Source organism: Stutzerimonas kirkiae (assembly GCF_004327335.1).
Classification (GTDB): domain Bacteria; phylum Pseudomonadota; class Gammaproteobacteria; order Pseudomonadales; family Pseudomonadaceae; genus Stutzerimonas; species Stutzerimonas kirkiae.
The window spans coordinates 1-53410 of sequence record NZ_QJUO01000028.1 but is presented as its reverse complement, the minus strand read 5'-3'; the positions used below and the strand labels follow the sequence as shown (position 1 = coordinate 53410).

At 63.2% G+C, this 53410-nt stretch carries 57 protein-coding genes and 1 tRNA gene (1 of these 58 cut by a window edge); 30 read left to right on the top strand and 28 right to left on the bottom strand.

Annotated features, from left to right (window positions below; all coding sequences use genetic code 11):
* From DNJ95_RS14680 to DNJ95_RS14640, 10 genes are all read left to right on the top strand, one after another.
* On the top strand, positions 1–350 hold the 3' portion of the coding sequence (locus tag DNJ95_RS14680; RefSeq protein ID WP_131185475.1) for a hypothetical protein. 22 nt of this gene lie to the left of the window's left edge; 350 of the gene's 372 nt are visible here — the last part of the coding sequence; its start codon lies off the left edge, out of view; it ends in the stop codon at positions 348–350.
* Positions 351–367: 17 nt separating this feature from the next.
* Complete coding sequence (locus DNJ95_RS19700) at positions 368–490, top strand: hypothetical protein (protein ID WP_276330889.1); 123 nt, start codon at positions 368–370, stop codon at positions 488–490.
* Positions 487–693 carry a hypothetical protein gene (locus DNJ95_RS14675; protein WP_131185474.1) on the top strand — a complete coding sequence of 69 codons (207 nt, stop codon included), beginning with the start codon at positions 487–489 and terminating at the stop codon, positions 691–693. The genes DNJ95_RS19700 and DNJ95_RS14675 overlap by 4 nt, the downstream gene beginning before the upstream one ends.
* 5 nt (positions 694–698) lie before the next feature.
* On the top strand, positions 699–911 hold the full coding sequence (locus tag DNJ95_RS14670; protein ID WP_131185473.1) for a major capsid protein: 213 nt from the start codon (positions 699–701) through the stop codon (positions 909–911).
* Between the two features lie 176 nt (positions 912–1087).
* Positions 1088–2323 carry a virulence factor TspB C-terminal domain-related protein gene (locus tag DNJ95_RS19540; RefSeq protein WP_242671930.1) on the top strand — a complete coding sequence of 412 codons (1236 nt, stop codon included), beginning with the start codon at positions 1088–1090 and terminating at the stop codon, positions 2321–2323.
* Entirely contained in the window at positions 2295–2642 is a 348-nt protein-coding gene (locus DNJ95_RS14660; protein WP_242671931.1) for a DUF2523 domain-containing protein, read from the top strand. The genes DNJ95_RS19540 and DNJ95_RS14660 overlap by 29 nt, the downstream gene beginning before the upstream one ends.
* The gene (locus tag DNJ95_RS14655) at positions 2609–3835 is read left to right on the top strand and encodes a zonular occludens toxin domain-containing protein (RefSeq protein WP_242671932.1); all 1227 of its coding nucleotides are present in this window, start codon (positions 2609–2611) and stop codon (positions 3833–3835) included. The genes DNJ95_RS14660 and DNJ95_RS14655 overlap by 34 nt, the downstream gene beginning before the upstream one ends.
* 8 nt (positions 3836–3843) lie before the next feature.
* Positions 3844–5121 carry a type IV pilus secretin PilQ gene (gene pilQ / locus DNJ95_RS14650; protein ID WP_165491600.1) on the top strand — a complete coding sequence of 426 codons (1278 nt, stop codon included), beginning with the start codon at positions 3844–3846 and terminating at the stop codon, positions 5119–5121.
* Between the two features lie 144 nt (positions 5122–5265).
* Positions 5266–6549, top strand: a complete 1284-nt coding sequence (locus tag DNJ95_RS14645) for a hypothetical protein (protein ID WP_131185471.1) — start codon at positions 5266–5268, stop codon at positions 6547–6549.
* Positions 6546–7517 carry a phage integrase gene (locus DNJ95_RS14640; RefSeq protein ID WP_131185470.1) on the top strand — a complete coding sequence of 324 codons (972 nt, stop codon included), beginning with the start codon at positions 6546–6548 and terminating at the stop codon, positions 7515–7517. Before DNJ95_RS14645 ends, DNJ95_RS14640 begins: the two co-directional genes overlap by 4 nt.
* 74 nt (positions 7518–7591) lie before the next feature.
* Here DNJ95_RS14640 and DNJ95_RS14635 read toward each other — a convergent pair.
* The 5 genes from DNJ95_RS14635 to DNJ95_RS14615 all read right to left on the bottom strand — a co-directional run bounded on the left by DNJ95_RS14635 (position 7592) and on the right by DNJ95_RS14615 (position 12805).
* Positions 7592–7668 (bottom strand) — tRNA-Met (locus DNJ95_RS14635).
* Positions 7669–7789: 121 nt separating this feature from the next.
* The gene (locus DNJ95_RS14630) at positions 7790–8161 is read right to left on the bottom strand and encodes a hypothetical protein (RefSeq protein WP_131185469.1); all 372 of its coding nucleotides are present in this window, start codon (positions 8159–8161) and stop codon (positions 7790–7792) included.
* Between the two features lie 27 nt (positions 8162–8188).
* Complete coding sequence (locus DNJ95_RS14625; protein WP_131185468.1) at positions 8189–8992, bottom strand: putative RNA methyltransferase; 804 nt, start codon at positions 8990–8992, stop codon at positions 8189–8191.
* Positions 8986–10134, bottom strand: coding sequence for a succinyl-diaminopimelate desuccinylase (gene dapE, locus DNJ95_RS14620; protein WP_131185467.1), 1149 nt, complete (start codon positions 10132–10134; stop codon positions 8986–8988). The genes DNJ95_RS14625 and dapE overlap by 7 nt, the downstream gene beginning before the upstream one ends.
* Before the next feature lie 82 nt (positions 10135–10216).
* Positions 10217–12805 carry a glycosyltransferase gene (locus tag DNJ95_RS14615; protein WP_131185466.1) on the bottom strand — a complete coding sequence of 863 codons (2589 nt, stop codon included), beginning with the start codon at positions 12803–12805 and terminating at the stop codon, positions 10217–10219.
* A gap of 379 nt (positions 12806–13184) precedes the next feature.
* Between DNJ95_RS14615 and tcdA the strand changes: the two genes are divergently transcribed.
* Positions 13185–13985 (top strand): tRNA cyclic N6-threonylcarbamoyladenosine(37) synthase TcdA, encoded by an 801-nt coding sequence (gene tcdA, locus DNJ95_RS14610; RefSeq protein ID WP_131185465.1) that lies wholly within the window; start codon positions 13185–13187, stop codon positions 13983–13985.
* Between the two features lie 16 nt (positions 13986–14001).
* On the opposite strand, the gene eco is transcribed toward tcdA, so the two are convergent.
* Positions 14002–14475, bottom strand: a complete 474-nt coding sequence (gene eco / locus DNJ95_RS14605; RefSeq protein ID WP_131185464.1) for a serine protease inhibitor ecotin — start codon at positions 14473–14475, stop codon at positions 14002–14004.
* A gap of 236 nt (positions 14476–14711) precedes the next feature.
* Between eco and DNJ95_RS14600 the strand changes: the two genes are divergently transcribed.
* From DNJ95_RS14600 to ihfB, 6 genes are all read left to right on the top strand, one after another.
* Positions 14712–16742: an NADPH-dependent 2,4-dienoyl-CoA reductase gene (locus DNJ95_RS14600; protein WP_131185463.1), complete on the top strand. Its 2031-nt coding sequence runs from the start codon at positions 14712–14714 to the stop codon at positions 16740–16742.
* A 576-nt stretch (positions 16743–17318) separates the two neighbouring features.
* Positions 17319–18248, top strand: coding sequence for a 1-aminocyclopropane-1-carboxylate deaminase/D-cysteine desulfhydrase (locus DNJ95_RS14595; RefSeq protein WP_131185462.1), 930 nt, complete (start codon positions 17319–17321; stop codon positions 18246–18248).
* Between the two features lie 314 nt (positions 18249–18562).
* Positions 18563–19450, top strand: a complete 888-nt coding sequence (locus tag DNJ95_RS14590; RefSeq protein WP_131185461.1) for an NAD(+) kinase — start codon at positions 18563–18565, stop codon at positions 19448–19450.
* A gap of 40 nt (positions 19451–19490) precedes the next feature.
* On the top strand, positions 19491–20450 hold the full coding sequence (locus DNJ95_RS14585) for a metallophosphoesterase (RefSeq protein ID WP_131185460.1): 960 nt from the start codon (positions 19491–19493) through the stop codon (positions 20448–20450).
* 69 nt (positions 20451–20519) lie between these two features.
* Positions 20520–21338 (top strand): rhomboid family intramembrane serine protease, encoded by an 819-nt coding sequence (locus tag DNJ95_RS14580; protein ID WP_242671935.1) that lies wholly within the window; start codon positions 20520–20522, stop codon positions 21336–21338.
* 115 nt (positions 21339–21453) lie between these two features.
* Positions 21454–21738 (top strand): integration host factor subunit beta, encoded by a 285-nt coding sequence (ihfB, locus tag DNJ95_RS14575; protein ID WP_131185458.1) that lies wholly within the window; start codon positions 21454–21456, stop codon positions 21736–21738.
* A 200-nt stretch (positions 21739–21938) separates the two neighbouring features.
* Here the strand turns inward: ihfB and DNJ95_RS14570 are convergent, their stop codons facing one another.
* From DNJ95_RS14570 to DNJ95_RS14530, 9 genes are all read right to left on the bottom strand, one after another.
* Positions 21939–22730 (bottom strand): outer membrane protein OmpK, encoded by a 792-nt coding sequence (locus DNJ95_RS14570; protein WP_131185457.1) that lies wholly within the window; start codon positions 22728–22730, stop codon positions 21939–21941.
* Between the two features lie 342 nt (positions 22731–23072).
* A complete protein-coding gene (locus DNJ95_RS14565) occupies positions 23073–24023 on the bottom strand; it encodes an adenosine deaminase (protein ID WP_131185456.1) in 951 nt (316 codons plus the stop codon).
* A 136-nt stretch (positions 24024–24159) separates the two neighbouring features.
* Positions 24160–25119, bottom strand: a complete 960-nt coding sequence (locus DNJ95_RS14560; protein ID WP_131185455.1) for a 2-oxoglutarate and iron-dependent oxygenase domain-containing protein — start codon at positions 25117–25119, stop codon at positions 24160–24162.
* 175 nt (positions 25120–25294) lie between these two features.
* The gene (locus tag DNJ95_RS14555) at positions 25295–26374 is read right to left on the bottom strand and encodes a BMP family ABC transporter substrate-binding protein (protein WP_131185454.1); all 1080 of its coding nucleotides are present in this window, start codon (positions 26372–26374) and stop codon (positions 25295–25297) included.
* A gap of 235 nt (positions 26375–26609) precedes the next feature.
* Entirely contained in the window at positions 26610–27536 is a 927-nt protein-coding gene (locus tag DNJ95_RS14550; RefSeq protein WP_131185453.1) for an ABC transporter permease, read from the bottom strand.
* Between the two features lie 52 nt (positions 27537–27588).
* The gene (locus DNJ95_RS14545; RefSeq protein WP_131185452.1) at positions 27589–28683 is read right to left on the bottom strand and encodes an ABC transporter permease; all 1095 of its coding nucleotides are present in this window, start codon (positions 28681–28683) and stop codon (positions 27589–27591) included.
* A gap of 12 nt (positions 28684–28695) precedes the next feature.
* Entirely contained in the window at positions 28696–30237 is a 1542-nt protein-coding gene (locus tag DNJ95_RS14540) for an ABC transporter ATP-binding protein (protein WP_131185451.1), read from the bottom strand.
* Positions 30238–30420: 183 nt separating this feature from the next.
* Positions 30421–31374, bottom strand: coding sequence for a PDR/VanB family oxidoreductase (locus tag DNJ95_RS14535; RefSeq protein WP_131185450.1), 954 nt, complete (start codon positions 31372–31374; stop codon positions 30421–30423).
* 10 nt (positions 31375–31384) lie between these two features.
* A complete protein-coding gene (locus DNJ95_RS14530; protein ID WP_131185449.1) occupies positions 31385–32431 on the bottom strand; it encodes an aromatic ring-hydroxylating oxygenase subunit alpha in 1047 nt (348 codons plus the stop codon).
* Positions 32432–32554: 123 nt separating this feature from the next.
* Between DNJ95_RS14530 and DNJ95_RS14525 the strand changes: the two genes are divergently transcribed.
* Positions 32555–33460, top strand: coding sequence for a LysR family transcriptional regulator (locus tag DNJ95_RS14525; protein ID WP_131185448.1), 906 nt, complete (start codon positions 32555–32557; stop codon positions 33458–33460).
* A 49-nt stretch (positions 33461–33509) separates the two neighbouring features.
* Here DNJ95_RS14525 and DNJ95_RS14520 read toward each other — a convergent pair whose 3' ends face one another.
* The 6 genes from DNJ95_RS14520 to DNJ95_RS14495 form a co-directional block, all read right to left on the bottom strand.
* Positions 33510–33896, bottom strand: a complete 387-nt coding sequence (locus DNJ95_RS14520) for a hypothetical protein (RefSeq protein ID WP_131185447.1) — start codon at positions 33894–33896, stop codon at positions 33510–33512.
* A gap of 234 nt (positions 33897–34130) precedes the next feature.
* Positions 34131–35432: a guanine deaminase gene (guaD, locus tag DNJ95_RS14515; RefSeq protein ID WP_131185446.1), complete on the bottom strand. Its 1302-nt coding sequence runs from the start codon at positions 35430–35432 to the stop codon at positions 34131–34133.
* Between the two features lie 196 nt (positions 35433–35628).
* Positions 35629–36951, bottom strand: coding sequence for an ATP-binding protein (locus DNJ95_RS14510; RefSeq protein WP_131185445.1), 1323 nt, complete (start codon positions 36949–36951; stop codon positions 35629–35631).
* On the bottom strand, positions 36948–37613 hold the full coding sequence (locus DNJ95_RS14505; protein ID WP_131185444.1) for a response regulator transcription factor: 666 nt from the start codon (positions 37611–37613) through the stop codon (positions 36948–36950). Before DNJ95_RS14505 ends, DNJ95_RS14510 begins: the two co-directional genes overlap by 4 nt.
* Positions 37613–37918 (bottom strand): PepSY domain-containing protein, encoded by a 306-nt coding sequence (locus tag DNJ95_RS14500; protein ID WP_131185443.1) that lies wholly within the window; start codon positions 37916–37918, stop codon positions 37613–37615. The genes DNJ95_RS14505 and DNJ95_RS14500 overlap by 1 nt, the downstream gene beginning before the upstream one ends.
* 17 nt (positions 37919–37935) lie before the next feature.
* The gene (locus DNJ95_RS14495) at positions 37936–38244 is read right to left on the bottom strand and encodes a PepSY domain-containing protein (protein ID WP_131185442.1); all 309 of its coding nucleotides are present in this window, start codon (positions 38242–38244) and stop codon (positions 37936–37938) included.
* Between the two features lie 149 nt (positions 38245–38393).
* Between DNJ95_RS14495 and DNJ95_RS14490 the strand changes: the two genes are divergently transcribed.
* Positions 38394–38651: a PepSY domain-containing protein gene (locus DNJ95_RS14490; protein WP_131185441.1), complete on the top strand. Its 258-nt coding sequence runs from the start codon at positions 38394–38396 to the stop codon at positions 38649–38651.
* 70 nt (positions 38652–38721) lie between these two features.
* Here DNJ95_RS14490 and suhB read toward each other — a convergent pair whose 3' ends face one another.
* The gene (gene suhB, locus DNJ95_RS14485) at positions 38722–39537 is read right to left on the bottom strand and encodes a type III secretion system regulator SuhB (RefSeq protein WP_131185440.1); all 816 of its coding nucleotides are present in this window, start codon (positions 39535–39537) and stop codon (positions 38722–38724) included.
* A 242-nt stretch (positions 39538–39779) separates the two neighbouring features.
* Between suhB and trmJ the strand changes: the two genes are divergently transcribed.
* The 10 genes from trmJ (at position 39780) to iscX (ending at position 47078) form a co-directional block, all read left to right on the top strand.
* On the top strand, positions 39780–40586 hold the full coding sequence (gene trmJ / locus DNJ95_RS14480; protein WP_181953398.1) for a tRNA (cytosine(32)/uridine(32)-2'-O)-methyltransferase TrmJ: 807 nt from the start codon (positions 39780–39782) through the stop codon (positions 40584–40586).
* The gene (gene cysE, locus DNJ95_RS14475) at positions 40586–41368 is read left to right on the top strand and encodes a serine O-acetyltransferase (RefSeq protein WP_131185438.1); all 783 of its coding nucleotides are present in this window, start codon (positions 40586–40588) and stop codon (positions 41366–41368) included. The genes trmJ and cysE overlap by 1 nt, the downstream gene beginning before the upstream one ends.
* Positions 41369–41584: 216 nt before the next feature.
* Positions 41585–42076: a Fe-S cluster assembly transcriptional regulator IscR gene (gene iscR, locus DNJ95_RS14470; protein ID WP_131185437.1), complete on the top strand. Its 492-nt coding sequence runs from the start codon at positions 41585–41587 to the stop codon at positions 42074–42076.
* A 30-nt stretch (positions 42077–42106) separates the two neighbouring features.
* The gene (locus DNJ95_RS14465) at positions 42107–43321 is read left to right on the top strand and encodes an IscS subfamily cysteine desulfurase (RefSeq protein ID WP_131185436.1); all 1215 of its coding nucleotides are present in this window, start codon (positions 42107–42109) and stop codon (positions 43319–43321) included.
* 45 nt (positions 43322–43366) lie between these two features.
* Positions 43367–43753 (top strand): Fe-S cluster assembly scaffold IscU, encoded by a 387-nt coding sequence (gene iscU, locus DNJ95_RS14460; protein WP_131185435.1) that lies wholly within the window; start codon positions 43367–43369, stop codon positions 43751–43753.
* A 10-nt stretch (positions 43754–43763) separates the two neighbouring features.
* On the top strand, positions 43764–44087 hold the full coding sequence (iscA, locus tag DNJ95_RS14455) for an iron-sulfur cluster assembly protein IscA (protein WP_131185434.1): 324 nt from the start codon (positions 43764–43766) through the stop codon (positions 44085–44087).
* A gap of 7 nt (positions 44088–44094) precedes the next feature.
* On the top strand, positions 44095–44616 hold the full coding sequence (gene hscB, locus DNJ95_RS14450; protein ID WP_131185484.1) for a co-chaperone HscB: 522 nt from the start codon (positions 44095–44097) through the stop codon (positions 44614–44616).
* 42 nt (positions 44617–44658) lie between these two features.
* A complete protein-coding gene (gene hscA, locus DNJ95_RS14445; protein ID WP_131185433.1) occupies positions 44659–46521 on the top strand; it encodes a Fe-S protein assembly chaperone HscA in 1863 nt (620 codons plus the stop codon).
* A 5-nt stretch (positions 46522–46526) separates the two neighbouring features.
* A complete protein-coding gene (gene fdx / locus DNJ95_RS14440; protein WP_131185432.1) occupies positions 46527–46865 on the top strand; it encodes an ISC system 2Fe-2S type ferredoxin in 339 nt (112 codons plus the stop codon).
* 12 nt (positions 46866–46877) lie between these two features.
* Positions 46878–47078, top strand: a complete 201-nt coding sequence (gene iscX, locus DNJ95_RS14435) for a Fe-S cluster assembly protein IscX (protein ID WP_131185431.1) — start codon at positions 46878–46880, stop codon at positions 47076–47078.
* Positions 47079–47169: 91 nt separating this feature from the next.
* Here the strand turns inward: iscX and DNJ95_RS19535 are convergent, their stop codons facing one another.
* The 6 genes from DNJ95_RS19535 to DNJ95_RS14405 all read right to left on the bottom strand — a co-directional run bounded on the left by DNJ95_RS19535 (position 47170) and on the right by DNJ95_RS14405 (position 52635).
* Complete coding sequence (locus DNJ95_RS19535; RefSeq protein ID WP_242671933.1) at positions 47170–47652, bottom strand: Nif11-like leader peptide family natural product precursor; 483 nt, start codon at positions 47650–47652, stop codon at positions 47170–47172.
* A gap of 23 nt (positions 47653–47675) precedes the next feature.
* Positions 47676–48980, bottom strand: coding sequence for an OprD family porin (locus tag DNJ95_RS14425; protein ID WP_131185430.1), 1305 nt, complete (start codon positions 48978–48980; stop codon positions 47676–47678).
* Positions 48981–49231: 251 nt separating this feature from the next.
* Positions 49232–50332, bottom strand: a complete 1101-nt coding sequence (gene modC, locus DNJ95_RS14420; RefSeq protein WP_131185429.1) for a molybdenum ABC transporter ATP-binding protein — start codon at positions 50330–50332, stop codon at positions 49232–49234.
* A 19-nt stretch (positions 50333–50351) separates the two neighbouring features.
* Positions 50352–51032: a molybdate ABC transporter permease subunit gene (modB, locus tag DNJ95_RS14415; protein WP_131185428.1), complete on the bottom strand. Its 681-nt coding sequence runs from the start codon at positions 51030–51032 to the stop codon at positions 50352–50354.
* Positions 51033–51785, bottom strand: coding sequence for a molybdate ABC transporter substrate-binding protein (gene modA / locus DNJ95_RS14410; RefSeq protein ID WP_131185427.1), 753 nt, complete (start codon positions 51783–51785; stop codon positions 51033–51035). It abuts the gene before it with no gap.
* A 37-nt stretch (positions 51786–51822) separates the two neighbouring features.
* Positions 51823–52635 (bottom strand): TOBE domain-containing protein, encoded by an 813-nt coding sequence (locus DNJ95_RS14405; RefSeq protein WP_131185426.1) that lies wholly within the window; start codon positions 52633–52635, stop codon positions 51823–51825.
* 183 nt (positions 52636–52818) lie between these two features.
* On the opposite strand from DNJ95_RS14405, the gene DNJ95_RS14400 reads away from it, so the two are divergent.
* Positions 52819–53247 carry a TOBE domain-containing protein gene (locus tag DNJ95_RS14400; protein ID WP_131185425.1) on the top strand — a complete coding sequence of 143 codons (429 nt, stop codon included), beginning with the start codon at positions 52819–52821 and terminating at the stop codon, positions 53245–53247.
* Positions 53248–53410: the final 163 nt, after the last annotated feature.

Genomic DNA, 53410 nt, shown 5'->3' with positions numbered 1-53410 from the left:
TTGCATTCCTGGGTACTCAAAAGACCGAAATGGAAGGGGCCAAGTATGTGAAGGTCTTCTACGGCGACGAACCGGATGGTAAGACTGAGCATGGACTTTCCATTATCGGCATATCCGCTGCTGACGACGTGGCGGATGAGGTTTTCTTTGCTGGTGTCCAGTTCGAGCCGCTGGAGCTGGTGCGCATTACCTTCGATGTAGCGCGTGGTGGCCAGAACAAGGGCAAGAATCTCGCCCTGCATATCGAGGCCGTCAATCCGAAGAAATCGACCGGCCAGGGCACCGCTGCCGGACCTGCGGGCCAAGTACAGCAGGCTGTCGCCAAGCCCGGCGACGCTGCCAAGTCCTGATTTAAGGAGCCTGACCGATGAACCGGGAAACCGTCCTTGATCTGCTATTGGCCTCGCTGGTCTTCGCCAGTGGCTATGCCCTGGGCAACGCTGACGGGTTTCTGGCTAGTGTGAAATTAATCGATCAGGTCCTGCAATGAATTTGATTGCTTGCGATGGCCTGTTGGCAACCGACAGTGACGGTTATATCCGTTGCACCGGGACGCTGCAAGTTATGGCTAGCGATCAAATAGCCGGCAATGCTGGCTTAACTGCTGATGATTCAGCGCAACTGTATGACGCAATGCTTCAACTGTTTGCGGCTGTTTTCGTCTTTCTCGTTCTCAAAAGAGTAATAAGGTGATTCTTATGGAACTTCGCAACGTGGTCAAAAAGTACGGTCGCAAGTTTGCCTCCGTTTCCATCCTCGGTTCTGCCGTGACCGGTCAGGCGTTTGCTGATGCTGCGGATGCCGCTGCGACCATCTCGGGTGGTACTTCGGATGTCAATACCATCGGCTGGGCGGGTATCGGCGTTCTGGCCGCTGCTGTCCTGTTCAAGTATATCCGTCGCGCTTTCTAAGTGCTGGCGGTGGCTGTTTTCTTCGGTTGAGGCTGCAAGGCCGTAGAAAACAGCCTATGGCCTCGCTTAGTCGGGGCCTTTTTTTTGAGGGGTGTTTATGTATATTGATCCTAATTCATTTGCACTGGTCTGTTTATTTGTGGCGTTTGCTGCTTTGTTCTTTGGACGGATCTGATATGCGATTTATATTTTTTGTTCTCGTAGCCTTATATCCTGTTCTATCTTTTTCGAATGAACGGCCTGTTTTTATTTATGCATTGCCGGGTCAGTCTTTTGTGTCTTTCGAGTCCGCATGTGAATCGGCGATTTCGGGCATTATTTCTTATAATAATTCCGTTACTACTCGTGACGATTATCTTTTGATTTCTCTTAGTCTCTATTCTTCCGCTAATGGTTCTTGCCGGTATTCTTATGTTCGTGCTGATGGTGTATCTGGTACTAGTGGCGGTTCTTCTTCCTCTGGTCCGGCTTCTGCTTATTATGGGTCTTCTTGCGTTTCCGGTAGTTCTTTATCTTTGAGTTATCCTCTTTATCGGACCAATGTTTTAACCGGCTCCTTCCAGCAGTTCGGTACTCCTGGCCGCGTTTGTAGTTCTGGATGTTATGCGGATGTGGTTGGCGCTTTTGGTAGTGAGTCAATAGAAGACGATCCTATTAATTCTGGTTATTCAATTGCTTGGGGCGACGTTGAGTACCAGAGAACTGGTGAAGCTTGTGCTGGTCCTGCTGAGCCTGACAAGCCTATTCCTGGCCTTCCTGATGATGGCTCCGGTGATGGTGACGGATCGGATGACGGTGGCGGTGATGATTCTGGTGGCGGTACTGTGGGCGGCAATGATGGTTCTGATGGTGATGATACTGGCGGTGGTGATTCGGGAACTGGGGGCGGCGGCAATGACTCCGGTGATGGCGGTGATGGCGGTGATGGCGGTGATGGCGGTGGTGGCGATAAGTGCACTGGCGACAATAGTTGTAATGACAATGATACCGATGATGGACCGGGCGATAGTTCTGCCTACGGAATGGCCTGTGATTCAACATTAATGTGCGAAGGTGATGCTATCCAGTGCGCAATTCTTCAGCAGCAGAAAGCCGCACGTTGTGAAGCTCAGGATTTGTTTGACTTGGATAAGCACCGGGGGGCAATAGAAAGCTTCCTGGATGATGATCGGTTTAAGCCGGGTGATGTAGCTGAAGGGGATTCTATTCAGATTCCTGATTTTATATCGAACAATACTCGATTCTTGCCCTCTAGCTGCCCGCCTCCTATTGCCTTGAACCTATCGGGACGCTCCTTGAGTTTTTCTTATGAGCCGCTTTGCTATATCGCAAATCTGCTTTCTCCGTTGATTGTGATTCTGGCTACGGTGGCTGCTGCCATGTATGTGGGTCGATCGTTTGGGGGTAATTGATATGCCGGTTATAGTTACTTTTATCTTTATGATTGTCGGTCCTATGATCTGGTATGTATTCAGGATCATTGGCTTAGGGTTCGTGACTTACCTTGGTTTTAATGTGGTCGTCGATCAGGCTTTGCAGTATGCAATGAGCAATGCGGGTGCGTTGGCTCCTGCACTGCAAAATTTGCTTGGCATTGCCAAGTTTGATGTGGCAGTTAGTATTTATTTCTCCGCTATCACGACTCGCATGATCATCGCGGGAATAAATAAGGCGCAGGACCTCAAGCGGGCGCAGGTATGGAAACCCTGGACTGGCGGGAAGGAAATGTAAGTATGCTTTATATTAGGACGGGTCTTCAGGGGCATGGTAAAACCCTTAACACAATCAAAGAGGTAGATCAGGCGGCAAAGGCTCAGGACCGCCCGGTCTATTTTCATAATGTGACGGACCTCGATCCGGCAAAGTTGCAAGCGTCTTGGTATCCTTTCGATGACCCATTACTCTGGTATGAGCTGCCAGATAATTCCATGGTGGTGATTGATGAGGCGCAAGAATGGTTTGGTTCGCGCGATTCTCGCCAGCCGGTTCCTCTGCATATTTCGCGCTTTGAAGTCATGCGCAAGCAAGGCTATGAGGTGCATTTGATCACCCAGGACCCGCGCTTTATCGATGTGCATGCACGGCGCTTGTGCAATAAACATATCCATTACTGGCGCTTGTTCGGCTCTGCAAAGTTGGCGCGCTATGAATCTGAACGCTGTGTTAATGAAGTTGAAAAGTTGGCCCATAACAAGGATGTTGATAAGAAAGTTGTCAGCCTCGATAAGCGGTATTTTGGTGTTTATACCAGTGCCAAGGCGGGGCACCATTTCAAGTTCAATCCTTCTAAAAAGTTAGTCTTGGCAGTCTGTGCTTTCCCTGTTATTGGGTATCTCGTTTATGACGTTTACGCTCTGATCAATAAGCCATCTGCCGAGGCTCAGTCGGCGGCCAGTACGCCAGTTGCAAGCTCTAGAAGCGTTGTAAGTGATGCGGTTGAGGCGGCTACTTTAGTCTTCCCGTCTGCGGCTTTGAAGGCTAAGGGCGATAAGGGTGATGTGTTATCAACTGACGATTACCTTGCACTGCGGGTGCCTCGTATTCCGTTGGTCCCGTCTTCTGCCCCTATCTATGATGAAGTGGCCAAGACAATTGATTATCCGCGCCTGACTTGCATTTCAAGAATTGGCGCGATATCTGATGGCGCTAATAGGACTAGACCTTATGTTATCGGTGGCCAGCCTGTAGCGTGCCAATGCTATACCCAACAGGGGTCCAGATATGAGACTCCGTTAGGTTTCTGTATGAGCGTGGTGCGTAATGGTGTCTTCGATCCTGGCCAACAGCCAAACTCCTTTATGGGGCAGTCCAGCCTCCCTGGTTCAAGTCAGGCACCTGATATCTCCGCTGCAATGCCTTCGGCATCCTCTGTTGTAACTGTTGTTTCCGATTCTGAATATTCCGCCAGGCCATGGCGCAAGTGAGAGTTGCGATGAAAAAGTCTCTTGCCCTGGTCGTTGCATTGTTCTGTGCAACGGCTGCTGCTGAAAGTCCGCGTGTCACGCTGAACAACCAAGATATTGATATCCGCGTTGCCATCCCGCTTCTGGCTGACTTCTGCGGTCGTAGCATTCTGCTCGGACCGTCCGTCCAGGGCGCGGTTTCGATGAACTTTCAGAACGTGGATTGCGATACGGCTATCAGCATGTTGTTGAGCAGCAATGGGCTGGCTGGTCGCTATTTCGGTGATGTGTTTGTGGTTACGGCCATGAATGATGTTGTCTCGACGGGGCGTGATGAAGCCTCGTATCGCATTCACAGTGAGCTATCTGGTGAAGTTGTGCGCGAAGTGCTGCCGGTCGTGCATGCACGCGCTGCCGCTGTGGCTGAGCTATTCCGTGCCTCATACTTGGGCGCTGCTGACTTGCCGGGTCTATCGATAGCGGTGGATGAAAGAACCAATGCGATCTTTGCCGCCTTGCCTGCTCCTTTCATTGATAGCCTGAGAGGGGTTATTGCGGCGGTGGATGTGCCTGTCCGGCAAGTGGTGATCGAGGCATCCATCGTTGAAGCCAATACGGATTGGTCGAAAAACCTTGGTGTGCGCTGGACCAGCTCGGCCAGTGCTGGCAACTGGACGGGGTCGACCTCGACAGCAGTAGCCGCCGCTTCGGCCTCGACCTTCGGGGGCTTTGGCTATCTGAGCAGCAGCCTGTCGCTAGAGATGCAACTAAGCGCGATGGAGTCGAGCGGCCAGGGCGACGTTGTGTCAAGGCCGACAGTGCTTACGCTCGATCGGGAAACCGCCACGATCTTGCGCGGCACTGAGATCCCGTACCAGCAAAGTGCAGGTGATGGTGCGACCAGCGTCCAGTTCAAGCGCGCCGCGCTGAGCCTTACCGTGACGCCAGCCATAGCGCCCGATAGCGCGGTGGTGATGCACGTTGCCATTAACCGCGATACGCCTGATTACGGCGCGGCCATCAACGGTGTGCCGCCTGTGTCCACAAATCAGCTCGACGCGAAAATCCGCATAGCAGACGGCCAGACGGTTGTCCTGGGTGGCGTCTATACCGGCAGCCGCCAGGCCGGTGTGGATGGTGTGCCGGTGCTTTCGAAAATTCCGGGTATCGGTCGGCTGTTCAAACGTCGCTCGGATAGTCGGGAGAAGTCCGAGCTGCTGATTTTCCTCACGCCTAGGGTGATTGATCCAGGGGCCACTGCGGGGCGTCCTGTAGCGAACGTAGACCCCCGTATGGAGTTGTTCTGATGTTGCTTGACCAGTCGTGGCGCGATGCGGCGGCGCACCTATGCGAGGCACGAGCCAGGGCGCGCCGCATCTCGCCGGTGACGTCCCTGTAACACGTCTTATAAACCCATTTCAGTAACCACGTTAAGCCAGAGTGATACATAAATGACCAAGGCCAAGGATTTGCTTCGTATCGACCTTGAGACGGGGTTGGAAAGTCGAGACAGTCGTTTGTTTGTTGATCCTGGAACGGCTGCTTTCGTTGATCTGTCGGACGTCCGTTTGCTGCGTTGCGGGGTGGATACGGTCCGCCAGTTGTACCGGGGGATGATTCGCCCGGAAATCATGTGCCTGTTCGAGAAGCCGGGTACCCTGGTCGAGTTTGCTGGAGAAAGATGGCATGCCGGTCGAGTCGGACGCGACTCGGGCTACCAGTACAAGCTGCAAAACGCTGACCTTGGCATCATCCTGCTGATTAAGAACTTCAACGCCAAGCTGGAAAACATCGGGCCGCACCTGAAGGTCGAGGTGTCGCCCCATGCCATCGACAGCCAGTCGCCGGAAAGTCTCCAGGCGCGCATGGACGAACTGGCTGGGGAAGTGCTGACCCATATCGAGCAGAACCAATGTGCTGTCCACCTCGCGCTGGACCTGCAAGGCTGGGTGCCACCTGCCGACTTGACGGCCCGGATGCACTGCCGTGCCCGCAACGTGCGTGATATCTCCGGCATCAATGAACTGCACTGGGACACAAAGAGCAGCGTCTACGGCCGCGGGGAAACCTTCATGTTCGGCTCGGTGGGTGGCGTCCAGTTGGCTATCTACAACAAAACCGAGCAGGCCAGGGCGACCGACAAGCTGGACTACTGGGAAAGCGTCTGGAAGCGTGGCGACAGCTTCGATGAAGGCGACCCGGCCAACTATGATCCGGAACAAGACGTGTGGCGTGTCGAGCTGCGTTATCACCACTCGATCATCCAGCAATTCGCCAGTGGCTCGGTGGATATCCATACCGGCGCGGTGATCGACACGCGCACCTTTGCGGCCTTCTCCGGGCATCTGGACGGGCTGTGGCGCTATGGCATGCTCCAGTTCAAATTGCTGAGGCGTCCGGGCTACTTCGAACCGATTTGGACCTTGATCCGTGAAGACGTGCGGGTCGATCTGCCCGTGTTCTCGCTGATCGATGACACGGCCTACAAGCGCTACTACAAGACCAGCAAGGGCTTCAGCGGCAAGAACGTCGAACTGTTCCTAGGAAACTTCATAAGCCTGCTTGCTCGGGAATGTGTCCCGGCAAAAAAGGCATATAGGTGCCTGAAGCAATGGGACTGCTGGCCAGTGATTCGCGACCACTACGCGGCCAAGGACATGACCGAGGCCATGCTGTTCCACCATATCGAAATGCTGCTGGAAGAGCGGCATGTCAGGTGGGGTAGGGCTGTATGACGTCGAGGCGGCATGCTGATGGCTGGATGGCGGATTTCTACTACGCCAATAAGCGGATCAGGAAGTATGGCTTTGCCACCAAGTCGGCAGCGATCCGCTATGAACAGGACTATCTGGCGCAACGTGATGCTACTGGTCGTCCCCTGGATGATCGTCTATCCGATCTGGTGACGCTCTGGCACAAGCTGCACGGCTGCACCTTGAAGGATGAGAAGTTTCGTCTCTCTCGGACGCTGGCCTTGGCTGATCGTTTAGGCAATCCGCTGGCCTGCGATTTCAATGCCCTGGCCTGGTCGAGCTACCGTAGTGATCGACTGAAAGCGGTTTCCCCCCATACGGTCAACCATGAGCAGCGTTACCTCTCGGCGGTGTTCTCTGAACTGATACGGCTGGGCGCATGGAATGGGGAGAACCCATTGGTCAAGGTCCGCCAGATACGTACGGATCAGACCGAGCTGACGTTTTTGAGCCTGGATCAGCTTAAGCAATTGCTGGATGAGTGCAAGGCCAGCAGTAACACGCATTGCTATCCGGTAGCGCTGATCTGTGCCTCTACCGGTTGCCGTTGGAATGAAGCCGAGACCTTGCCGCGTTCGGGTATCTTCGCCGGAAAGGTGCACTTCCATCGGACCAAGAATAGTCGCAGTCGCTCTGTGCCATTGTCTTCCGATGTTGAGCAACTGGTCCTGGAGCGGGGGCTTCCTGGTGGTCGCATGTTCATGTCATGCCGTGCGGCCTTTCGCAGTGCTTACGAGCGTTGTGGCTTCGATACACCTGGGCAACTGACGCACATTCTCCGGCACACCTTCGCCAGTCATTTCATGATGGGGGGAGGGGATATCCTGACGCTGCAACGTATTCTGGGCCACGGTGATATCAAGATGACGATGCGCTATTCGCATCTGTCGCCTGACCATCTGGCGAGTGCTTTGCGCTTTTCGCCGTTGGCACAGTTGGGAGGGGTGTAGGCTACTTTTGGGCTATTCTTGGGCTACTGCCAGAAACGACAAAGGGCTAACCGAAGCTAACCCTTTGTTTTATATGGTGGCTACGCAGGGACTTGAACCCCGGACCCCAGCATTATGAATGCTATGCTCTAACCAGCTGAGCTACGTAGCCAATGTGGCGCGCATTATTCTCGCCTGTGGTATGACTGTCAAGCCCCAGTTGGCAGGAATTTATGTGTGTTTTTCAAATAGTTATGCAGCCGTGTCGAGCACTCAGGGGGGGGCCACGGGCATCAGTCGGTATGCCAGCGGATTTCCCGTTCGCCGTCCTGGCCGACGCTGATCCAGCGGTCGGCTTCTTCCAGGGCTTCTTCTTCCTGCCAGCCGCCGGGGGCGCAGCGGATTTCCACGGCGAGGGCCTGGTGGGCAGCGTGGGCACAGGCGAGGTCGTCGGGCCAGGGGGTGGCGGCGCTTTCCAGCAGCAGGCAATGCCATTTGCCGACCGCGCGGGGCAGCCAGGTGACGGGAATGCCGTTCGCATTGCACTTGAAGGTCTGCCCTTTGCGCTGCCAGGGCGTGCAGGCGCCAATGGCCTGTTGCAGCCAGTCGCTGACGGCTTGCTGGCTGGCGTCCTTGAGGTAGATCTCGATATCGGGTTGGCGCATGTCGGCTTGCCTTGCAGGTGGTTGGGGTCAGTCCCGCTGAATCCAGTCGTAGCGTATCGCAACCCGTACGCTCAGGGGGCTGTCGATTACGGCGGCGCGGCGTTCGGCGCTGGCGCGCCAGCCGTGCGGGGTCATGGCCAGCAGGTCGGCGCGGGCCTGGGCGTCGTCCAGTCGCAGTTCGTAGGAGAGCGTTTCGCTGTGGGCCAGGTGCATGCCTTGCGGGATCAGCGACAGGTGCTTTTCGTCATCGTAGTCGCGCACTTCGTCATACAGGCGCTGGCGTAACTCCAGCAGGTGCTCGCGTGTCGGCCCCATGCGCAGCAGGCCGCCACCGGGGGGGAGCAGGCGGCGTGCTTCCTGCCAGTCCAGAGGGCTGAAGACGCTGGCCAGCAGGTCGCAACTGGTGTCGGCCAGGGGGATGCGGGCCATGCTGGCGACCAGCCATTCGACTTGCGGTGCGCGTTTGCAGGCACGCTTCACCGCTTCGCGGGAAATGTCCAGGGCATAGCCTTCGGCGGCTGGCAGGGCCTGGGCGATCCGGGTGCTGTAGTAGCCCTCGCCGCAGCCGATGTCCAGCCAGCGCCTGGGTTGGCGCTCGGCGGCCAGTTGCGCCAGGCGTGCGGCCAGCGGCGCGTAGTGCCCGGCGTCGAGGAAGCGCCGGCGAGCCTCGACCATGGCCTGGTTGTCGCCGGGAGCGCGGCTGTTCTTGTGCTGCACTGGCAGCAGGTTGAGGTAGCCCTGGCGCGCCCGGTCGAAGCGATGGTCGGCCGGGCAGGCGACGCCGTTGTCCACCGACTGCAGGGCGCCCTGGCAGATCGGGCAGGTCAGCATGCGAGCAGGCGCTTCAGGGTCTGGTAGTAGATGTCGGCGAGCAGGTCAAGGTCGCTGGCGAGGATATGTTCGTCCACCTGGTGGATGGTGGCGTTGAGCGGTCCCAGTTCCACCACCTGGGTGCCCAGGGTGGCGATGAAGCGCCCGTCGGAGGTGCCGCCGCTGGTGCTCGGGGTGGTTTCGCGGCCGGTGATGTCACGGATGCTGGCGGCGACGGCATCGAGCAGGGCGCCGGGCTCGGTGAGGAACGGCAGGCCGGACAGTTCCCACCGGACTTCCCAGTCGAGGCCATGCTTGTCGAGGATGGCGGCGGTGCGGCGCTTGAGGTCTTCGACGCTGGACTCGGTGGAAAAGCGGAAGTTGAACAGTGCCTCCAGGGTGCCGGGGATGACATTGGTGGCGCCGGTGCCGGCATTCAGGTTGGAAATCTGCAAGCTGGTCGGCGGGAAGAAGGCGTTGCCGGCGTCCCAGTGTTCGGCGGCCAGTTCGGCCAGTGCCGGTGCGGCCAGGTGAATGGGGTTGCGCGCAAGGTGCGGGTAGGCGACGTGGCCCTGCTTGCCGCGTATGGTCAGGGTGCCGCCGAGGGAGCCTCGTCGGCCATTCTTGACCACGTCACCGAGTTTCTCGGTGCTGGAGGGTTCGCCGACGATGCACCAGTCCAGGCGTTGCTGGCGTTCGCGCAGGCGTTCGACCACGGCCTTGGTGCCATGCAGGGCCGGGCCTTCTTCGTCGCTGGTGATGAGGAAGGCGATCTGCCCTCGGTGGGCCGGGTAGTCTCGTGTGAAGCGTTCTACGGCGGTCACCATGGCGGCGATGCTGCCCTTCATGTCGGCGGCGCCACGCCCGCGCAGCATGCCCTGGTCGTCCACCCGGGCCCGGAACGGTGGGGTGCTCCAGGCATCCTCCGGCCCGGTCGGAACGACATCGGTATGGCCGGCGAAGCACAGCACCGGTCCTTGTGCGCCGCGCACCGCCCAGAGGTTCTGCACGTCCTCGATGTCCATCCGCTCGATGTCGAAACCGCAGGCCGCCAGCCGTTCGGCGATCAGCCGCTGGCAACCTTCGTCCCGTGGCGTCACCGAGGGGCGGTCGATCAACTCGCAGGCGAGTTGCACGGTGGGGGACAGGCTGGCGGCGGTCATCATGGCTCCTGGGGGCGGGCAAAGGGTGCTCATACTAAATTAAAAAGCCTCCGGGCAGGAGGCTTGGGGCCGGGCCCTCCTGCTAGTCCGGCAGCTTGTCCTCATGCGCCGCCAGGCGTGGGCGGGCCGAGAGCAGGGCCATGATCAGGGCGGCCAGGTAGGGTAGCGATTGCACCAGCAGGACGATGATCCAGAACAGTACATCCAGCCCGCCCTGTTTCTGCGTCAGGCTTATGCCCAGCGCCGCGCCCCAGAGCAGCAGCATGATGAAGACTTCCTCCCGGGCTTCGTTCAGGGCCACCAGCAGGCCGTGGTTGCTGCGCATCTTCGGTGTGCGGAAGAAGGGGATGCTGCGGGTGGCGAAGCCATACAGCACCGCCTTGGCGATGGTGTGGGACAGGGCCAGGCCGGCGATGGCCGCGGCGATGGCGTCACGCATGCGCACGCCGACGGCGCGGCGGTAGAGGAAGAGGATCTTGCCCAGCTTGAACAGGAACAGCGCCAGCGGCGGCAGGGCGAAGAGCATCAGCGGCGGGTCGACCCGGTTGGGGACGATGATCATCGCTGCCGACCACAGCAGGGCACCGAAGGTGAAGAAGATATTCAGGCCATCGGCGATCCACGGCAACCAGCCGGCGATGAAGTGGTAGCGCTGGCCGCGCTTGAGCTGGCTGCCCTTGCCCAACAGCAGGCTGGACAGGTGGCGCTTGATGATCTGGATGGCGCCATAGGCCCAGCGGAAGCGCTGTTTTTTGAAGTCGATGAAGGTGTCGGGCATCAGGCCCTTGCCGAAGCTGTGTTCCGAATAAGCCGCCGACAGGCCCTTCTCGAAGATGCGCAGGCCGAGTTCGGCGTCCTCGGTGATGCACCATTCGGCCCATTTCAGTTCGTCGAGCACGCTGCGCCGGGTCATCGTCATGGTGCCGTGCTGGATGATCGCGTCGCGGTCGTTGCGGGTCACCATGCCGATATGGAAGAAACCCTTGTACTCGCAATAGCAGAGTTTCTTGAACAGCGATTCCTGCTCGTCCCGATAGTCCTGCGGCGACTGCACCACGGCGATGTGCGGGTCGGCGAAGTGCGGCGCCATCTGCTTGAGCCATTCGGGGGCGACACAGTAGTCGGAGTCGATCACCGCGATGATTTCGGCGTCCGCCGCCGTGTGTTGCAGGGCGTAGTTCAGGGCGCCGCCCTTGAAGCCGGCCAGCGGCGCGACATGGAAGAAGCGAAAACGCGGCCCGAGTTTTTCGCAGTGCGCCTGCAGCGGCTCCCATACTTCCGGGTCGCGGGTGTTGTTGTCGATCACCAGCACTTCGAAGTCGGCATAGTCCAGGCGCGACAGCGCGTCGAGGGTCTGGATCACCATGCCCGGCGGTTCGTTGTAGCAGGGCACGTGCACCGAAACCTTGGGGCGGTAGCCGCTATCGCCGGTCACTGGCAGGAACGGGCGCTGGCGCTGGCGCTTCCAGACCGTTTCGGCCAGTTCGTGCGCTTCCGTCAGCAGCACAATCATCACGCCGAGAGCGCCCAGTGCGAGCAGGAGGCCGACGGTGATGCTGAACCAGTTGGCGTATTGCTGGCTGAAGTCGTAGGCGATCCACACCAGCATGGTGGCGACCAGGAAGGCGATGATGGTGAGGAAGGTGCGGCCGCGCTGGCGCAAGGCGCTGCCGTCGATCATCAGCAGCGCCAGGGCCAGCAGCGCCAGCACGCCGGAGGCGCTGGCCAGCAGGCGCCACTGCGGGATTTCCACCACAGGCCCGGTCATGGGGAATTTCATCTGCCGTTCGGCGTTGAATACGCCCCAGTAGGCGCCCACCGAGCCTTCGTCGCTGGCCTTCCAGGGCTGGTCGAAGGCTTCGATGATGAAGTATTTGTAGCCGTTGCCGTTCAGGGCGTTGACCAGCTTGCGCAGGTACAGCGCCTGGTCGGCCTGGTTGGCCTCGGCGCGGCCCTGGGCGCGCCCGTTGCTCGGCCAGCCGACCTCGGCCAGCAGCAGGGGTTTTTTCGGGAAGGTCTTCTTCAGTTCGCGCGCCCGTTGCAGCACGTAGTCCACCGATTGCTCCTGCGGGATGAATTCCCAGTAGGGCAGCACGTGGGCGGCGATCAGGTCGACGTGGCGGGCCAGTTCCGGGTATTTCTCCCAGATATGCCACTGCTCGGCGGTGGTCACCGGGACTTTCAGCGCTGAGCGCACCCGGTCCAGGTAGCCGGCCATCTGCTCGGCGCTGACCTCCTCGCGGAACAGCGCCTCGTTGCCGACGATCACGCGTACCACGCTGCGCTCGCGCCTGGCGATCTCGATGCCTTTTTCGATCTGCCATTCGTTGGCCGCCAGGTCATTGCTGATCCAGATGCCCAGGGTGACGCGCAGGCCCGATTCCTCGGCCAGGCGCGGGATTTCCCCGAGCACGCCATCGACCGAGTAGGTGCGGATGCTGTCGGTCTGAGCGGCCACCAGTTCCAGGTCGGCGCGCACTTCGTCCTCGCTCGGGTAATGGGCTTGCTGAGGATTCTGGTGCAGGCGGAAGGGCGAGAAGGAGTAGCCGGATATCTGCTCGGGCCAGTCGGGCGCCGAGAGCGGCTGGTTGTACCAGGCCCACAGGCCGGTGAACAGGGAAGCCACGGCCACGACCATGACCAGGTTGAGACCAAATTTGCGTGCGGACATGAATTCAAGGGTTCCGAGAGAGGAACAGGGCACCAGCGAATGCTGGCCGGTTATCGTACTCTTGCGCTCGAGAGGTTGTACAGGCATCGGTGGTCGAGAGGCGCTATGCCGTTATTCACCGGCAAGGTGCTTCGATAAAAGCGCTGGAGGCTGGAAAACTGGACGAAAAACACTGGCCGCCACGCGCTTTCGTTCATCCTTCCAGCGCTGTTTTCGGCTGTTTGCCTGCATAGACCGATCGCCCTGGGCCAAGAGCCAGGCCATGGCCGCTGAGACAGGGGCCCGACTGTGCGGGAGTGACGATACTTTCCAGCTTCCAGCCGCTCTTCAGCGGTTATAATCGCCAAGCTTTTGTCACCTGAATCAGCCGGGAGTTTCGATGGTCCTCGATGAGCAGCGCTTTGGCGGCATCGCCCGTCTTTATGGCCGTGAGGGCCTGGAGCGGCTGGCCGCCGCTCATGTCGCGGTGGTCGGTATCGGCGGCGTCGGTTCCTGGGCCGCCGAAGCGCTGGTACGCAGCGGTGTCGGCGAGATCACGCTGTTCGACCTGGACGATGTCTGCGTGACCAATACCAACCGCCAGGTGCATGCGCTGCAAGGGCAGGTCGGACGGCCCAAGGTCGAGGCGATGGCCGAGCGCCTGCGCCTGATCAACCCCGCCTGTGTGGTGCATGCGGTGGCCGATTTCGTCACGCGCGAAAACATGGCCGAGGCTATCACCGAGGGACTGGATTTCGTCGTCGACTGCATCGACAGCGTGATGGCCAAGACGGCGCTGATCGCCTGGTGCAAGCGGCGCAAGATCCACATCGTCACCACCGGTGGGGCGGGTGGGCAGGTCGACCCGACGCAGATCCGTATCGCCGACCTGAACAAGACCTTCAACGATCCGCTGGCGGCCAAGGTCCGTTCAATGTTGCGGCGCGAATACAATTTCTCGCGTACGCCGGGGCGGCACTACAGCGTGCCCTGTGTCTTTTCCACCGAGCAACTGCGCTACCCGGCGGCGGATGGCGGGGTCTGCCAGAGCAAGGGCTTCGTGGGTGAAGGTGTGCGCCTGGACTGCTCGGGCGGCTTCGGCGCGTCGATGATGGTCACCGCCAGTTTCGGCATGACCGCGGCGGCCAAGGCGGTGGAAAAACTGGTGGCGGGCGCGCGCCGGCCGAGCGAGCGGGGCTGACCCGGCCCGGCGTTGTTCAGCGCTGGTCGGCCTTGCGGGTTTCCTGTGCTGCGGACCAGATGCGGTAGCTCACTTGCACATCCCGAGGGGTGTAGACGACGATGGGTAGCTTGCTGTTGTAGCGCACCAGGGTGGGGTCGCCGCCGAGCGTCACCAGGGCCTTTTTCTTTGCCTGGCCGGGGCAGTCCATCAGTGTGCCCATGGGGCCGGTGAGCTTATCCAGTTGGTAGTAGTCGTATCCCCAGCCGCTGACGGTCTTCTCCTGTAACTGTCCGCCGAACCAGTGATGGTTACAGTCCACTTCCAGCTCCTTGCCGATGATCAGTTCGACTTTGTACGACGCCTCGTCGTCGCGGGGTTCGAGCTGGATGATCTGGCGGACATGGCCCGCTTCGGCGGGTGGGTAGGGGGCCAGCTCGGTGCCCGGGCTCGCGCAGGCGAGCAGGGGGGCGCAGGCGATCAGAGTCGCGATTTGCTTGAGGTCGCTCATGGTGTTTCTCCTGTCGGTGTCGTGCCGCATGAGTCGGACAGAGTGCCTGCCTCGAAGTTCTCGGCCGCAAGTGGCGGAAAGCCGGTTATCCATCCTCGATGCGGTATCGGCAGTGCTCGACATGATCATGATTCTGTCATTTGTGGTCATTGAACGCCTGCCTGGCCTGGCCTATCGTCCTTGCCAACAGAGAGATCGCTCCCTACGAGGGGCGGCGCCGATGATGAGGATAAGCCATGACCACCTATCCGACCCTGCTGTCCGAGCTGGACCTTGGGTTTACCCGCCTGCGCAACCGTACGCTGATGGGCTCGATGCATACCGGGCTGGAAGAAATGCCGGGCGGCTTCGAGCGCATGGCCGCCTATTTCGCCGAGCGTGCGCGTGGTGGCGTCGGGTTGATGGTGACCGGCGGCGTGGCGCCCAACGAGGAGGGCGCGGTACGCCAGGGCGCGGCGAAGCTGTCCACGCCGGAGGAAGCGCAGGAGCACCGGGTCGTCACGCAGGCGGTGCACCAGGCCGGCGGGATGATCTGCCTGCAGATCCTGCACGCCGGGCGCTATGCCTACAGCCCGCAACTGGTGGCGCCAAGCGCGCTACAGGCGCCGATCAATCCGTTCACGCCGCGTGCGCTGGACGAAGAGGGTATCGAGAAGCAGATCGCCGATTTCGTCAACTGCGCCAGGCTGGCGCAGCAGGCCGGGTATGACGGCGTGGAGATCATGGGGTCCGAGGGTTACTTCATCAACCAGTTCCTGGTGGCGCATAGCAACCATCGCCAGGACCGCTGGGGCGGCTGCTACGAGAATCGCATGCGCTTGCCACTGGGGATCGTGCGACGAGTACGCGAGGCGGTGGGGGAGCGCTTCATCATCATTTATCGCCTGTCCATGCTCGATCTGATCGAGGATGGCAGCTCGTGGGACGAGATCGTGCTATTGGCGCAGGCCGTCGAGCGGGCTGGCGCGACGTTGATCAATACCGGTATCGGTTGGCATGAGGCGAGGATTCCGACCATCGCCACCAAGGTGCCGCGCGCGGCGTTCACCCGTGTCACCGGCAAGCTGCGGGGCGAGGTGTCGATCCCGCTGATTACCACCAACCGTATCAACACGCCGGAGGTGGCCGAGCGCGTACTGGCGCAGGGCGAGGCCGACATGGTGTCGATGGCGCGCCCTTTCCTGGCCGATCCCGAGTTCGTCGCCAAGACCGCACAGGGGCGGGCGGACGAGATCAATACCTGCATCGGCTGCAACCAGGCCTGCCTCGACCATACCTTCGCCGGCAAGCTGACCAGTTGCCTGGTCAACCCACGCGCCTGCCATGAGACCGAACTGAATTACCTGCCGGCGGCCAGGGCGAAGCGTATCGCCGTGGTCGGCGCCGGGCCGGCGGGGCTGTCGGCGGCCACCGTGGCGGCGCAGCGCGGGCACCGGGTCACGCTGTTCGATTCCGCCGATGAGATCGGCGGGCAGTTCAATGTCGCCAAGCGCATACCGGGCAAGGAGGAGTTCTACGAAACCCTGCGCTATTTCGGGCGCCGGCTGGAGGTGACGGGCGTCGAGGTACGCCTGCGCACTCGGGCGACGGTCGAGCGGTTGCGTGAAGGGGGCTTCGACGAAGTGATCCTGGCGACCGGTATCGTGCCGCGCCTGCCGCCGATCGAAGGTATCGGGCATGCGAAGGTGATGGGCTATCTGGATGCGATCCTGCAGCGCCGGGCGGTGGGCGCCCGTGTCGCGGTGATCGGGGCGGGCGGTATCGGCTTCGATGTCTGTGAGTTCATCACCCACGAGGAGCCTTCCAGCAGTCTGGATGTCGGGCGTTTCTGGGGTGAGTGGGGAATCGACCCGACGCTGCGGGCGCGGGGTGGGGTGGCCGGCATCCAGGCACAGCCGCAGGCGACGGCGCGTGAAGTGTTTCTGTTGCAGCGCAAGAAATCGAAGGTCGGCAGCGGCCTTGGCAAGACCACCGGCTGGATTCATCGCGCCGGCCTGAAGAACAGGCGGGTGCGGATGATCAGCGCGGTGGAATACCTGAAGATCGACGATGAGGGCCTGCATGTGCGCATTGCCGAAGGCGAGCCGCAGTGCCTGCCGGTGGACAGCATCATCGTCTGTGCCGGGCAGGAGCCGTTGCGCGAGTTGCAGGAGGGGCTGCTGGGGGCCGGGCTTGCTGTGCACGTGATCGGCGGCGCCGATGTCGCGGCGGAACTGGATGCCAAGCGCGCCATCGACCAGGGGGCACGGCTGGCGGCGAGCCTGTAGAAAGCGCATGGGGTCCCTGCCCTTGGCCACTGGATGCGGGGTAATCGTGCGCCGCCTGGTTGCAACTGGATTGGCAATAATGTGCCTGGCTATCGGACCGTAGAACGTGATCTCGGGCTCATCGTCCCTGTGCGAATGCCAGGTGGCGGGACGGGGCACGCGTGAATACATCCCTGTAGCTCTTCGCCGCCCCGCCACCTGGCATCTGCGCAGCCACTATCGGCGGTGCCTGAAGGAAACAGCCTGCGAAACCAAAAGCCCTGCGAATGCCCCAGCCCTGCGCCGATAGCTCTTTCCATGATCGCCGTGCCGTGGGCCGGCCAGCAGGGCTGGCCGCGCTATGCCGTTATTCACCGGCAAGGTGCTTCGATAAAAGCGCTGGAGACTGGAAAGCTGGACGAAAAACACCGGTTGCCACGCTCTTTCGTCCAGCTCAAGCTTTCCAGCGCTGTTTTCGGCTGTTTGCCGTGGATAGCGCGATTGCCCCGGGCTTGCCGGTGCGTACGGCATCCTGCAACGGCTTGCGGCTGTACACTCATGGGTTTCGAACGGGCAGTGGTGGCCTGCATGCTATCTATGGATGAATATCGCCCTGGGCCGTTGCCGGCGCTACAGCCGCTGGCGCTGGACTGGCTGGCGCAGGCCGCCGTGCAGGTGGCGGTGTTGCGGCTGGATCGGCTCGATCCCGAGTTGTCCGGCAACAAGTGGTTCAAGTTGCAGCACCACCTGCGCGCCGCGTGCGAAGCGCGCAAGCAGGGGCTGATCAGCCTGGGTGGTGCCCATTCCAATCATCTGCATGCGCTGGCCGCGGCGGGGCGCCGCTTCGGCCTGGGTACGGTCGGGCTGCTGCGCGGCGAAGCCTGCCTGACGCCCACCGTGCGGGACTTGCAGGACGCCGGCATGCAACTGCACTGGCTGGGCTACGGCGGTTATCGGGCGCGCAACGCTCCCGGTTTCTGGACGCCATGGTTGGAGCGCTATCCGCAGTATTACCCGGTGCCCGAAGGCGGCGGCGGGTTGCCGGGCGCCCTCGGTTGTGCCGGGCTGGTGGCGCAATTGCCAGCGCTGTTGCCGGCGTTGGGCTGGAGCGATTACGACGGCTGCTGGCTGGCGGCCGGAACCGGCACCACCCTGGCGGGCCTGGTTCTCGGGGAAGCGGGGCGGCACCCCGTCTATGGCGCATTGGCCGGTCCGCCCGCGCATGGCGTGGCGGAGAATATCGCGCGGCTGCTGGATGAAGCCGGGGTGGCGAATGGCGGGTACCGTTTGTTCGAAGCCTGTCGGGGCGGTTTCGGTCGTTTCGATACGCAATTGCTGGCGTTCATCCGGCAGGTCGAACGGCAATGCGCCCTGCCGGTGGAGCCGGTCTACACTGGCAAGGCGCTGCTGGCCCTGCGCGAGGCGGTGCATTCGCAGGTGTTCCCTGCCGGTACGCGCCTGCTCTTCGTGCATACCGGCGGCCTGCAGGGGCTGCGCGCCCTGGAGTCCCAGCCCTGCAACGCATAGTGCGGGGGGCTGGCAGAATGACGGCCAGCCGGAACATGCACCCTCAAGCCTCAAGCTTATGGCTTGCCCAGAACGGTCTTACGGACAAGGTGCTTCGATAAAGGCGCTGGAGGCTGGAAAGCTGGACGAAACACACCGGCTGTCCCGCCCTTTCGTCCAGCTTTCCAGCGCTGTTTTCGGCCCTTTACAGTGCATAGTGCAATCGCCCTGCAAGTTTCTGGCTGGCCACTTGCGGCTGCTTTTATCGGCAGCTTTGCCCATAATCTGCAACCCTGTGTGGTATAGCCACGAACCTCACGCTATCTGGAGCGGCAATGGAGCAATTCCGTAATATCGGCATCATCGGCCGCCTGGGAAGCGCCCAGGTACTGGAGACGATTCGTCGGCTCAAGCGTTTTCTGATCGAGCGCAACCTCAATGTCATCCTGGATGAGAATATCGCCGAGGTGCTGCCGGGGCATGGCTTGCAGGTTTCTTCTCCCCAGCGTCTGGGCGAGTGCTGTGACCTGGTGATCGTGGTCGGCGGCGATGGCAGCCTGCTCGGCGCGGCGCGGTTGATGGCGCGGCACCGCGTACCGGTGCTGGGGATCAACCGCGGCAGCCTGGGCTTTCTCACCGATATCCGCCCGGATGAGCTGGAAGCCAAGGTCGGCGAGGTGCTGGCCGGGCAGTACACCCTGGAGAATCGTTTTCTGCTGGAGGCCCAGGCACGGCGCTTCAACGAGCCCATCGGCGAAGGCGATGCGCTCAACGATGTGGTCCTGCACCCGGGCAAGTCGACGCGGATGATCGAGTTCGAGCTGTATATCGACGGCCACTTCGTCTGCAGCCAGAAGGCCGACGGCCTGATCGTGGCCACGCCGACCGGCTCCACCGCCTATGCCCTGTCCGCTGGCGGGCCGATCATGCATCCGCGGCTGGATGCCATCGTCATCGTGCCGATGTACCCGCACACCCTGTCGAGCCGGCCCATCGTGGTCGATGGCAACAGCGAATTGAAGATCGTCGTATCGCCCAATATGCAGATCTACCCGCAGGTTTCCTGCGATGGGCAGAACCATTTCAACTGCGCGCCCGGTGACACCATCACCGTGCGTAAGCGCTCGCAGAAACTGCGCCTGATCCATCCCCTGGACCATAGCTATTACGAAGTCTGCCGGACCAAGCTGGGCTGGGGCAGCCGACTGGGTGTGCAGGAGTGACGGCGGTGCAGGGTATCCGTAGCCGCGCCAGGGGGGCGGGATGCTGATCGACCCCGAGCGCAGCTATGACCTGATCGGCGATGTGCATGGTTGTGCCGACGAGCTGGAGCGGCTGCTGGACCTCCTCGGTTACCGCAAGCACGGGGCGGTCTGGCGGCATCCCTGGCGGCAGGTGATATTCCTTGGCGATATCATCGATCGCGGGCCGAGGATTCGCGAGTCCCTGCATCTGGTGCAGGGCATGGTCGCCACGGGCGAAGCGCTGTGCATCATGGGCAATCATGAGTTCAATGCGCTTGGCTGGTATGCCCCCGCGCCACCCGGGAGTGGCAAGACCCATGTCCGCGAGCATTCGTCCCGCTATGCGACGCTGCTGCGGGAGACTTTCCAGCAGTTCGAGCACTACCCGGAGGACTGGAAGGCATTCCGCGCCTGGTTCTACGAGATGCCGCTGTATCTGGAAAGCGAGCGTTTTCGCGTCGTGCATGCCTGCTGGGACAACCGGGTCATCACGCGCCTGCGTCCACACCTGGACGAGGGCCGTATCGATCCGCAGTTGCTGGGCCAGGCCGCGTTCGACGATGGCTTCGTCGGCAAGGCGCTGGATCGCCTGTTGCGCGGCACCGATATGCCGCTGCCCGAGGGCCTGACGCTGACCAGCGAGGAGGGCTTCACGCGCTCGTTCTTCCGCACCAAGTTCTGGGAAGAAAACCCGCATACTTATGGCGATGTGGTATTCCAGCCCGACGCGCTGCCCGAACATGCTGCACGGATGCCCCTGACCCAGAGTCAGAAGAGCCGGCTGTTCCTGTATGGCCCGGAGGAGCCCCTGCTGTTCATCGGCCATTACTGGCGGCGCGGACGGCCCGGGCCGTTGCGGGAAAACCTGGCATGCCTGGATTACAGTGCGGTCAAGGGCGGTAAGCTGGTGGCTTACCGTCTCGACCGGGAAAGGCACCTGGATGCGGGGAAATTCGTCTGGGTCGATGTCGCGAGATAGCAGGATAGGAGAATCGAGTTGCTGGAAGCCTTGCGTTTACCGTTGTCCGAAGACCTCAGTGGCTTCGTCATGCTGTTGCAGCGCCTGGGCGTTCCCTGCCGGGTCAGCGAAGAAGCGGGCGAGCAGGTGTTGCGTGTGCCGGAGGCGCAACTCGAGCAAGTGCGCGAGCTTTATCGCCATTACCCCCTGGGTGATGGTGTGGCCGTGGAAGTGTCGCCGCCGCACCCTGCCGGCAGGGGCGGGTTCGCCCAGGCCCTGCTGCGGCACCCGCTGACCGGCCTGCTATTGCTGGTGACGCTGATCGTCGCCGGGCTGACCCAACTGGGTGACAACCTTGGCGCGGTGCGCTGGTTCAATTTCACCGATTTCCGCATCGAAGGGGATTATGCCTATTTCGCGCCGCTGGCCCAGACCCTGGACAGCGGGCAGTGGTGGCGCCTGCTGACGCCGATGTTCGTGCATTTCGGCGTTCTCCATCTGGCGATGAACGGCTTGTGGTTCTGGGAGCTGGGGCGGCGTATCGAGGTACGCCAGGGGGCCGTTCCGCTGCTGCTGTTGAGCCTGTCGTTCGGAGTGGTGGCCAACCTGGCCCAGTACGTCTTCGGCGGGCCGGGCATCTTCGGTGGGCTGTCCGGCGTCCTGTATGGCTTGCTGGGGCATTGCTGGCTTTACCAGAAACTGGCGCCGGATGAGCGTTACCGCCTGCCGCGAGGGGTGGTCGTGCTGATGCTTGCCTGGCTGCTGGTGTGCCTGTCCGGAATCATCGACCTGGCCAGTTTCGGCACCCTGTCCATCGCCAACGCGGCCCATGTCGGCGGGTTGGTGGCGGGTTGCATTACCGGACTGCTGGGTGGCTGGCTGGCGCGGCGGCGTCTTGCCGGGGCTTGAACTTTTTTTTCGAATGTGGGCGTACGGTCGAAAGCGGGCTGTTCAAAGACTGAACAACATGCTAAAAACGACCACAGGTCAAATGATCTAGCCGCTTGAAAAAGAAGGGAAAACCATGACCAAGTCGGAATTGATCGAGCGTATCGTCAGCCAGCAGGGCCTGCTTTCGTCGAAGGATGTCGAGTTGGCCATCAAGACCATGCTCGAGCAGATGGCCCAGGCATTGTCGACAGGCGATCGTATCGAGATTCGGGGATTCGGTAGCTTCACCTTGCACTATCGGGCACCCAGGGTTGGCCGCAACCCGAAGACCGGGCAGTCGGTACCGCTCGAGGGCAAGTTCGTCCCGCATTTCAAGCCGGGCAAAGAGTTGCGCGACAGGGTCAACGAAGACGAGTGACGGCCCACCTTTCCTTCCGTTCGTAGCCACGCGGCTCGAACAGCCCCCTTCCTTCCCGCCGGCGCCCGCAACAGCGTCCGATACGAATGGGCTCGGCCTCCGTGGGGTAAGAGCGGCCACGAACTTCAAGTGGCCAGCTTCAGAAAATGCCCGTTCCGGCCTGCAAAGGCCCCAGGCCTGCCGCCTGAAGCCTGTGGTCGCTAGAAGTGCGCCTTGACCAGCAGGCTGATGGCGCTCTGGTTGGTACCGCCGAGCACTTCATCGCCCAGGTAGCTGTCGTTGTCGATACCGTACTTGTGCTTCCAGTAGTCGTATTCGACACCGACGTAGAACTTCTCGCCCCAGCCCATGGCCTTGGCCAGGTCGTACTTGATCTGCGGGTTGATGTGCAGGTTGGCGTGGTAGCTGTCGTCGTTGTCCACCACCCAGTCGATGAAACCGTCGATCACCAGGTCGGAATTGCCGACCGGAATGGTGTAGCTCCAGACCGGTGTGACCTGCCAGACGTTCCGCCCTTTGCGGTTGCCGTCCGGCCGGCGCAGGTAGGTGTTGAGCTGGAAGTAGTCGAAGCCGGGGATGTTCAGGTCCAGCGCCGGGCCGAGCATGTAGGTTTCCACATCGTCTTCGCCGAACTCGTAGGTGGCGGACAGCAGCACGTCCTTGACCGGGCCGAAGGAGAGGTCCGCGCCGCTGATCTTGCCGAGCGACAGGCGCGGGCTGATCTCGCCATAGAAGGTATGCCCGTCGCCGGCGCCGTTGGTGGCGTCGGTGTTGTATTTGATGCCGTCGACGAACAGGAACAGGTCGCCGAAGCTCCAGCCGCTGACATGCTCGAAGGTGACGGTCTGCTGCTTGGGCGGGTCGACCTTGAAGTCGATACCGTTGAGGTAGGTCAGGCTGTTGTCTTGCCACAGCAGCAGATCGCCGGCCATGGCCGGGGCGGTTGTCAGCAGGCTGCCTGCCAGTATCAGGGAAGTTGCGACGCGCGGCATGAGCATACTCCAGGAAGTGTCGGGTAGGGTTGTGAACCTGTCTTGTCGGTCAGGCATTTTTCCATGAGCAAGAAAAACGCCAGATCCTGTCCATATGGACAAAAAACGTGGATTTTCCGCGCATGGCAGCCGTGCGGCCATGCGGACTGGCGGGCGATGGGCAGAGGGGCCGGGTGCGGGGAATTCTATGTGCCCGGGCTTTGGTGGTGAAGTGTTTCGATGTCGTCGATGGTGCGTGGCGGGGGGCGGGTGCATCGCTATTGTGCAGGGAGCGCTGCCGCAAGGCGGGTAGGCTGCGCCGCGCGCACCGGGGCGAGCGACGCCGCTATGCTCGTTGCGCGGCTATCGGAGCAGGCGCGCGTCCAGGCTGTTCTGCGCCAGCCGGCGAGCCTGTTGCTCGGTCATGCCGAGGCTTTCATGCAGGGCCATGAAGTTCTCGTTGATATAGCCGCCGAAGTAGGCCGGGTCGTCCGAGTTGACCGTGACCTTCACGCCGCGTTCGAGCATGGCCAGGATGTTGTGCTGGCTCATGTCGTCGAACACGCACAGCTTGGTGTTGGACAGTGGGCAGACGGTCAGCGGGATCTGTTCGTCGATCAGCCGTTGCATCAGCCGTTCGTCCTCGCTGGCGCGTACGCCGTGGTCGATACGCTGGACCTTGAGCAGGTCGAGCGCCTGCCAGATGTATTCCGGCGGGCCTTCCTCGCCGGCATGGGCGACGGTGAGGAAGCCTTCGCTGCGCGCCTTGTCGAACACCCGCTGGAACTTGCTCGGTGGATGGCCCAGCTCCGAGCTGTCCAGGCCCACGGCGACGAAGGCATCGCGGAAGGGCATGGCCTGTCGCAGGGTGTCGAACGCCTCTTCTTCGGAGAGGTGGCGCAGGAAGCTGAGGATCAGGCCGTGGCTGATGCCCAGGCGTTTCTCGCCGTCGAGCAGCGCCTGCTGGATGCCGCCCAGCACCACTTCGAAGGGGATGCCTCGCTCGGTGTGGGTCTGCGGGTCGAAGAAGGGCTCGGTGTGGACGACGTTCTGCTCCTTGCACTTGAGCAGGTAGGCCCAGGTCAGGTCGTAGAAATCCTGCTCGCTGCGCAATACACCGGCGCCCTGGTAGTAGAGGTCGAGGAATTCCTGCAGGTTGTTGAAGGCATAGGCGGCGCGCAGGCTGTCCACGTCGTCCCAGGGCAGGGCGATGCCATTGCGCTCGGCCAGGGCGAACAGCAGTTCCGGCTCCAGCGAGCCTTCAAGATGCATGTGCAGTTCGGCCTTGGGCAGGGTGGCTAGGTAGTCGTACATGGGGGTTCCGTAAAGTCTGCTACAAGCCATTAAGCTACAAGCTGCAAGCCGTGAGCGACAAGTTGGAAGAAAAGTCTTGGCAGATTTTCCGCCACGCCGCGCGCACTGTTGCAGCTTGCAGCTTGCAGCTTGCAGCTTATGCCTGCTTGCGCCGATACGCATAGGTGTCGGCGAACCGCGAAAGCATATAGTCGCTACAGGAGATCGGCGGGTACCTGGGTGGGTTGTCCGGTCCCGAGCAGTTGGGCAGGCAGGCGATTTCCGTGTCCGGGTGCGGCTCGGCGAAGAACGGCATGGAGTAGCGGTCGACCCCCTGCGGGCTGATCACCCGGTGCGGGGTGGATTTATACAGGTCGTTGCTCCAGCGCGCCATCATGTCGCCGATGTTGACCACATAGGTGCCCTCGATCGGTGGCGCGTCGATCCACTCGCCCGCGAGGTTCTGCACTTGCAGGCCTCCGGCGTTGTCCTGGTAGAGCAGGGTCACGCAACCATAGTCGGTGTGGGCCCCGGCGCCCTGTTGCCCGCTGCCTTCGGCGCCGGCCCGGGGCGGGTAGTGGATCATGCGGAAGACGCTGATCGGCTGTTCGAAACGACGATCGAAGAAGTCGCGTTCGATGCCCAGGGCCAGGGCCATGGCGCGCAGCAGGGTTTTCGATAACTCGTGCATGTCCTCGTAGTGGCGCTGCATCAGCGCCTCCCAGCCCGGGATCTGCGGGTGGCGGTTGGGGCCGCGCAAGGGTTTGCCGGCGAGCACGTCGGGATGTTCGGCGGGCATGTGCAGGCCCATGTCGAAGGTTTCCTTGAAATCGCTCGGCTGGCTCGGGTCCAGTTGTTCGGTGGCGATGGCGCCATAGCCGCGATGGTGCGCGCTGCGCGTGATGTCGATGCGCAGCTTCTCCTCGCTCGGGCGGGCGAAGAAGTCCGCGGCGGCGGCCTTCAGCTCGGCGATGCGCTGGCTGCTGATCGGCTGGCCTTCGATATAGAAGAACCCCCATTCGCGGCAGGCCGCATCGATGGCCTTGGCGACGGCGAGCCACGCACCCTGGTCGTCGCCGTAGAGGGGGGCGATGTCGATGATTGGCAGTGTATTCATGTTGGCTCCAGGAAGGATGGGCCGCCGTGCGCGCCGCGGTCGCCAGACTCTGCGCAGGAACGGCCTTGACCGCGCACGGCACTGCCCGCAAGCGCTTTGCGGGCAAGCCTGTGGCACGCGGTCCGATGGCAGTACGGCACGCTGCGCCAGAACGTGGCGTGCCGTGCAGGGCGCCTTACTTCGGTAGTTCTGCAGTGATGCCTTTGACGTAGTAGTTCATGCCGGCCAGCTCGGCATTGCTGGCGCTCGCGCCCTCGGCGATCCTGACGGCGCCGCTCTGGTCGGCGATCGGTCCGGTGAACGGGTGGAAGGAGCCGTCCTTGATACTGGCGATGATGCCCTCGGCCTCGGCTTTGACATCGGCCGGCACCAGGTCGCTGATCGGCAGTTCGATGGTGCCTTCGCTCAGGCCGCCCCAATAGTCCTGGGATTTCCAGGTGCCGTCGATGACGGCCTGGGTGCTCTTGATGTAGTGCGGGCCCCAGTTGTTGACGATGGAGGTGAGGACGGCCTTCGGCCCGAAGTGGGCCATGTCCGAGGCATAGCCGACGGCGAAGACGCCGCGCCGCTCGGCGGTCTGGATTGGCGCCGGGCTGTCTGTGTGCTGGAAGATCACGTCGACGCCCTGGTCGATCAGCGCGTTGGCCGCATCGGCTTCCTTGCCCGGGTCGAACCAGGAGTTGACCCACACCACCTTGATCTCGCTGCCGGGGTTGTACTTGTCCAGGGCCAGTTGGATGGAGTTGATATCACGGATCACTTCCGGAATCGGGAAGGAGGCGACATAGCCGATCTTCTTGGTCTTGGTCATCTTCGCCGCGAGGAAGCCGCCGACGTAGCGCCCCTCATAGGAAGTCGACAGGTAGGTGGCTAGGTTCTTGTCCTGCTTGTAGCCGGTGGCGTGCTCGAAGGTCACCTTGGGGAATTGCTTGGCGACCTTGGCGGTTGGGTTCATATAGCCGAACGAAGTGGTGAAGATCAGGTCGTAGCCGCCCTTGGCCATATTGCGGATGACCCGCTCGGCATCGGCGCCCTCGGCCACGTTTTCGACGAAGCTGGTTTTCACCTGCTCGCCGAAGTGCTCGATCACGGCCTGGCGCCCCTGTTCATGCTGGTAGGTCCAGCCGTGGTCGCCGATCGGCCCGACGTAGACGAAACCGACTTTCAGCGGTTCGGCGGCGGAAGCGCCGAGTGTGGCGCTGAAGCCCAGGGCGGCGACCAGGGTGCGCAGGGTTCTTTTGGCATTCTTGTGCATGGCGGGTGGGGCTCCTTTGCGGATTTTGGTGTGTCGGCCCGAGGGCTTCCGGACGGTTGCAAAAAACTGACCAACTGGACAGATAATCGAAGGGCCGGGACTTGCCGCGGTGGCGCGGTGGCTGTCGGTGCCTGGTGATGTTTCGGCTTGGTGCGACCTGCCGCTGGATTGCCATGCGCTGGTGCGTGATCGGGCGCTGGCGTCGCGGTGCCGGGCGCACAAGGCGCCATGGGGGTCAGTGGCCTCCCTTCCACGGCTTGCCCAGGGAAACCGGCGCATACAGCCGGGTCTTGAGCGCATCGCGGGACAGCAGCACCAGCACCAGGATGGTCGCCACATAGGGCAGCATCGCCAGCAGGTTGGCCGGGATGCTCACGCCGATGCCCTGGGCCACCAGATGCAGGATGCTGGCCAGGCCGAACAGGTAGGCGCCGAGCAATACGCGGAAGATCCGCCAACTGGCGAACACCACCAGCGCCAGGGCGATCCAGCCGCGCCCGGCGCTCATGTTCTCCGCCCACATCGGCGTGTAGGCCAGCGACAGGTAGGCGCCGGCCATGCCGGCCATGGCGCCGCCGAAGAGAATCGCCAGGCTGCGCACGCGCAGCACCGGCAGACCCATGGCGCTGGCGGCGTCGGGGTTCTCGCCGACCGCCTGGAGGATCAGGCCGATGCGGCTCTTCAGCAGTGCCCAGGCGACCAGCGCGAACAGCGCGAAGGACAGGTAGACCAGCAAATCCTGGTTGAACAGCATATGGCCGACCAGCGGGATATCGCTGAGCAGCGGGATGGCCACGGGCTCGAAGCCGCTCAGCGGCTTGCCGACCCAGGCGCTGCCGACGAAGGCCGACAGGCCGACGCCGAAGATGGTCAGGGCCAGCCCGCTGGCCACCTGGTTGGCCTGGCAGCCGAGGGTCACCAGGGCGAACAGCGAGGACAGCAGCATGCCGGCCAGGCAGGCCAGCAGTACGCCGAGCCAGAGGTTGCCGGTGGCGAAGGCGACGATAAAGCCGGTCACCGCGCCGAACAGCATCATGCCCTCCTGGCCGAGGTTGAGCACGCCGCTCTTCTCGCACACCAGTTCGCCAAGGGCGACCAGCAGCAGCGGGGTGCCGCAGCGCACCATGGCATAGAAAATATTGGTCAGCAGGTCGATGTCCATGAGCGTCAAGCCTCAAGCTGCAAGCGGCAAGTGAAAAGCGAACGGGTGAAGGTCATGCGGCGGACTCCTTGCTTGCGGCTTGGAGCCCGCCCCACGCGAAGCGTGGCCGATAGAGAATCAGCACGTCGCAGGCGAGCAGGTAGAACAGCATCATTCCCTGGAACAGCTCGGTCAGCGACTGCGGCAGGTTGAGGGTCATCTGCGCGTTCTCACCGCCCAGGTAGAGCAGGGCCATGAGCAGGCCGGCGAAGAGAATGCCGAACGGGTTGAGGCGGCCGAGGAAGGCCACGGTGATCGCCGCGTAGCCATAGCCCGGCGAAACCTGCGGCACCAACTGGCCGATCGGCCCACTGACTTCGCTGACCCCGGCGAGGCCGGCCAGGCCGCCGCTGATCAACAGCACCAGCCATACCAGGCGCTTCTCGCGGAAGCCGACGAAACCGGCGGCGCGCTTGTCCAGGCCGAGCACCCTGACCTGGAAGCCGAGGAAGCTCTTGTGCAGCAGCACCCACACCGCCACCAGGGCGAACAGCGCGAAGAACAGGCCGATGTGCACGCGGCCGTCCTCGAACAACTGCGGCAGGCGGCTGGCGTCGCCGAACATCGCCGACTCGGGGAAGCTGAAGCCGTCCGGGTCCTTCAGCGGGCCGTGGACGAAGAACAGCAGCAGGTTGAGGGCGATGTAGTTGAGCATGATGGTGGTGAGGATTTCGTTGGCATTGAAGTGCGTGCGCAACCACGCTGCCAGCCCGCCCCAGGCGGCGCCGCCGAGGATGCCGCTGGCGATCACCATGACCAGCACCAGCGGGCCCTGGCGGTCGATCAGTTGCAGCGCCACGGCGCTGCCGACCAGCGCGCCGATCAGCAACTGGCCCTCGGCGCCGATGTTCCACACCCGTGCCTGGAAGGCCAGCGCCAGGCCGAAGGCGCAGAGCAGGATCGGCAGGGCCTTGATCAGCAGTTCGGAGATGCCGTAGAAATCGCTGATCGGCTCGATCAGCAGGGTATGCAAGGTCGCCAGCGGCGCATGGCCGAGGGCGGCGAACAGGATCGCGCCGCTGACCAGGGTCAGTACCCCGGCGAGCAGCGGCGAAAGCAGCAGCATGGCGCGCGACTGCTGGGTACGGGGTTCCAGGGATAACAGCATGGCGGCTTCTCGTCAGGCGGCGTCTTGCGGGGAATCGAATTGGCCGGCCATCCAGCGGCCGACCTCCACGGTATGGGTCTGCGCGGTGGCTTTCAGCGGCGACAGGCGCCCACTGCAGAGCGCACCGATGCGGTCGCTGATCTGGAACAGTTCATCGAGGTCCTCGGAGATCACCAGGATCGCCGCGCCGGCATCGCGCAGGGCGATCAGCGCCCGGTGGATGGCCGCCGCCGCGCCGACATCGACGCCCCAGGTCGGGTGCGCGGCGACCAGTAGTTTCGGTTGCTGCATGATTTCGCGGCCGAGGATGAACTTCTGCAGGTTGCCGCCGGAGAGGCTGCGCGCCGGTGTCTGCGCATCCGGGGTCTTCACCGCGTAGCGGCGGATGATCTCGTTGGCCAGCGCCAGCACCTTGTGCCCGCGGATCATGCCGTGGCTGAGCAGGCCCTGCTGGAAAGAGGTGAGCAGGGCATTGTCGGCCAGGCTCATGTCCGGCACGGCGCCGTGGCCGAGGCGGTCGGCGGGGACGAAGGCCAGGCCGCGCTTGCGCCTGGCGTCCGGGTACAGGTTGGCCAGCGGCTGCTGGTCGAGGGTGATGCGTTCGCGTTCGCCGTTGGGCAGCCGCACTTCGCCGCTGAGCAGGGCGAGCAGTTCGTCCTGGCCGTTGCCGGCTACGCCGGCGATACCGACGATCTCGCCACACCGCACCTCCAGGCGCAGGTTGCCCAGGGAGGTGCCGAACGGGTCGTCGTTGCGCCAACTGAGGTCGTCCACCCGCAGGCGTACCAGGCCACCCAGTGCCTTGGGGTAGCTGGCCTCCAGGCCCTCGGCGTCGCCGACCATCAGCCGCGCCAGCTCCAGGTCGCTGCAGGCGGCCGGTACGCAGTCGCCGGATACCCGCCCGCCGCGCAGCACCGTGGCGTTGTGGCAGAGGGCGCGCACTTCGCCGAGCTTGTGGCTGATGAACAGGATGCTGCAGCCCTCGGCCGCCAGGGCGCGCAGGGTGACGAACAATTCGTCGACTTCCTGCGGAGTGAGCACCGAGGTCGGTTCGTCGAGTATCAGCAGGTGGATGTCCTGCATCAGGCAGCGGATGATCTCCACCCGCTGGCGCTCGCCGATCGACAGGCTGTGCACCAGCCGCTCCGGCTCCAGGCCCATGCCGTAGCGTTGCGCGACCGCGCGGATCTTCGGCGCCAACTGTGTCGGCGTGCCGGCTTCGCGGCCCAGGGCCAGGGCGATGTTCTCGGTCACGCTGAGGGTTTCGAACAGCGAGAAGTGCTGGAACACCATGCCGATGCCCAGGCGCCGCGCCTGGGCCGGGTCGCGTACCTGGACACGCTGGCCCTGCCAGCGGATTTCGCCGGAATCGGGCTGGGTCACGCCATAGATGATCTTCATCAGGGTACTTTTGCCGGCACCGTTCTCGCCGAGCAGGGCATGTATTTCGCCGGCCTGGATGCACAGGTCGATACGGTCGTTGGCCAGGCAGCCGGGGTAGCGCTTGCTGATCGCGTGCAGCTCCAGGCGTGGCATTGCAGTGGAGTGGGGCATGGGCGGCTCGATGGTTGTGCTTCGACCAGTGGGATAAAGCAAAAAGCTGGCCAGTTAGTCAGGAAATTCCGCGAATCCCGCCCGCCGCGGGCCGGTGGGCGCCAGCGCGGCACGATTCGCAGAGGTGTGGGCAGGCGATGCTCCGGGCTGGTGCGGTTCGCCCCGGATTGGCGAGGCGCCCGCTCAGAGGTTCAGTGTCAGCCGGGCCGATCGGCTGCGTGAGCAGCAGAGGGTCATGTGCCCGGTGCGTTCCTGCTCGCTGAGCACGCTGTCGCGGTGCTCGGGAGTGCCTTCCAGCACTTCCACCGTACAGGCGCCGCAGATACCCATTTCACAGGACAGCGGCACGTCCACACCCGCTTCCAGCAAGGCGGCGGCGATGCTGCGGTCGGCCTCGACGCGGATCAGCCGGCCGCTGGACGCCAGCAGCACCTCGAAGGCCTCGTCGCCCTCGGCGGGCGGCTCCGCCAGCGTGCCGCCGAAGGCCTCGCGGTGCACGCTGGCCGCGGCCCAGCCATGCTCCAGGGCCAGCTCGCCGAAGCGTTGCATAAAGGCTTCCGGGCCACACAGGTACAACTGGCCGCCAGGGGGGGGCGCGCTGATTTCCCTGGGGATGTGCTGGCGTGGGCTGGCGCCGTCGCGGCTGTGGTGCAAGTATACGCGGCCATGGCTGAAGCCACGCAGCAGGCGCTCGAGGAAGGGCACCTGCTCGCGCGCCCGGCTGTAGTGATGCAGCACGAATGGGCGGCCATCGCATTCCAGGCTCTCGGCCATGGCCAGCAAGGGCGTGAGGCCGATGCCGGCGCCGACCAGCACCTGGGTTTCACCCGCGTGCAACGGGAACAGGTTGCGCGGCGCGGAAATCCGCAGTTCGGTGCCCACCTGCAATGCTTCGCAGACATATTGCGAACCGCCGCGCGACTGCGCCTCATGCTTGACGCAGAGCAGGTAGTGGTCGCGCCGGTGGGGCGCGCTGGCGATCGAATACTGGCGCACCAGGCCGTTGGGCAGGTGCACATCGACATGGGCGCCGGCCTCGAAGGGTTGCAGTTCGCCGCCGGTCGGCTCCAGTCTCAACGCCTGGTTGCCGAGGCCTTCGGGGCGGGTTTCGGTGATCGTGACGTGCTGCAGGACCATGCTGATCGCCTCAGTGCAGGAAAAAGCTGCTGTAGCCCAGGTTGCGCAGGCCGCGCCGGTAGGCGATGGAACTGCGGTCGGCGGGGATGTGCACTTCCAGGGTCGGGTCCAGCGGCAGGTATTCGGGCTTCTGCGACTCGACCATGTCGCGGTCTTCCTCGAACACCCGCAGGTTGAAGTCATGCACGTCCGGCACGGGTACATCGAGGTCGAAGTTTCGCGCGATCGGCGCGAACATCCGGGTCCGCAGCGCGGAAACCGGCGAGGCGGCATTCATGATCACCAGCCGGCCATCATCGGGGAAATGAATGGTCAGGGTCGCGGTGAAGGGCAGGTGCACGCGGAAGTGGCGTTTCCAGACGAAGTCGCTGGCCGCGCGCTCCTCGCCGGTCGGGCCGATCGGGTAGTTGCCGACGTTGCTCAGGTACACGGCCTCGAAGCCGTCGCTGGTTTCGCGGGTGGTGTAGTCCGGTACCTCGGCGTTGTCCGGGTCGGCGAAGGTCCCGGTGTGCACCCAGGCGAAGTGCGCCACGTCGATGAAGCCCTCCACCTGGCGCCCGGCGAAACCGGCGACATCGAACACCGGGCAGACGATCTGTTGGAAGCCGGCATCGTCCCAATGCGGCATCGGTGGAATAACGGCATCGGCGTTGTCCTGGCCGCTGCGCGCCAGGCAGACCCAGACCAGCCCGTAGCGCTCCACCGCGGCATAGGTGCGCAGGCACATCCTGGCCGGGATGTTCTGGCTCGGGCTGGCGGGGATGCGGTTGCAACGTCCGCCGCTGCCGAAGCGCAGGCCGTGGTAGGGGCAGACCACCCCCTGGCCGTCGTGCTGGCCCTTGGTCAGGGGCACGCCACGGTGCGGGCAGACATCCAGGGCCACCACCAGTTCGCCGGCGACCCGGTAGGCCACCAGCGGTTCGTCGAGCAGAGTGGCCTTGTAGGCGGTTTCGCCGATCTCGCGGCTTTCGGCGATGGGATACCAGTTCTGGCTGAGCAACGTCCAGTCGCTTTCGCTGAAGGTGCAGTGGCGAGGCAGGGGCGAGGCGGTGTTCATGGTCGATCTCCAGGCTTATCGGGTTGGCGCTATGGCTGCGCTTGGCCTGGACTTTAGGGAGCTTAGGTGATGCAATCAAACAGCGTTTTTTCACTTGCCCATTGCAAAAAATGGAACGCTACCATGCTCGCCTTTTCCCGCTTCACCCGTTATTTCATCGAGGTCGCCCGCCTGGGCAGTATCCGCAAGGCCTCGGAAACCCTGCATATATCGGCCTCGGCCATCGACCGGCAGATTCTCCGGGCCGAGGCGGAACTGGGCACACAGTTGTTCGAGCGGCTGCCCTCCGGCCTGCGCCTGACCGCCGCCGGCGAACTGCTGCTGGCCGACGCCCGGCGCTGGGAAAAGGGCTTCCGGCGTACCCTGGAGCAGTTCGACGAACTCAAGGGGCTGCGCCGCGGCCATGTCGAGATCGCCATGATCGACGCCCTCAGCGAGGGTCTGCTGGCACAGGTGATCGCAGCGTTGCTGGGGGAATACCCGCGGCTGACCTTCGGCCTGCAGACGGCGCAGAACCAGGATGTGGTGAACAAGGTGGTGTCGGCGGAGGTGGATTTCGGCCTGCTGCTGGACCCGGTCAGCGGCATCGACCTGGAAGTCCGGGCGTTCGCCGAGATCCCGCTGGGGATCGCCATGCCGCTCGGCCACCCGCTTGCGCGCCGCGAGTCGCTGCAATTGAACGATACCCTCGACTATCGACTGCTGCTGCCCGCCGCGCCGCTGATCGTGCACGAGCACGCCCAGTCGCTGTACCAGCGCCAGCGTATCGACACCCAGCACCTGACCTGGTGCAACGACGTGCGCATGATCCGTGCGTTGATCCGCCAGGGTGTCGGCGTCGGCCTGCTGTCATGGCTGGATGTGGCACCGGACCTGGAAGAGCGGCGGCTGGCCTTCGTGCCGCTGCGCAAGGGCCAGACCAAACCGCTGACCCTGTCGCTGTGCGTGGCGCCACAGCGGCAGTTGTCGCGGGCGGCACAGTTCACCCTGCAGGCCCTGGTGGCGCGGATCGAGGCGATCAGCGGCTGAGGCCGGTCCCCCGGGCCTGCCTGCGCCGGGCGGCGACAGGTCCCGGGGCTCAGTCCTCGTCGTCGCGGATCAGTACGTATTCGGGGCCGTCGTCGCCGTCGATCTGCTCATAGACGAAGTACATGGTCACGCCGCTGCGGTTCTGCACCACGGCGACGAAGTCGCCGGGCGCGGCTTCGAAGTGGTCGTCGCTGGAAGGCTCGGCCTCGCATTCGATGCGCGCGCTGAAGAACAGCTCCGGGTCGCTGCCGTCGTAGTATTCCTCGAGTTCGGCCGCGTCCCAGTCGGCGGGCGGCTCGAAGCGGCCCTCGAACAGCACCTTGGCATCGCCGAGGTCGCGCTCCTCGGCATCCGGGTTGTCTTCGTCCAGCCGGTACAGTGTGCAGTTGAAGGCCGAGTCATGGTTGAGCACGGCATTGCGGTCGATGGTGGGCATGGGGATGACTCCGGATAGGGAGGCACAGGCTACAGGCTTCGAGCCACAGGCTACAAGCGACAGGGCGATCGCGCTGTGCCGTTACTCACTGGCAAGCTGTCTCGGTAAAAGCGCTGGAGGCTGGAAAGCTGGACGAAAAACACCGGCTGTCACGCTCTTTCGTCCAGCCAGCGTTGTCTTCGGCTTTTCGAGCACATGGCACGATCGCCCGGCTCCAGGCTTGTCACTTGGCGCTCATCGGCGGTGCACGCTGTTGCCGGCAGCGAAGGTTTCTTGTACCACCCGGTCGTCGCCGAGGGTGATCAGGGCGAACAGTTTTTCCTCCAGGCTGCGGGCCTGGCGCAGCCGATAGTCGATCAGCGGCGTGGCCTTGAGGTCGAGGACGACGAAGTCGGCGTCCTTGCCGGGCAGGAAGTTGCCGAGGTGCTGGTCCAGGTACAGGGCCTTCGCGCCGCCCAGGGTGGCCAGGTACAGCGACTTGAAGGGGGTGAGGCTCTGGCCCTGCAGTTGCAGCACCTTGTACGCCTCGCCGAGCGACTGCAACTGGCTGAAACTGGTGCCGCCGCCGACATCGGTGCCGAGGCCGACGCGCACGCCATGGCGCTCCATTTTCGCCAGGTCGAACAGACCGCTGCCAAGGAACAGGTTGGAGGTGGGGCAGAAGGCGATCGCCGAGCCGCTGCCGGCCAGGCGCGCGCATTGGTCGTCGCACAGGTGTACGCCGTGGGCGAACACCGCGCGCGGACCGTTCAGTTGGTAATGCTCGTAGACATCCAGGTAGTCCCGGCGCTCGGGGAACAGCGCCTTGACCCAGTCGATCTCCCCGCGGTTCTCCGACAGGTGGGTGTGCATGTACAGCCCCGGGTACTCGGCGAACAGCTTGCCGGCCAGCGCCAGTTGCTCGGGGCTGCTGGTCGGCGCAAAGCGCGGCGTGACCGCGTAGTGCAGGCGCCCCTTGCCGTGCCAGCGCTCGATCAGCGCCTTGCTCTGCGTGTAGCCGGACTCGGCGCTGTCGGTCAGGTTGTCCGGGGCATTGCGGTCCATCAGTACCTTGCCGGCGATCATGCGCAGGTCCAGGCGCTCGGCAACGGTGAAGAAGGCGTCCACCGACTGCGGGTGCACGGTACCGAACACCAGCGCGGTGGTGGTGCCGTTGCGCAGCAGTTCGCGGACAAAGACCTCGGCCCCCTCGCTGGCGTGCCGCGGGTCGGCGAAACGGGCCTCCGCCGGAAAGGTGTAGGTGTTCAGCCAGTCCAGCAGTTGCGTGCCGTAGGAGGCGATCACGCCGGTCTGCGGATAATGGATATGGGTGTCGATGAAGCCGGGGCAGATCAGCGCATCGGCGAAATGCCGTACCGGCACGTCCGCTGGCAGTGTCGGCAGCAGCTCGGCGGCCGGCCCGGCCTGGAGGACCTTGCCATCGCGCACCAGCAGCAGGCCATCGTCGAAATAGGCATGGCTGTCGGCATTGCCGGCCTCGGCAGGGTCGGCGAGGCTGTGCAGGAGGGCGGCGCGGAAGGCTTGGATCTGGCTCATGGGATTCTTCATTCTGCTAGTTGGCATGGAAGGCTTGACGGTGTCGCCCGGTGTGCTTGCAGCAGGCGTGCCAATCAGGCGGTCGTGCGTGGTGGGGGAGTGCCCTCGATAAACGCGCTGGAGGCTGGAACGCCGGAGCAGAAGGGTACAGGCGGGATCGTTTTGCCTCCAGCTTTCCCACGCTCTATCCGAGCGTCTATCGGGCCTGCTCGACGGGTAGCCGTATATTCACGCGCAGGCCGCCGGCCGGGCTGTCCTGCAGCGTCCACTCGCCGCGCCAGGCAACGATGATATCGCGCACGATGCCCAGCCCCAGGCCGTGCCCGGCGGTCTCTTCGTCCAGGCGCGCACCGCGCTCCAGTACCTGTGCACGTTGCTCCTCGGCAATCCCGGGGCCATCGTCGTCGATCAGCAGGCAATAGCCGGTAGGCGTCGCTTCGATGCGCAGCTCGACGCGCTGCCTGGCCCATTTGCAGGCATTGTCCAGCAGGTTGCCGAGCAGCTCCAGCATATCCTCGCGGTCCCAGGGTAGCCGGCAGTCGGCAGGCGCCTGCCAGCGCAGGTCGAGGTGGCGGTCGTGGATCATCGCCAGGGTATCGAAAAGAGGCGGCAGCTCGCCGTCGCAATCGAAGTGCGAGCCGGGCAGCACGTCGCCGGCCAGGCGTGCGCGGCCCAGCTCGCGGCTGACACGTTGCTGCATCTGTTCCAGTTGTTCGAGCAGGTTGGCCTGCAACTGCGGGTGGGCGGCCAGTTCATCGCGCCGGCTGAGGCTGGCGAGCACCGCGAGCGGGGTTTTCAGGGCGTGGCCCAGGTTGCCCAGGGCATTGCGCGAGCGTTGCAGGGTGGCTTCGGTATGCTCCAGCAGCCGGTTGATCTGTTCCACCAGCGGTTGCAGTTCCTGCGGGCCCTGGGTGTCCAGGTGCTGGCGCTGGCCTTCCTGCAACTGGAGGATTTGCCGGCGCACCCGTTCCAGCGGGCGTAGCGCGATCTTCACCGCATAGCGCTGCAGCAGAAGGATCACCAGCAGGGCGCCGATGACCAGGCCGATGCCCCACAGGCGCACCTGGTTGAAATTGTCGAGGATCGGTGTGTAGTCCTGCGCGACGCTGATGCTGAACGTCTCGCCGGCGCGTCGATAATCGGCACGGTAGACCAGCAGGCTCTGGCCTTGCGGGCCCTCGACCAGTTCGTGGGCCAGGCCGGGCTCGTCCGGCCAGTGTGGCAGCGCGTCCCATAGCGAACGGGAGCGCCAGGTGTATCCGGGCAGTTCGATACGGAAATAATGCCCCGAGAAGGCGCGCTGGTAGCGCGGGTTGAGGCGTTGCAGGTCGAGTTGCATGCCGTCCGGGCCACGCACGATGGCGGTCAGCAGGCCTTCGGTTTCTTCCCGCAGGTCGTTTTCCAGGCTGCGCCGCAGGCCGGCTTCGAACAACCAGAGGCTGCTCTGCAACAATAGCAGGCTGACGGTCACGACCACGGTGATCAGCGCCAGGCCAAGGCCGCGCTGGATGGATTTCATTGCGCGCCGCCGAAGCGGTAGCCCTGGCCTCTGCGGGTTTCGATCTGCTCCCGGCCGAGCTTGCCCCGCAGCCGGTTGACCAGCACTTCGATGACGTTGGAGTCGCGCTCGGTCTCGCCGTCATAGAGGTGCTCGGCCAGTTGCAGCTTGGACAGCAGTTGTCCCGGATGCAGCATGAAGTAGCGCAACAGGCGGAATTCCCCGGCAGTCAGTTCGATATCCTGGCCATCCTTGCGGCAGACCTGGCGCGCCTCGTCCAGCTCCAGCCCGCCGGATTGCAGCAGCGGCTGGTTGGCCATGCCCTTGGCGCGCCGCAGCAGCGCCTGGATGCGCAACTGCAATTCTTCCGGGTGGAAGGGTTTGGTCAGGTAGTCGTCGGCCCCGGCCTTCAGCCCCTCGATGCGCTCGGACCAGGAACCGCGCGCGGTGAGGATCAGCACCGGCGTGGCCATGCCGCGCGCGCGCCAGGCCTGCAGGACCTGCAGGCCTGGCTTGCCCGGCAGGCCGAGATCCAGAACGATCAGGTCATAGGGTTCGCTGCTGCCCTGGTAGTCGGCGTCGCGACCATCGGCCAGCCAGTCGATGGCATAGCCCTGGCGGCCAAGGCTGGCGAGCAGTTCTTCGGCCAGGGGAATGTTGTCTTCGACCAATAGCAGGCGCATCAGTCTTCCTCGTCCTTGATCACCCGGCCGTCACGGGCGTCGATTTCCAGTTCGCGGGCAACGCCATCGACGGTGAGCAATTCGATCTCGTAGATATAACCGTCGTCTTCCTCTTCCAGCTCCGCTTCCAGCAGGCGTGCGCCTGGGTAGCGCTCCAGCGCGCGCAGCAATAGCTGCTCGAGCGGCAGGATGGCCCCCTGCTCGCGCAGTTTCAGGGCCTCGTCCTGGTCCAGGTCCCTGCCCGGCGCCGGGAGGGCGACGAGCAGGCTGGCCAGGGGGAGCAGGAACAGAACGCTCTTGTTCATGAAGTACCTGGGATTTTTCAGTCGTCCTGCTGGTCGCGCAGGACTTCGCCGGTCTTGGCATCCAGTGCCAGGTCCCACTGCACATTATTGCTGTCGCGCAATTCGACTTGATAGATGTAGCGGCCGTATTCGTCTTCCAGTTCGGTTTCCTCGACGCGGGCGCCGGGGTGCTTGGCCAGGGCCGCTTCGTTGAGTTTCTCGAACGAGAGGATGGTGCCGGCATCGCGCAGGCGCAGCGCCTCGTCCGGGCCGAGATCGCGGGCCATGGCCAGGTTGGCGCCCAGCAGCAGGCTGGCGGCGGTGAACAGGGTAGCGATGGTCTTCATGGTGATTCTCCGTGTGGGTTTCGACGGTTGCCACTGTATCCATGGGCAATTAACCGAAACTGAACGAAGGGGCTGAACTCTCGTGCCTGTATCGGGTTCGTAGATACAGGGCCCGAGGCCCTGTGATCACACTATTGAAGGAGTCGATTATGCACAAAAATCCGCTGATGTTGGCCGGTATGCTGTTGATGAGCGGCACCGTGTTCGCCGCCGATACCCCCGGCGCCGACTGGATTACCCTGGAAGAAGCCGCCGCCAAGGCCAGGCAGGCCGGCTATACGCAATTGCATGCGCTGGAAGCGGATGATGGCAAGTGGCAGGGCGAGGGGCTGAAGGCCGATGGCCGCAAATACGAGTTTCACATCGATCCGCGTAGCGGCACTGTGATCAAGGACAAGCTCGATTGAGCCCACTGCGGTGATAGAGAGCAGGCATTGCCACCGTATAAGCGCTGGCAATGCCTGTCTTCGCTGTGACTCAGCGTTTCATCGCGGCGGAAAGATGGGGCTGGATGGTGGTCAGTACGGCCTTGAAGCATTTGGCGTTGCCGGCGACGATCTGGCCCTTCTCGAGGAATTCGTGCCCGCCGCTGAAGTCGCTGACCAGCCCGCCCGCTTCCTGGATCAGCAGCGCGCCGGCGGCCATGTCCCACTCGGACAGGCCGAACTCCCAGAACGCGTCGAAGCGGCCTGCCGCGACGTAGGCCAGGTCCAGGCTGGCGGCCCCGGCGCGGCGCAGGCCGGCGGTCTGCCCGACCAGGTTGCGGAACATGTTGAGGTAGTTGTCCAGGTCGTCCAACTGGCCATCGCGGAAGGGGAAGCCGGTGCCGAGCAGGGCGCCGTCCAGGCTCTTGCGCGTGCCGACGCGCATGCGGCGGCCATTCAGCGCGGCGCCGCGGCCGCGGCTGGCGGTGAATTCTTCCTGGCGTACCGGGTCGAGCACGACGGCATGCTCCAGGCGGCCACGGTATTTGCAGGCGATGCTGACCGCGTAGTGTGGGACGCCACGGATGAAGTTGGTGGTGCCGTCCAGCGGATCGATGATCCATAGATAGTCGGCGCCATCGCCCTTGCCTTCGAGATGGCCGCCTTCCTCGCCCAGGATGCCGTGGTCGGGGTATGCCTTGCGCAGTGCCGCGACGATGGTCTGCTCGGCGGCGCGATCGACATCGGTGACATAGTCCCTGGCGTCCTTTTCGCTTATCGACAGCACATCCAGGCGCTCGGTGGAACGAATGATGAGTTCGCCGGCGCTGCGGGCGGCGCGCAGCGCGATATTCAGCATGGGCTGCATCGGTGGGTTTACCTGGTCGTTTAAAGAAAGCCGGGAATTCTACCAGAAAGAGGGCGTACAGGCTGCACACCACAATAAAAGAACAAGGTGATAGCGCGCTGCGAGGCAAAGAGCCGGAAAGAGCGCTGGAGGGGAGAGGAAAAGCACGGATTGCTCCGTTTCGCTCGGCCTCCAGCGCTCTTTCCGGATTTTCAGGCGCATAGCCTGGCGCAGAACGCATCCTGTAGTATTTCGCCTCCTTTATGACTACTGGCCGGGAATACCTAGTGTCGTTGCACAATATTCGTGTGGTTCTGGTCAATACCAGTCATCCGGGCAATATCGGCGGGGCGGCCCGCGCCATGAAAAACATGGGGCTTTCCCGCCTGGTGCTGGTCGATCCACAGGATTTTCCCAGCCCGGAGGCCGATGCCCGTGCCTCGGGGGCTACTGATATCCTCGAAAACGCCAGGGTCGTGGGTTGCCTGGAAGATGCGCTGGTCGGCTGCAGGCTGGCATTCGGTACCAGTGCCCGGGATCGCCGGATTCCCTGGCCGCTGCTGGACCCGCGAGAGTGCGCCTCGGTTGCGTACGATGAAGTTGCGAAGGGCGGCGAGGTCGCATTGGTGTTCGGCCGTGAATACGCGGGCCTGACCAATGAAGAATTGCAGCGCTGCCAATTTCATGTGCACATTCCCTCCGACCCGGAGTTCAGTTCCCTGAACCTGGCCAGCGCGGTCCAGGTGCTGGGCTACGAGGCACGCATGGCCTGGCTGCAACAGCAGGGGGCAAGCGACAGGCCGCAGAAGTCACAGGGGGATGAGCGGGGCGAAGAGGGGCTCGAGCGGGTGACCAGCGATGAGCTGGAACGCTATTTCAGGCACCTCGAGCAGACGCTGGTGGACATTGGTTTTCTCGATCCACAGCATCCTCGCCACCTCATGTCGCGACTGCGCAGGCTCTATGGGCGCTGTGCCATCGATCGAGTGGAAATGAATATCCTGCGCGGCATCCTGACCGAGACCCAGAAGGCGGCGCGCGGGGAGCCCCACAAGCGGAGAAAAGACTGATGTTCGATCGCATACGCGAAGATGTCCAGGGTGTTTTTCATCGTGATCCGGCTGCCAGGAATGCATTCGAGGTATTGACCTGCTACCCGGGGCTGCATGCCATCTGGATCCATCGGCTGTCGCACTGGCTATGGCGGCGGGGGCTGGAGTGGCTGGCGCGGATGAGTTCGAACCTGGGGCGCTGGCTGACGGGGGTGGAGATTCATCCGGGGGCGAAGATCGGTCGGCGTTTCTTCATCGATCACGGCATGGGGGTGGTGATCGGCGAGACGGCGGAGATCGGCGACGATGTCACGCTCTATCACGGCGTCACCCTGGGCGGGACCAGTTGGAACAAGGGCAAGCGTCATCCGACGCTGGAGGATGGTGTCATCGTTGGTGCCGGTGCGAAGATTCTCGGGCCCTTCACCGTCGGGGCGGGGGCCAAGGTCGGCTCCAATGCGGTGGTCACCCGGGAGGTGCCTGCGGGGGCGACGGTAGTCGGTATCCCGGGGCGAGTGATAGTGAAGGATTCGGGTGAGCAGGATGCCCGCCGGCGGGCGATCGCCGAGAAGATCGGTTTCGATGCCTATGGTGTGAGTGGCGACATGCCCGATCCGGTGTCGCGAGCCGTCGGCCAATTGCTTGACCATGTACATGCCGTTGACGAGCGTCTCGAACAGATGGACAAGGTGCTTGCCGCGCTTGGCGGGAATTACTCCGCCAGGAGCCTGCCACCCCTGCCGGAAAACGATTTTGCGGAGGAATACCCGGAGGCGGGGGCGGAACGCCCGGCCGACTAGGTGCGTGTTACGGCAGCGGGGGAACTGCGGCGGGTTTTGAAGTAAGTGGCACTGTGCTGCTAGAATGCGCGCCCGTTCGGGGCGCCTGGTCACTCTTCTTTCGTCGCGGATGGCGCCTGTCGTGTCAATGCCTTAGTGAATTGATAGGTTTTATAGTTGACCTAAATACTCGGGAATTGCATAATTGCGGCAAACCGTGACACCGGGTACAAGTTGATGCGATTGACCACGAAAGGCCGCTATGCCGTAACCGCCATGCTCGATCTTGCGCTGCACGCACAGCATGGGCCGGTATCCCTCGCCGATATATCCGAGCGTCAGGGGATTTCGCTTTCCTATCTCGAGCAACTGTTCGCCAAGTTGCGCCGCAACATGCTGGTCAGCAGCGTGCGTGGCCCGGGCGGCGGCTATCGTCTTTCGCGCGGGATGGACAGCATTCAGGTCGTGCAGGTGATCGACGCCGTCAACGAGTCTGTCGATGCTACACGCTGCCAGGGTCTGGGCGGTTGCCACTCCGGGGATGTCTGCCTGACCCATCATCTCTGGTGTGACCTGAGCGACCGCATTCACGAGTTCCTGAGTGGTATCAGCCTGGGCGATCTGGTTTCGCGCCAGGAGGTGCAGGATGTCGCGCTGCGCCAGGATATGCGCAGGGCCGGTGGCAAGGCTGCGCACCAAGACAAGATCGAAGCGTCCGCCATCGACTGAGCCGGATGACCGCCTGATTAGGAGACACTGATGAAACTGCCGATCTACCTCGATTATTCCGCTACGACTCCCGTGGACCCACGGGTCGCCGAGAAGATGATCGAATGCCTGACCTTCGATGGCAACTTCGGTAACCCGGCTTCCCGTTCCCATGCATTCGGCTGGCGCGCCGAAGAGGCGGTCGAGAATGCCCGTCGCCAGGTCGCCGAACTGGTCAATGCCGACCCGCGCGAGATCGTCTGGACCTCCGGTGCGACCGAGTCCGACAACCTGGCGATCAAAGGCGTCGCGCACTTCTATTCGTCCAAGGGCAAGCACATCGTCACCACCAAGATCGAGCACAAGGCGGTTCTCGATACGGCTCGCCAACTCGAGCGCGAAGGCTTCGAGGTGACCTATATCGAGCCGGGCGAAGATGGTCTGATCACCCCCTTGATGGTCGAGGCGGCGTTGCGCGAGGACACCGTGCTGGTGTCGGTCATGCACGTGAACAACGAGATCGGCACCATCAACGATATCGCCGCGATCGGTGAACTGACGCGTTCGCGCGGCATCCTGTTCCATGTGGACGCGGCCCAGTCCACCGGCAAGGTGGAGATCGACCTGGAGAAGATGAAGGTCGACCTGATGTCCTTCTCCGCGCACAAGACCTATGGCCCGAAAGGCGTTGGTGCCCTGTATGTAAGGCGCAAGCCGCGTGTGCGCCTGGAAGCCCAGACCCACGGCGGCGGCCATGAGCGCGGTATGCGCTCGGGCACCCTGGCGACGCATCAGATCGTCGGCATGGGCGAGGCCTTCCGTATCGCCAAGGCGGAAATGGTTGCCGAGAACGCCCGCATCCTGGCCCTGCGCGAGCGCTTCTACAGGCAGGTCGAGCACCTGGAAGAGTTGTATATAAACGGCAGCATGACGGCGCGCGTTCCGCACAATCTCAACCTCAGCTTCAACTATGTCGAGGGCGAGTCACTGATCATGGCGCTCAAGGACCTGGCGGTTTCGTCAGGCTCGGCCTGTACTTCCGCGTCCCTGGAGCCGTCTTACGTCCTGCGTGCGCTTGGGCGCAACGACGAGTTGGCGCACAGTTCCATTCGTTTTACCTTCGGGCGTTTCACCACGGAGGAGGAAGTGGACTATGCGGCACAGAAAATTAGCGAGGCGGTGACCAAGCTGCGGGAACTGTCCCCGTTGTGGGACATGTTCAAAGATGGCGTCGATATTTCCAAGATCGAGTGGCAGGCCCACTGATCCGGTTTCGACCACGCCCTGCCTGACTGAGATGAGGATTGCACCATGGCTTACAGCGAAAAGGTCATAGACCACTACGAAAACCCGCGCAATGTCGGCAAGTTCGATGCGCAGGATTCCAGCATCGGCACCGGCATGGTTGGCGCCCCAGCCTGTGGCGATGTCATGCGCCTGCAGATCAAGGTGAACGAGCAGGGCGTCATCGAGGATGCCAAGTTCAAGACCTATGGCTGCGGCTCCGCCATCGCTTCCAGTTCCCTCGCCACCGAATGGATGAAGGGCAAGACGCTGGAAGAGGCCGAAACCATCAAGAACACCCAGTTGGCGGAAGAGCTGGCATTGCCGCCGGTCAAGATCCATTGCTCGGTATTGGCCGAGGATGCGATCAAGGCTGCCGTGCGCGACTACCGCGAGAAGAACGGGCTGCTCTGAGGAGGTTGCAATGGCCATCACCATGACATCGGCTGCGGCCGATCATGTGCGGCGTTCCCTGGAGGGGCGTGGCAAGGGTGAGGGGATTCGCCTGGGCGTGCGCACCACCGGGTGTTCCGGGCTGGCCTATGTGCTCGAGTTCGTCGATGAAGTGGCGGCCGAGGACGCGGTTTTCGAGAATCATGGCGTCAAGGTGATCATCGACCCGAAAAGCCTGGTCTATCTCGATGGTACTGAGCTTGACTTCGTTCGCGAGGGGCTCAACGAGGGCTTCAGATTCAACAACCCCAACGTGCGTGGCGAGTGTGGCTGCGGCGAAAGCTTCAATGTCTGAGGCCAGTGTGGGTATTCCCTGTCATTACGCCATGTTCGGCCTGCAGCCCGAGTTCGATATCGATCTGGAGTACCTGGCCAGTCGTTATCGTGAACTGGTGCGCCAGGTCCATCCGGATCGCTTCGCCGACGCATCCGAAGCCGAGCAGCGACAGGCGCTGGAGCAGGCGGCGAATCTCAACGAAGCCTATCAGGTGCTGCGCAGCCCGTCCGCCCGCGCCCGCTATCTGCTGGCGCTGAACGGTTCCGAGTTGCCGCTGGAGGCGACCGTGCAGGACCCGGAATTCCTGCTGCAGCAGATGCAGTGGCGGGAGGAGCTGGAAGACCTGCAGGACGCCGCCGACCTCGAGGGTGTCGATACCTTCAAGCGCCGCCTGCGCCAGGCCCAGCAGGACCTGCAGGATGCCTTTTCCTCCAGTTGGCGGGACGCCGCGCAGCGCAGTGAAGCCGAGTTGCTGGTGCGGCGCATGCAGTTTCTCGACAAACTGTCCCGGGAAGTGCGCCAGTTGGAAGAGCGCCTCGACGATTAACCTCCGTGCAGCGCCTGGCGCTGTGCCTGATGTCAGATAGATATGGCCTTACTTCAGATTGCAGAGCCAGGACAGAGCCCCCAGCCTCATCAGCGGCGCCTGGCCGTCGGCATCGATCTCGGAACCACCAATTCTCTCGTGGCGGCGCTACGCAGTGGTGTGACCACGCCGCTGGCGGATGCCGACGGTCAGGTCATCCTGCCGTCCGCCGTGCGCTACCTGGCCGACCGGGTGGCGGTCGGGCGTGAGGCGTTGCAGGCCGCGGTGGTCGACCCGTTCAATACCGTCATTTCGGTCAAGCGCCTGATGGGGCGCGGGCTGGAGGATGTCAAGCAGCTTGGCGAGCAGTTGCCCTACCATTTCGTTGCCGGCGATTCGCAGATGCCTTTCATCGAAACGGTGCAGGGCGCCAAAAGCCCGGTAGAGATTTCCTCGGAGATCCTGCGTGCCCTGCGCGAGCGCGCCGAGCAGGCCTTGGGTGGCGAACTGGTCGGCGCGGTGATCACCGTGCCGGCCTATTTCGACGATGCCCAGCGCCAGGCGACCAAGGATGCCGCGCGGCTGGCCGGGCTCAACGTGTTGCGCCTGCTCAACGAGCCGACGGCGGCCGCTGTCGCCTATGGTCTCGATCGCCAGGCCGAGGGTGTCATCGCTGTCTATGACCTGGGCGGCGGCACCTTCGATATTTCCATCCTGCGCCTGACCCAGGGCGTGTTCGAGGTGCTGGCCACGGGCGGCGATACCGCGCTGGGTGGCGATGATTTCGACCTTGTCATCGCCCACTGGGTGTTGCAGCAGGCCGGGCAGTCCAGTGACCTGGAGCCGGGCGCACAGCGTGCGCTGCTGCAACTGGCCTGTGCGGCCAAGGAGCGCCTGACCCGGCAGGACGCTGTCGAGCTGGCCCATGCCGGCTGGAGTGGCGTGCTGACACGAGCGCTATTCCATGAACTGATCGATCCGCTGATTGCGCGCAGCCTCAAGGCTTGCCGCCGGGCCGTGCGGGATACTGGTGTCGAGCTGGAAGAAATTTCCGCGGTGGTCATGGTCGGCGGCTCGACGCGTGTACCCAGGGTGCGCGAACGGGTCGGCGAATTGTTCCAGCGCCAGCCGCTGACCGATATCGACCCGGATCAGGTGGTGGCCATCGGGGCCGCGATCCAGGCCGAGACCCTGGCCGGCAACAACCGTGGCGGCGACGAGTTGCTGCTGCTGGATGTGATCCCGCTGTCCCTCGGGCTGGAAACCATGGGTGGCCTGATGGAAAAGGTGATCGTGCGCAACACCACCATCCCGGTGGCGCGGGCGCAGGAGTTCACTACCTACAAGGATGGCCAGACGGCCATGATGATCCATGTGTTGCAGGGCGAGCGCGAACTGATTTCCGGTTGCCGTTCGCTGGCACGCTTCGAGCTGCGTGGCATTCCGCCGATGGTCGCCGGTGCGGCCAAGGTGCGCGTGACCTTCCAGGTGGATGCCGACGGCCTGCTCAGTGTCTCGGCGCGGGAGCTGGCCTCCGGTGCCGAGGCGAGCATCGAGGTCAAGCCTTCCTATGGCTTGAGCGATGGCGAGATCGCGCGGATGCTGGAGGAATCCTTCAGCAAGGCCGGCGAAGACAAGGCGGCGCGCGCCCTGCGCGAGCAACTGGTGGAGGCGCAGCGCCTGCTGGAGGCGGTGCAGGCGGCATTGCTGGTCGACGGTGAGCGCCTGCTACAGCCCGAAGAACGCCTGGCGATCGACGCCGAAGTACACAGAATGGGCGAACTGCTGGAGAGCACGGACAGCGTGGCCGTGGAGCAGCAGATCAGAAAGCTTGGCCAGGTGACCGACGCCTTTGCCGCACGGCGTCTGGATTCGACCGTCAAGGCCGCACTGGCGGGCCGACGTCTTAATGAAATCGAGGATTGAGCGAGATGCCGCAAATTACCTTCCTGCCCAATGCCGATCATTGCCCGGATGGCGCGGTGATCGAGGCGGAAACCGGTGAAACCGTGCTGGACGCCGCATTGCGCAATGGCATCGATATCGAGCATGCCTGCGAGAAGTCCTGCGCCTGTACCACCTGCCATATCATCGTGCGCGAAGGGCAGGCTTCGCTCGAGCCTTCCGATGAGCTGGAAGACGATATGCTGGACAAGGCCTGGGGGCTGGAGCCCGACTCGAGACTGTCCTGCCAGGCGGTGGTGGCTGATCGTGACCTGGTCGTGGAGATTCCCAAGTACACCATCAACCAGGTTTCCGAAGGGCATTGAGGCGAGGTGTATATGGAGCTGAAATGGGCGGATGTGCTGGACATCGCCATCGAACTGTCCGAACGCAAGCCGGAGGTCGATCCACGCTACCTGAATTTCGTTGAACTGCACCGCTGGGTGCTGGAGTTGCCCGGGTTCGCCGATGATCCCCAGCGCGGCGGCGAGAAAGTCCTGGAGGCGATCCAGGCCGCCTGGATAGAAGAGCGGGAGTAGGCGGCCGGGGCTTCAGGCGGCAGGCTTCGGGAAAAGCCTGACCAGGGTGGGCCGATGCCCGCACGCTGGTATGCCTGAAGCCTGGATACCCTCAGGCGCGCAACAGCGCCTTGACCAGCTTGGCGGAAAGCTGGTCTTCGGTGAATTGCGGCTCGTTCGGCGGGTAGAGCGAGTCTTCGTGGATACCGAAACCATATTCCTTGCCGAGTGTGATCAACTCGCGCACTTTTTCACAGGCTTTCAGTTTTTCGCCGAGATCCTGGTCGGTTCTGGCTTGGCTGGAGAATGCTTTGATTTCCTGGATGGACATGCTGCTTTTCTCTATCTCGGTTATGCAAGGCCAGGCCGGATGCCGTGGCGATTGCCTCAATGCAAGCCGAATGCCAGGAAAAATGCCTGACCAGTGGCGTATTGGCTGGTATTTCGGCGCACATTGAGGCCAATCCGACAAAGCCTTTGCAGTAAACCGGACAGCCCCTGGTTGTCGTGACGACGACCAGGCGGCGGATGGTGCCGTTATATCCGCAGGAGCGGCCCTGGCCGCGAGGCGCTGCAGCAAGGGTTTCTCGCGCAAGCCCGCTCCCACGGCCGCAGCCCCTAGAGCAGCGGAATGCTGTAGCTGAGGATCAGCCGGTGTTCGTCCCGGTCGGCGCTGTCGTTGCCGCGCAGCGTGGCGTTGCGCCAACTGAAGCCCAGGCCCTTGAGCGGACCGCTGGCGACCTGGTAGTCCAGGCGGATGTCGCGTTCCCACTCCCGGCGGCTGTCGGCGGCACGGATGTCGTCGCCGCTGAAGTATTTGAGGCTGGCCTTCAGGCCGGGCACCCCCAGGCTGGCGAAGTCATAGGCATATTCGCCTACCCAGGTCTTTTCCCCGGCATTGGCGAACTTGCCCAGTTGTGCATCGGTAATCAGGTAGACCGACTCGCCCTGGCCCTGGTTGAGGCGTGGAAAATCGCTGTTGCCGGAAACCCGCTGGTAGCCGGCGGCGAGGCTGTGCCCCTGCACGCTGTAGCCTAGCCTGATGCTCCACAGGCGATTGTCCACTTGCCCGCGGCTGGCATCGCCGGTGCGCCAGTAGCCATTGCTGGCATAGCCTTGCACACGGCCGGCGCTGTTGCCGTTGGCACCGTCGTCGCCGCTGTCAAAGTAGCGCAGGTCGGTTTTCAGGGTTCCTGCCGCCAGCTTCAGGTCGTGGCCGAGGCCGAGGAAGTGCTGTTTGTAGAAGTCTTCCAGGTTTGCGTAGTAATACTGTACGAGCAGGTTTCTGGTGAGCTGGTAGTCGGCCCCGGCGAAGCGGAAGCTGTTGCTGTCGGCGCCTGAGCCGGCCAGCTTCAGGCCCTGCTTGTCGGTGGAGGCACGTTCGACCGAATGCTCCAGCATACCGCCGAGCAGCCGCAGGCCGTCGATTTCCTCGATGGTGATCTGCCCGCCCTCGAAGGTCTGCGGCAGCAGCCTGCCGTCGTTGTGGACCAGTACCGGCATCTTCGGCAGCAGGGTGCCGAACTGCGCTTGGCTCTTCGAAATGCGCAGCTTGCCGGTCAGCCCGAAGTGGCCGAATTCGTCGACCGCGCGGTTGTCCCGGTCCAGCGGGAACACCGAACCGGGCGAACGGCTGATGCCGTTCTTGCCCGCACGGCCACCGGAATCCAGGCGGATGCCATACAGACCGAGGGCATCGAGGCCGACCCCGACAGTGCCTTCGGTGAAGCCGGAACGATAGGCGAAGGTGAACCCCTGGCCCCATTCCTCGACAGAGGCCGAGCGCTGGTTGCGGGTATCCTGGTTGATATAGAAATTGCGCAGGCCCAGCGAGGCCGTGCTGTCCTCGATGAACGCGGCATGGGTTACCGCCGCCGGCAGCAGGGCGACGAGGATTGCCAGGGACGATCGTGTTCTTTCCATCTGCTCGATGCTCCACCAGAAAAGGGAATGGGCTTGCGCTGCAAGCCTGCAAGCAAGAGCAAGATGGTTGCCATTCCACTACTGGATACTTATTCCTTTTCAATCAATTAGTTGTATGATTTTGAGGTGGCGTGGGGATGTTGCGAAACCGATAATCCGAGTTTTTCTATGTTGTTTTGTATATTTAAAGACAATTGAAAAACGCTCGTCGAGGAGCGCCGGGATTGGTCGCTCCATCATCTGCGGCCGTCTCAACCCAGCAAGGCCACGCTCTTGATCTGTGCCCAGAGCCTGCGGCCGGGCGTTGCCCCGAGCTGGTCGGCGGAGCGCCGGGTGATGCGTGCCAGCAGTGGCGTGCCGTCGGCATCCAGGCCTACCAGTACATGGGCTGGGGTGTCCGTGGCGACCACTTCCCGCACGCTGACCGCCAGCGCATTGGTGATGCTGCTGCCTTCGATGGGGGCGATGGAGAGGCTGACGTCGCGGGCACTCACGCGAAAGCGCAGGGGTTGGCCGATGGCTTCGGGCCGGCGCGCCACCAGCACGTTGCCACCGCGAAAGACCAGGCGGGTGAGCTGGTAGCGGTCATCGTGTTCGCTGACCGTCGACTGGATGAGCACGCCGGCGTCCTCGCCGAAGGCGATGGGCAGGTCGAGCCGCGCCAGGGTTTGCTGCAGGCCGCCCTGGGCGATCGCCCGGCCATCTTCCAACAGCACCAGGTGGTCGGCCAGCCGCGCCACTTCATCGGGGGAGTGGCTGACATAGAGGATCGGGATCTCCAGGTCGTCGTGCAGGCGCTCCAGGTAGGGCAGGATTTCGTTCTTGCGCTTGAGGTCCAGCGCCGCCAGTGGTTCGTCCATCAGCAGCAGCCGCGGACTGGTCAGCAGCGCACGGGCGATGCCGACGCGCTGGCGCTCGCCGCCCGAGAGGCGCTGTGGCATGCGCTCGAGCAGGTGGCCGATGCCCAGCAGTTGCATGACCCTGTCCCAGGGTACCTTGCGCAGGCCGGCATCGACCCGGCGCATGCCGTACTGCAGGTTGCGCCGCACCGACAGGTGCGGGAACAGGCTGGGCTCCTGGAACACGTAGCCCAGCGCACGCCGGTGCACCGGCACGAAGAGTGCGCTGGCGGAGTCCTGCCAGAGCTCGCCGTTGATCTCCACACGCGCCTGTTGCGCCCGTTCCAGCCCGGCGATGCAGCGCAGGCAGGTGGTCTTGCCGGAGCCCGAATGGCCGAACAGCGCGGTGACGCCATGGCCGGGGAGGTTCAGCTCGACATCCAGTTCGAAACCTGGATAGTCCAGGCGCAGGCGCGCATGAATCGACTTTTCGGGGTTATGGGTGCTGCTCATGGGCGGGCTATCCTGTCGATCACCCCAGCCCTGGCTTGAAGCGCCGGCTGGAGTAGAGGGCGAGCAGCACGAAGAAGGAGAAGGCCACCATGCCACCGGCGAGCCAGTGGGCCTGGGCGTACTCCATCGCCTCGACGTGGTCGAAGATCTGTACCGACACCGTGCGCGTCCTTTCCGGGATATTGCCGCCGATCATCAGCACCACGCCGAATTCACCGACGGTATGGGCGAAGCCGAGGATCGCGGCGGTGACGAAGCCGGGTCGCGCCAGTGGCAGCACCACCGTGAAGAAACAGTTCCAGGGGCTGGCGCGCAGGGTCGCGGCGACCTCCAGCGGCCGTTCGCCGATTGCCTCGAAGGCATTCTGCAGGGGCTGCACGACGAACGGCAGCGAATAGAACACCGAGCCCACCACCAGCCCGGCGAAGGTGAAGGGCAGGGTGCCCAGGCCGAGCGACTGGGTCAGTTGCCCGACCGGCCCGTGCGGGCCCATGGTCACCAGCAGGTAGAAGCCAAGCACGGTCGGTGGCAGCACCAGCGGCAAGGCCACCAGCGCCCCTACCGGCCCTTTCAGGCGCGAGCGGGTGCGCGCCAGCCACCAGGCGATCGGCGTGCCGATCAGCAACAGCAGCAGGGTGGTCAGCGACGCCAGCTCGAGGGTCAGCCGGATGGCGGCGAGGTCGAGGGCCGACAGTGGCATTCAGAGCTCGTAGCCGTAGGCCTTGATCACCGCAGCGGCCTGCTCGCCCTTGAGGTAATCGACCAGCGCCTGGGCCGCGGGGTTGTCCTTGCCCTTGGCGAGGATCACCGCGTCCTGGCGGATCGGCTGGTAGAGCTCGTCCGGCACCTGCCAGGCGGAGCCCGAGGTCAGCTTGCCGTCCTTGGACACCTGGGACAGTGCGACGAAGCCCAACTCGGCGTTGCCGGTGGCGACGAACTGGTAGGCCTGGGTGATATTGCTGCCCTCCACCAGCTTGGGCGCGACGGTCTGGCTCAGGCCCAGCCGCTCCAGCACCTGGGTGGCGGCCAGTCCGTAGGGCGCGGTCTTCGGATTGGCGATGGACAGGTGCTTGAAGGTATTGTCCTTGAGTACCTGGCCGCCTTCGTCGACATAGCCGGGTTCGGCCGACCACAGCACCAGCTTGCCGATGGCATAGGTGAAGCGCGAGCCGGGCAGGGTTTCGCCCTCGCTTTCCAGCCTGGCCGGGGTGCTGTCGTCGGCAGAGAGGAATACCTCGAAAGGTGCGCCATTCCTGATCTGGGTATAGAAGCCGCCGGTCGGACCGAAGGCGGCGATGACCTTGTGGCCGGTGGCCGTTTCGAAACCGGCGGCGATTTCCTTGATCGGCGCGGTGAAGTTCGCCGCGACGGCGACCTGCACTTCAGCGGCATGGCCGGCGCAGGCCAGCAGGGTGGCGGCGAGGGGTAGCAACAGGCGGGGAAGGCGAGTCATGGGGTCAGGCTCCTGGAGACATGGGACGGGTGGGTTTTCATTCGCAGACAGCCAGGATCACGCTGGATGCCTTGAACAGGGCACAGGCTCGCAGCCCGGGGGTGATGCCCAGATCCTTGCAACTGGCGGCGGTCACCACGCAGGTGACACTGCGGCCGGAAGGCAGCGTCAGCGTCACTTCGCTGTTCACCGGGCCTTCATGCACGGTCGAGACCGTGCCCCACAACTGGTTGCGCGCGGTGAGCCTGAGCGAGGGGTCGATGGCCAGCATCACCGACGAGGACTTGACCAGGGCGGTGACCTCGCGGCCAATCGCCAGGCCGAGGTTTTCCGCGCTGGCGCTGGTGATGATGGCGGCGATCTCGGTGTCGGCATCGAGCTGGATGCGCACCTCGTAGTCGATGCCGCCAGTGCGCAGCCCGGTGACAGGCCCGGAGAACTGGTTGCGGGCGCTGGTTTTCATGCTCATGCGGTGCATGAGTTTCTGGAACGCCTGGATATCGCCACCGTCCACCTCCTTGAGTCGTTCCGCGAGCCGGTCGAGGGTCGCCTGGTATTCGATCTCCAGGGCGCGGTACATGGCGACGATACGGCGGCCATAATCGGTCAGTTGCGTACCGCCGCCCTGGCGCCCGCCGATGGTCCTGCTCACCAGTGGCTCGGGCGCCAGGTTGTTGAGAGTGTCGAGGGCGTCCCAGGCCGCCTTGTAGGACAGCGGCACGGCCTTGGCGGCCCGATTGATCGAGCCTTCGCGCTGGATCGCCTCGAGCAGGCGGATACGGGTATCGCTCAGCGCGGTGCCGACTTCGGTGTCCAGCGACATGCGGGCGAGAAAGCGAGTGGCGCTCATGGCGGGCCTACCTGGTTTATCTATCTAGACGGCTTTATGTAAAGCAATACCCATACCATATGTGTGTTTTCTGGGGTTCCAAGGCTACAAGCCGCTCGGCTAGAGTTTTCCCGGTCGCGTTCCCTACAAATCCATGTAGCGAACGCCAATCGCTGTCGCAAACGCTACAGAGCGGGAGTCATCATGAAAATCAGTGCACGCAATGTCTTCAAGGGCACCATCAGCCGGCTGCAAGCAGGGGCGGTCAACGCCCAGGTCGAGATCGACCTGGGCCAGGGCGACCGGCTGGTCTCGGTGGTCACGCAGGAAAGTGTCACGGCGCTGGGGCTGGCCATCGGCAAGGAGGTCGTAGCGATCGTCAAGGCGCCCTGGGTGCTGCTGATGGCCGAGGGCGAGGGTGTACGTCTTTCCGCCCGCAACCTGTTGAGCGGGGTGGTGAAGAACGTCGAGGCGGGGGCGGTCAACAGCGAGGTGACCCTGACCCTGCCCGGTGGCGCCGAGGTAACCTCGATCGTCACCCGGGAGGCGGTGGCCGAGCTGGGCCTCAAGCCCGGCGCCAAGGCTACCGCGGTGATCAAGGCCTCCAATGTGATCCTCGGCGTGCCGGCCTGAGAAAGCGCTTTTCCAAGGGCCACGGCACGGCTCCACTGCCGTGGCCAGCATCGACTGCCGTTCCCGTTCCCGTTCCCATTCCCGTACGCGGCCAAGGCCGCCGCTACGCCTGCACGCTTGCATCCAGGCACGGACGGCCACACTCTTCGTCCCGCCTCCCGCC

What these genes read in the sequence shown, in the direction of transcription:
- DNJ95_RS14505 (WP_131185444.1), bottom strand. Translation starts at nt 37,613, where the DNA reads ATGCGCCTGCTATTGGTCGAAGACAACATTCCCCTGGCCGAAGAACTG.
- DNJ95_RS14675 (WP_131185474.1), top strand. Translation starts at nt 487, where the DNA reads ATGAATTTGATTGCTTGCGATGGCCTGTTGGCAACCGACAGTGACGGT.
- DNJ95_RS14660 (WP_242671931.1), top strand. Translation starts at nt 2,295, where the DNA reads ATGTGGGTCGATCGTTTGGGGGTAATTGATATGCCGGTTATAGTTACT.
- fdx (WP_131185432.1), top strand. Translation starts at nt 46,527, where the DNA reads ATGCCGCAAATTACCTTCCTGCCCAATGCCGATCATTGCCCGGATGGC.
- pilQ (WP_165491600.1), top strand. Translation starts at nt 3,844, where the DNA reads ATGAAAAAGTCTCTTGCCCTGGTCGTTGCATTGTTCTGTGCAACGGCT.
- DNJ95_RS14545 (WP_131185452.1), bottom strand. Translation starts at nt 28,683, where the DNA reads ATGCTGTTATCCCTGGAACCCCGTACCCAGCAGTCGCGCGCCATGCTG.
- modC (WP_131185429.1), bottom strand. Translation starts at nt 50,332, where the DNA reads ATGAGCAGCACCCATAACCCCGAAAAGTCGATTCATGCGCGCCTGCGC.
- DNJ95_RS14590 (WP_131185461.1), top strand. Translation starts at nt 18,563, where the DNA reads ATGGAGCAATTCCGTAATATCGGCATCATCGGCCGCCTGGGAAGCGCC.
- trmJ (WP_181953398.1), top strand. Translation starts at nt 39,780, where the DNA reads ATGACTACTGGCCGGGAATACCTAGTGTCGTTGCACAATATTCGTGTG.
- DNJ95_RS14600 (WP_131185463.1), top strand. Translation starts at nt 14,712, where the DNA reads ATGACCACCTATCCGACCCTGCTGTCCGAGCTGGACCTTGGGTTTACC.
- DNJ95_RS14630 (WP_131185469.1), bottom strand. Translation starts at nt 8,161, where the DNA reads ATGCGCCAACCCGATATCGAGATCTACCTCAAGGACGCCAGCCAGCAA.
- eco (WP_131185464.1), bottom strand. Translation starts at nt 14,475, where the DNA reads ATGAGCGACCTCAAGCAAATCGCGACTCTGATCGCCTGCGCCCCCCTG.
- DNJ95_RS14615 (WP_131185466.1), bottom strand. Translation starts at nt 12,805, where the DNA reads ATGTCCGCACGCAAATTTGGTCTCAACCTGGTCATGGTCGTGGCCGTG.
- DNJ95_RS19540 (WP_242671930.1), top strand. Translation starts at nt 1,088, where the DNA reads ATGCGATTTATATTTTTTGTTCTCGTAGCCTTATATCCTGTTCTATCT.
- DNJ95_RS14565 (WP_131185456.1), bottom strand. Translation starts at nt 24,023, where the DNA reads ATGTACGACTACCTAGCCACCCTGCCCAAGGCCGAACTGCACATGCAT.
- DNJ95_RS14535 (WP_131185450.1), bottom strand. Translation starts at nt 31,374, where the DNA reads ATGGTCCTGCAGCACGTCACGATCACCGAAACCCGCCCCGAAGGCCTC.
- DNJ95_RS14625 (WP_131185468.1), bottom strand. Translation starts at nt 8,992, where the DNA reads ATGCTGACCTGCCCGATCTGCCAGGGCGCCCTGCAGTCGGTGGACAAC.
- guaD (WP_131185446.1), bottom strand. Translation starts at nt 35,432, where the DNA reads ATGAGCCAGATCCAAGCCTTCCGCGCCGCCCTCCTGCACAGCCTCGCC.
- tcdA (WP_131185465.1), top strand. Translation starts at nt 13,185, where the DNA reads ATGGTCCTCGATGAGCAGCGCTTTGGCGGCATCGCCCGTCTTTATGGC.
- DNJ95_RS14520 (WP_131185447.1), bottom strand. Translation starts at nt 33,896, where the DNA reads ATGCCCACCATCGACCGCAATGCCGTGCTCAACCATGACTCGGCCTTC.
- cysE (WP_131185438.1), top strand. Translation starts at nt 40,586, where the DNA reads ATGTTCGATCGCATACGCGAAGATGTCCAGGGTGTTTTTCATCGTGAT.
- DNJ95_RS14585 (WP_131185460.1), top strand. Translation starts at nt 19,491, where the DNA reads ATGCTGATCGACCCCGAGCGCAGCTATGACCTGATCGGCGATGTGCAT.
- DNJ95_RS14500 (WP_131185443.1), bottom strand. Translation starts at nt 37,918, where the DNA reads ATGAACAAGAGCGTTCTGTTCCTGCTCCCCCTGGCCAGCCTGCTCGTC.
- DNJ95_RS14530 (WP_131185449.1), bottom strand. Translation starts at nt 32,431, where the DNA reads ATGAACACCGCCTCGCCCCTGCCTCGCCACTGCACCTTCAGCGAAAGC.
- DNJ95_RS14490 (WP_131185441.1), top strand. Translation starts at nt 38,394, where the DNA reads ATGCACAAAAATCCGCTGATGTTGGCCGGTATGCTGTTGATGAGCGGC.
- DNJ95_RS14645 (WP_131185471.1), top strand. Translation starts at nt 5,266, where the DNA reads ATGACCAAGGCCAAGGATTTGCTTCGTATCGACCTTGAGACGGGGTTG.
- DNJ95_RS14670 (WP_131185473.1), top strand. Translation starts at nt 699, where the DNA reads ATGGAACTTCGCAACGTGGTCAAAAAGTACGGTCGCAAGTTTGCCTCC.
- DNJ95_RS14570 (WP_131185457.1), bottom strand. Translation starts at nt 22,730, where the DNA reads ATGCCGCGCGTCGCAACTTCCCTGATACTGGCAGGCAGCCTGCTGACA.
- DNJ95_RS19700 (WP_276330889.1), top strand. Translation starts at nt 368, where the DNA reads ATGAACCGGGAAACCGTCCTTGATCTGCTATTGGCCTCGCTGGTCTTC.
- DNJ95_RS14400 (WP_131185425.1), top strand. Translation starts at nt 52,819, where the DNA reads ATGAAAATCAGTGCACGCAATGTCTTCAAGGGCACCATCAGCCGGCTG.
- DNJ95_RS14405 (WP_131185426.1), bottom strand. Translation starts at nt 52,635, where the DNA reads ATGAGCGCCACTCGCTTTCTCGCCCGCATGTCGCTGGACACCGAAGTC.
- suhB (WP_131185440.1), bottom strand. Translation starts at nt 39,537, where the DNA reads ATGCAGCCCATGCTGAATATCGCGCTGCGCGCCGCCCGCAGCGCCGGC.
- ihfB (WP_131185458.1), top strand. Translation starts at nt 21,454, where the DNA reads ATGACCAAGTCGGAATTGATCGAGCGTATCGTCAGCCAGCAGGGCCTG.
- DNJ95_RS14550 (WP_131185453.1), bottom strand. Translation starts at nt 27,536, where the DNA reads ATGGACATCGACCTGCTGACCAATATTTTCTATGCCATGGTGCGCTGC.
- DNJ95_RS14640 (WP_131185470.1), top strand. Translation starts at nt 6,546, where the DNA reads ATGACGTCGAGGCGGCATGCTGATGGCTGGATGGCGGATTTCTACTAC.
- iscR (WP_131185437.1), top strand. Translation starts at nt 41,585, where the DNA reads ATGCGATTGACCACGAAAGGCCGCTATGCCGTAACCGCCATGCTCGAT.
- DNJ95_RS14580 (WP_242671935.1), top strand. Translation starts at nt 20,520, where the DNA reads ATGCTGTTGCAGCGCCTGGGCGTTCCCTGCCGGGTCAGCGAAGAAGCG.
- iscU (WP_131185435.1), top strand. Translation starts at nt 43,367, where the DNA reads ATGGCTTACAGCGAAAAGGTCATAGACCACTACGAAAACCCGCGCAAT.
- DNJ95_RS14495 (WP_131185442.1), bottom strand. Translation starts at nt 38,244, where the DNA reads ATGAAGACCATCGCTACCCTGTTCACCGCCGCCAGCCTGCTGCTGGGC.
- iscX (WP_131185431.1), top strand. Translation starts at nt 46,878, where the DNA reads ATGGAGCTGAAATGGGCGGATGTGCTGGACATCGCCATCGAACTGTCC.
- DNJ95_RS14465 (WP_131185436.1), top strand. Translation starts at nt 42,107, where the DNA reads ATGAAACTGCCGATCTACCTCGATTATTCCGCTACGACTCCCGTGGAC.
- modA (WP_131185427.1), bottom strand. Translation starts at nt 51,785, where the DNA reads ATGACTCGCCTTCCCCGCCTGTTGCTACCCCTCGCCGCCACCCTGCTG.
- modB (WP_131185428.1), bottom strand. Translation starts at nt 51,032, where the DNA reads ATGCCACTGTCGGCCCTCGACCTCGCCGCCATCCGGCTGACCCTCGAG.
- DNJ95_RS14655 (WP_242671932.1), top strand. Translation starts at nt 2,609, where the DNA reads ATGGAAACCCTGGACTGGCGGGAAGGAAATGTAAGTATGCTTTATATT.
- dapE (WP_131185467.1), bottom strand. Translation starts at nt 10,134, where the DNA reads ATGACCGCCGCCAGCCTGTCCCCCACCGTGCAACTCGCCTGCGAGTTG.
- DNJ95_RS14540 (WP_131185451.1), bottom strand. Translation starts at nt 30,237, where the DNA reads ATGCCCCACTCCACTGCAATGCCACGCCTGGAGCTGCACGCGATCAGC.
- DNJ95_RS14425 (WP_131185430.1), bottom strand. Translation starts at nt 48,980, where the DNA reads ATGGAAAGAACACGATCGTCCCTGGCAATCCTCGTCGCCCTGCTGCCG.
- DNJ95_RS14560 (WP_131185455.1), bottom strand. Translation starts at nt 25,119, where the DNA reads ATGAATACACTGCCAATCATCGACATCGCCCCCCTCTACGGCGACGAC.
- hscA (WP_131185433.1), top strand. Translation starts at nt 44,659, where the DNA reads ATGGCCTTACTTCAGATTGCAGAGCCAGGACAGAGCCCCCAGCCTCAT.
- DNJ95_RS14555 (WP_131185454.1), bottom strand. Translation starts at nt 26,374, where the DNA reads ATGCACAAGAATGCCAAAAGAACCCTGCGCACCCTGGTCGCCGCCCTG.
- DNJ95_RS14595 (WP_131185462.1), top strand. Translation starts at nt 17,319, where the DNA reads ATGGATGAATATCGCCCTGGGCCGTTGCCGGCGCTACAGCCGCTGGCG.
- iscA (WP_131185434.1), top strand. Translation starts at nt 43,764, where the DNA reads ATGGCCATCACCATGACATCGGCTGCGGCCGATCATGTGCGGCGTTCC.
- DNJ95_RS14525 (WP_131185448.1), top strand. Translation starts at nt 32,555, where the DNA reads ATGCTCGCCTTTTCCCGCTTCACCCGTTATTTCATCGAGGTCGCCCGC.
- DNJ95_RS14510 (WP_131185445.1), bottom strand. Translation starts at nt 36,951, where the DNA reads ATGAAATCCATCCAGCGCGGCCTTGGCCTGGCGCTGATCACCGTGGTC.